At 37.7% G+C, this 51,460-nt stretch carries 51 protein-coding genes; 14 read left to right on the forward strand and 37 right to left on the reverse strand.

The annotated features are described in order from the left end of the window. The 7 genes from BTHG_RS16210 to BTHG_RS16245 all read right to left on the reverse strand — a co-directional run. A partial coding sequence (locus BTHG_RS16210) for a lactate racemase domain-containing protein (protein ID WP_010677783.1) occupies nucleotides 1–459 on the reverse strand: 459 nt, incomplete at its 3' end. A 97-nt stretch (nucleotides 460–556) separates the two neighbouring features. Further along, nucleotides 557–673 (reverse strand): 4-hydroxythreonine-4-phosphate dehydrogenase PdxA, encoded by a 117-nt coding sequence (locus tag BTHG_RS26330; protein ID WP_010677784.1) that lies wholly within the window; start codon nucleotides 671–673, stop codon nucleotides 557–559. Between the two features lie 88 nt (nucleotides 674–761). Continuing rightward, nucleotides 762–1,040: a Gfo/Idh/MocA family protein gene (locus tag BTHG_RS25175; protein WP_010677785.1), complete on the reverse strand. Its 279-nt coding sequence runs from the start codon at nucleotides 1,038–1,040 to the stop codon at nucleotides 762–764. Between the two features lie 139 nt (nucleotides 1,041–1,179). Continuing rightward, nucleotides 1,180–1,911, reverse strand: coding sequence for a ThuA domain-containing protein (locus tag BTHG_RS16230; protein WP_010677787.1), 732 nt, complete (start codon nucleotides 1,909–1,911; stop codon nucleotides 1,180–1,182). Between the two features lie 138 nt (nucleotides 1,912–2,049). Further along, nucleotides 2,050–3,075, reverse strand: coding sequence for a LacI family DNA-binding transcriptional regulator (locus BTHG_RS16235; protein ID WP_010677788.1), 1,026 nt, complete (start codon nucleotides 3,073–3,075; stop codon nucleotides 2,050–2,052). 475 nt (nucleotides 3,076–3,550) lie between these two features. Beyond that, nucleotides 3,551–5,083: a fumarate hydratase gene (locus tag BTHG_RS16240; protein WP_010677789.1), complete on the reverse strand. Its 1,533-nt coding sequence runs from the start codon at nucleotides 5,081–5,083 to the stop codon at nucleotides 3,551–3,553. Nucleotides 5,084–5,198: 115 nt separating this feature from the next. Beyond that, the gene (locus BTHG_RS16245) at nucleotides 5,199–6,437 is read right to left on the reverse strand and encodes an MFS transporter (protein WP_010677790.1); all 1,239 of its coding nucleotides are present in this window, start codon (nucleotides 6,435–6,437) and stop codon (nucleotides 5,199–5,201) included. Between the two features lie 136 nt (nucleotides 6,438–6,573). On the opposite strand from BTHG_RS16245, the gene BTHG_RS16250 reads away from it, so the two are divergent. Beyond that, entirely contained in the window at nucleotides 6,574–7,776 is a 1,203-nt protein-coding gene (locus BTHG_RS16250; RefSeq protein WP_010677791.1) for a DUF4317 domain-containing protein, read from the forward strand. Nucleotides 7,777–8,027: 251 nt separating this feature from the next. On the opposite strand, the gene BTHG_RS16260 is transcribed toward BTHG_RS16250, so the two are convergent. After that, nucleotides 8,028–8,216 carry an SE1561 family protein gene (locus tag BTHG_RS16260; protein WP_010677792.1) on the reverse strand — a complete coding sequence of 63 codons (189 nt, stop codon included), beginning with the start codon at nucleotides 8,214–8,216 and terminating at the stop codon, nucleotides 8,028–8,030. A 132-nt stretch (nucleotides 8,217–8,348) separates the two neighbouring features. Here BTHG_RS16260 and yfkAB point away from each other — a divergent pair, with 132 nt between their 5' ends. Then, complete coding sequence (gene yfkAB / locus BTHG_RS16265) at nucleotides 8,349–9,479, forward strand: radical SAM/CxCxxxxC motif protein YfkAB (RefSeq protein WP_010677793.1); 1,131 nt, start codon at nucleotides 8,349–8,351, stop codon at nucleotides 9,477–9,479. An 88-nt stretch (nucleotides 9,480–9,567) separates the two neighbouring features. Here yfkAB and BTHG_RS16270 read toward each other — a convergent pair whose 3' ends face one another. The 4 genes from BTHG_RS16270 to BTHG_RS16285 all read right to left on the reverse strand — a co-directional run bounded on the left by BTHG_RS16270 (nucleotide 9,568) and on the right by BTHG_RS16285 (nucleotide 13,181). After that, entirely contained in the window at nucleotides 9,568–10,386 is an 819-nt protein-coding gene (locus BTHG_RS16270; protein WP_010677794.1) for a YfkD famly protein, read from the reverse strand. Nucleotides 10,387–10,488: 102 nt separating this feature from the next. Beyond that, entirely contained in the window at nucleotides 10,489–11,106 is a 618-nt protein-coding gene (locus BTHG_RS16275; protein WP_010677795.1) for a YczE/YyaS/YitT family protein, read from the reverse strand. Between the two features lie 369 nt (nucleotides 11,107–11,475). After that, complete coding sequence (cax, locus tag BTHG_RS16280; protein WP_010677796.1) at nucleotides 11,476–12,540, reverse strand: calcium/proton exchanger; 1,065 nt, start codon at nucleotides 12,538–12,540, stop codon at nucleotides 11,476–11,478. A 254-nt stretch (nucleotides 12,541–12,794) separates the two neighbouring features. Then, complete coding sequence (locus BTHG_RS16285; RefSeq protein WP_010677797.1) at nucleotides 12,795–13,181, reverse strand: OsmC family protein; 387 nt, start codon at nucleotides 13,179–13,181, stop codon at nucleotides 12,795–12,797. Nucleotides 13,182–13,593: 412 nt separating this feature from the next. Here BTHG_RS16285 and BTHG_RS16290 point away from each other — a divergent pair, with 412 nt between their 5' ends. The 3 genes from BTHG_RS16290 to BTHG_RS16300 all read left to right on the forward strand — a co-directional run bounded on the left by BTHG_RS16290 (nucleotide 13,594) and on the right by BTHG_RS16300 (nucleotide 17,516). Beyond that, nucleotides 13,594–14,757, forward strand: coding sequence for an MFS transporter (locus tag BTHG_RS16290; protein ID WP_010677798.1), 1,164 nt, complete (start codon nucleotides 13,594–13,596; stop codon nucleotides 14,755–14,757). Nucleotides 14,758–14,915: 158 nt separating this feature from the next. Continuing rightward, on the forward strand, nucleotides 14,916–15,062 hold the full coding sequence (locus tag BTHG_RS25180; RefSeq protein WP_010677799.1) for a BH0509 family protein: 147 nt from the start codon (nucleotides 14,916–14,918) through the stop codon (nucleotides 15,060–15,062). Between the two features lie 519 nt (nucleotides 15,063–15,581). Next, the gene (locus BTHG_RS16300) at nucleotides 15,582–17,516 is read left to right on the forward strand and encodes a heavy metal translocating P-type ATPase (RefSeq protein ID WP_010677800.1); all 1,935 of its coding nucleotides are present in this window, start codon (nucleotides 15,582–15,584) and stop codon (nucleotides 17,514–17,516) included. Nucleotides 17,517–17,767: 251 nt separating this feature from the next. On the opposite strand, the gene BTHG_RS16310 is transcribed toward BTHG_RS16300, so the two are convergent. The 3 genes from BTHG_RS16310 to BTHG_RS16320 are packed head-to-tail and all read right to left on the reverse strand — an operon-like array spanning nucleotide 17,768 to nucleotide 19,450. Next, on the reverse strand, nucleotides 17,768–18,607 hold the full coding sequence (locus tag BTHG_RS16310; RefSeq protein WP_010677802.1) for a YihY/virulence factor BrkB family protein: 840 nt from the start codon (nucleotides 18,605–18,607) through the stop codon (nucleotides 17,768–17,770). 4 nt (nucleotides 18,608–18,611) lie between these two features. Beyond that, nucleotides 18,612–18,965, reverse strand: a complete 354-nt coding sequence (locus BTHG_RS16315; protein ID WP_010677803.1) for a YtxH domain-containing protein — start codon at nucleotides 18,963–18,965, stop codon at nucleotides 18,612–18,614. A 5-nt stretch (nucleotides 18,966–18,970) separates the two neighbouring features. Next, nucleotides 18,971–19,450 (reverse strand): low molecular weight protein-tyrosine-phosphatase, encoded by a 480-nt coding sequence (locus tag BTHG_RS16320; RefSeq protein ID WP_010677804.1) that lies wholly within the window; start codon nucleotides 19,448–19,450, stop codon nucleotides 18,971–18,973. A gap of 104 nt (nucleotides 19,451–19,554) precedes the next feature. On the opposite strand from BTHG_RS16320, the gene BTHG_RS16325 reads away from it, so the two are divergent. Together BTHG_RS16325 and BTHG_RS26870 are read left to right on the forward strand one after the other, a co-directional pair. Next, nucleotides 19,555–19,779, forward strand: a complete 225-nt coding sequence (locus BTHG_RS16325; protein WP_010677805.1) for a DUF1128 domain-containing protein — start codon at nucleotides 19,555–19,557, stop codon at nucleotides 19,777–19,779. 256 nt (nucleotides 19,780–20,035) lie between these two features. Continuing rightward, nucleotides 20,036–20,179, forward strand: coding sequence for a hypothetical protein (locus BTHG_RS26870; RefSeq protein WP_157256223.1), 144 nt, complete (start codon nucleotides 20,036–20,038; stop codon nucleotides 20,177–20,179). A 51-nt stretch (nucleotides 20,180–20,230) separates the two neighbouring features. Here BTHG_RS26870 and treC read toward each other — a convergent pair whose 3' ends face one another. The 3 genes from treC to BTHG_RS16345 form a co-directional block, all read right to left on the reverse strand. Continuing rightward, nucleotides 20,231–21,922 (reverse strand): alpha,alpha-phosphotrehalase, encoded by a 1,692-nt coding sequence (gene treC, locus BTHG_RS16335; protein WP_010677806.1) that lies wholly within the window; start codon nucleotides 21,920–21,922, stop codon nucleotides 20,231–20,233. Nucleotides 21,923–22,142: 220 nt separating this feature from the next. Then, nucleotides 22,143–22,526: a DUF488 domain-containing protein gene (locus BTHG_RS16340; protein WP_010677807.1), complete on the reverse strand. Its 384-nt coding sequence runs from the start codon at nucleotides 22,524–22,526 to the stop codon at nucleotides 22,143–22,145. A gap of 59 nt (nucleotides 22,527–22,585) precedes the next feature. Continuing rightward, complete coding sequence (locus tag BTHG_RS16345; RefSeq protein ID WP_010677808.1) at nucleotides 22,586–22,957, reverse strand: DnaJ family domain-containing protein; 372 nt, start codon at nucleotides 22,955–22,957, stop codon at nucleotides 22,586–22,588. 280 nt (nucleotides 22,958–23,237) lie between these two features. Here BTHG_RS16345 and mreBH point away from each other — a divergent pair, with 280 nt between their 5' ends. Further along, nucleotides 23,238–24,245 carry a rod-share determining protein MreBH gene (gene mreBH / locus BTHG_RS16350; RefSeq protein ID WP_010677809.1) on the forward strand — a complete coding sequence of 336 codons (1,008 nt, stop codon included), beginning with the start codon at nucleotides 23,238–23,240 and terminating at the stop codon, nucleotides 24,243–24,245. A 40-nt stretch (nucleotides 24,246–24,285) separates the two neighbouring features. Here mreBH and BTHG_RS16355 read toward each other — a convergent pair whose 3' ends face one another. Next, the gene (locus BTHG_RS16355; RefSeq protein WP_010677810.1) at nucleotides 24,286–26,220 is read right to left on the reverse strand and encodes an FUSC family protein; all 1,935 of its coding nucleotides are present in this window, start codon (nucleotides 26,218–26,220) and stop codon (nucleotides 24,286–24,288) included. Nucleotides 26,221–26,451: 231 nt separating this feature from the next. Continuing rightward, a complete protein-coding gene (locus BTHG_RS16360) occupies nucleotides 26,452–27,171 on the reverse strand; it encodes a TerC family protein (protein ID WP_010677811.1) in 720 nt (239 codons plus the stop codon). Nucleotides 27,172–27,429: 258 nt separating this feature from the next. Here BTHG_RS16360 and BTHG_RS16365 point away from each other — a divergent pair, with 258 nt between their 5' ends. Further along, nucleotides 27,430–27,846 (forward strand): SRPBCC family protein, encoded by a 417-nt coding sequence (locus BTHG_RS16365; RefSeq protein ID WP_010677812.1) that lies wholly within the window; start codon nucleotides 27,430–27,432, stop codon nucleotides 27,844–27,846. After that, nucleotides 27,846–28,211 carry an ArsR/SmtB family transcription factor gene (locus BTHG_RS16370; protein ID WP_010677813.1) on the forward strand — a complete coding sequence of 122 codons (366 nt, stop codon included), beginning with the start codon at nucleotides 27,846–27,848 and terminating at the stop codon, nucleotides 28,209–28,211. The genes BTHG_RS16365 and BTHG_RS16370 overlap by 1 nt, the downstream gene beginning before the upstream one ends. Nucleotides 28,212–28,403: 192 nt before the next feature. Here BTHG_RS16370 and BTHG_RS25185 read toward each other — a convergent pair whose 3' ends face one another. The 4 genes from BTHG_RS25185 to BTHG_RS16390 form a co-directional block, all read right to left on the reverse strand. Continuing rightward, nucleotides 28,404–29,534 (reverse strand): ATP-binding protein, encoded by a 1,131-nt coding sequence (locus tag BTHG_RS25185; protein ID WP_198420977.1) that lies wholly within the window; start codon nucleotides 29,532–29,534, stop codon nucleotides 28,404–28,406. A gap of 175 nt (nucleotides 29,535–29,709) precedes the next feature. After that, on the reverse strand, nucleotides 29,710–30,390 hold the full coding sequence (locus BTHG_RS16380; RefSeq protein ID WP_010677815.1) for a Na-translocating system protein MpsC family protein: 681 nt from the start codon (nucleotides 30,388–30,390) through the stop codon (nucleotides 29,710–29,712). A 144-nt stretch (nucleotides 30,391–30,534) separates the two neighbouring features. Beyond that, nucleotides 30,535–31,221, reverse strand: a complete 687-nt coding sequence (locus BTHG_RS16385) for a Na-translocating system protein MpsC family protein (protein ID WP_010677816.1) — start codon at nucleotides 31,219–31,221, stop codon at nucleotides 30,535–30,537. Between the two features lie 232 nt (nucleotides 31,222–31,453). Next, nucleotides 31,454–32,782 (reverse strand): polysaccharide biosynthesis protein, encoded by a 1,329-nt coding sequence (locus BTHG_RS16390; RefSeq protein ID WP_010677817.1) that lies wholly within the window; start codon nucleotides 32,780–32,782, stop codon nucleotides 31,454–31,456. Nucleotides 32,783–33,030: 248 nt separating this feature from the next. Here BTHG_RS16390 and BTHG_RS16395 point away from each other — a divergent pair, with 248 nt between their 5' ends. Then, nucleotides 33,031–34,587 (forward strand): ABC-F family ATP-binding cassette domain-containing protein, encoded by a 1,557-nt coding sequence (locus BTHG_RS16395; protein WP_010677818.1) that lies wholly within the window; start codon nucleotides 33,031–33,033, stop codon nucleotides 34,585–34,587. A 273-nt stretch (nucleotides 34,588–34,860) separates the two neighbouring features. Here the strand turns inward: BTHG_RS16395 and helD are convergent, their stop codons facing one another. Then, nucleotides 34,861–37,164 (reverse strand): RNA polymerase recycling motor HelD, encoded by a 2,304-nt coding sequence (helD, locus tag BTHG_RS16400; RefSeq protein WP_010677819.1) that lies wholly within the window; start codon nucleotides 37,162–37,164, stop codon nucleotides 34,861–34,863. 301 nt (nucleotides 37,165–37,465) lie between these two features. On the opposite strand from helD, the gene BTHG_RS16405 reads away from it, so the two are divergent. Further along, nucleotides 37,466–37,690: a hypothetical protein gene (locus BTHG_RS16405; RefSeq protein WP_010677820.1), complete on the forward strand. Its 225-nt coding sequence runs from the start codon at nucleotides 37,466–37,468 to the stop codon at nucleotides 37,688–37,690. Nucleotides 37,691–37,768: 78 nt separating this feature from the next. Here the strand turns inward: BTHG_RS16405 and BTHG_RS16410 are convergent, their stop codons facing one another. From BTHG_RS16410 to BTHG_RS16450, 9 genes are all read right to left on the reverse strand, one after another. Further along, on the reverse strand, nucleotides 37,769–38,995 hold the full coding sequence (locus BTHG_RS16410) for an ATP-binding protein (protein ID WP_010677821.1): 1,227 nt from the start codon (nucleotides 38,993–38,995) through the stop codon (nucleotides 37,769–37,771). Nucleotides 38,996–39,078: 83 nt separating this feature from the next. Then, the gene (locus BTHG_RS16415) at nucleotides 39,079–40,266 is read right to left on the reverse strand and encodes a hypothetical protein (protein ID WP_010677822.1); all 1,188 of its coding nucleotides are present in this window, start codon (nucleotides 40,264–40,266) and stop codon (nucleotides 39,079–39,081) included. Nucleotides 40,267–40,492: 226 nt separating this feature from the next. After that, the gene (locus BTHG_RS16420) at nucleotides 40,493–41,650 is read right to left on the reverse strand and encodes an HD-GYP domain-containing protein (RefSeq protein WP_010677823.1); all 1,158 of its coding nucleotides are present in this window, start codon (nucleotides 41,648–41,650) and stop codon (nucleotides 40,493–40,495) included. A 294-nt stretch (nucleotides 41,651–41,944) separates the two neighbouring features. Continuing rightward, nucleotides 41,945–42,577, reverse strand: a complete 633-nt coding sequence (locus tag BTHG_RS16425) for a response regulator (RefSeq protein ID WP_010677824.1) — start codon at nucleotides 42,575–42,577, stop codon at nucleotides 41,945–41,947. Beyond that, on the reverse strand, nucleotides 42,570–43,610 hold the full coding sequence (locus BTHG_RS16430; RefSeq protein WP_010677825.1) for a sensor histidine kinase: 1,041 nt from the start codon (nucleotides 43,608–43,610) through the stop codon (nucleotides 42,570–42,572). The genes BTHG_RS16425 and BTHG_RS16430 overlap by 8 nt, the downstream gene beginning before the upstream one ends. Next, nucleotides 43,607–44,341 (reverse strand): cell wall-active antibiotics response protein LiaF, encoded by a 735-nt coding sequence (gene liaF / locus BTHG_RS16435; RefSeq protein WP_010677826.1) that lies wholly within the window; start codon nucleotides 44,339–44,341, stop codon nucleotides 43,607–43,609. The genes BTHG_RS16430 and liaF overlap by 4 nt, the downstream gene beginning before the upstream one ends. Nucleotides 44,342–44,553: 212 nt before the next feature. Further along, nucleotides 44,554–45,201, reverse strand: coding sequence for a PspA/IM30 family protein (locus BTHG_RS16440; RefSeq protein ID WP_010677827.1), 648 nt, complete (start codon nucleotides 45,199–45,201; stop codon nucleotides 44,554–44,556). 48 nt (nucleotides 45,202–45,249) lie between these two features. Then, complete coding sequence (locus BTHG_RS16445) at nucleotides 45,250–45,597, reverse strand: lmo0954 family membrane protein (protein ID WP_010677828.1); 348 nt, start codon at nucleotides 45,595–45,597, stop codon at nucleotides 45,250–45,252. A gap of 145 nt (nucleotides 45,598–45,742) precedes the next feature. After that, nucleotides 45,743–46,330 carry a DNA-3-methyladenine glycosylase gene (locus BTHG_RS16450; RefSeq protein ID WP_010677829.1) on the reverse strand — a complete coding sequence of 196 codons (588 nt, stop codon included), beginning with the start codon at nucleotides 46,328–46,330 and terminating at the stop codon, nucleotides 45,743–45,745. Between the two features lie 375 nt (nucleotides 46,331–46,705). On the opposite strand from BTHG_RS16450, the gene BTHG_RS16455 reads away from it, so the two are divergent. Next, the gene (locus BTHG_RS16455; protein ID WP_010677830.1) at nucleotides 46,706–47,752 is read left to right on the forward strand and encodes an ATP synthase beta subunit C-terminal domain-containing protein; all 1,047 of its coding nucleotides are present in this window, start codon (nucleotides 46,706–46,708) and stop codon (nucleotides 47,750–47,752) included. Nucleotides 47,753–47,769: 17 nt separating this feature from the next. Here BTHG_RS16455 and BTHG_RS16460 read toward each other — a convergent pair whose 3' ends face one another. The 3 genes from BTHG_RS16460 to BTHG_RS16470 form a co-directional block, all read right to left on the reverse strand. Beyond that, a complete protein-coding gene (locus tag BTHG_RS16460) occupies nucleotides 47,770–48,597 on the reverse strand; it encodes a cytochrome c oxidase assembly protein (protein WP_010677831.1) in 828 nt (275 codons plus the stop codon). Between the two features lie 204 nt (nucleotides 48,598–48,801). Beyond that, nucleotides 48,802–49,473, reverse strand: coding sequence for a hypothetical protein (locus tag BTHG_RS16465; RefSeq protein ID WP_010677832.1), 672 nt, complete (start codon nucleotides 49,471–49,473; stop codon nucleotides 48,802–48,804). Nucleotides 49,474–49,637: 164 nt separating this feature from the next. Further along, nucleotides 49,638–50,495 (reverse strand): carbon-nitrogen hydrolase family protein, encoded by an 858-nt coding sequence (locus BTHG_RS16470; protein WP_010677833.1) that lies wholly within the window; start codon nucleotides 50,493–50,495, stop codon nucleotides 49,638–49,640. A gap of 269 nt (nucleotides 50,496–50,764) precedes the next feature. On the opposite strand from BTHG_RS16470, the gene BTHG_RS25930 reads away from it, so the two are divergent. Continuing rightward, a partial coding sequence (locus tag BTHG_RS25930) for a polysaccharide deacetylase family protein (RefSeq protein WP_010677834.1) occupies nucleotides 50,765–51,460 on the forward strand: 696 nt, incomplete at its 3' end.

Here is a 51,460-nt window from a genome sequence, read left to right on the forward strand (position 1 = left end):
ATTTTTAAAATCAGTATGTGGCTTAACACGGCCCATAACGATAATCCCATCTGCATGATAAGCATGTTTATCTATATAAACTGGGATACCGTCCGAAGTTTTTCCAATCACCTCAACATCCATGGATGAACGTATTTCACATCCTGTTGAATCCTCAGTAACTCCTAGTCCCTCTAAAACCTCGATTTGTCCATGAGCAGTGGCTCCGCCATGACTTCCCATTGCCGGAATGATAAAAGGAGTTGCTCCCCGGTTGATGATTTCATCCGCAACACATTTAACAATTAGTGGAATATTCGCAATCCCCCTACTTCCAACAGTAATTGCAATTTCCATTCCAGGTTTAATTTTTTCATCAGCGCTTACTTGCTGGAATTGTTCGTTAATGGTTGCTGGAATATTCCTTATACTTTCTAATTGGAAGTTTTGCCGTATTTTCGCCATTTTTGGAAAAGCCATTGTCTGACACTCCTTAAAAAGTAAACCCTTATCATTTTTACTCTCGAATACTATAAAGAAGAAGCAAATCCTTTTACATTACACCTTACTCCATCATTTATTTAGATACTGTTTCAGGTACTATGTTAATTGCTTCCTTTAATGAAAGCTCATTTGCAATAATTTTTCCAGCAATATCAAAAGCTGTTCCGCGGTTAACTCTTGTACGATTCATTGGAAGACTCAATGTAATATTTACTCAAGTTCTAGATCTAATACTTTAATTTGTCCTTAATCAAGTTTTTTCCTTTTGTTAACATAAATTATTTTATAAACTGCGAAGCTTGTGTAAAACGATTATTACGCATAACCATCAAAATCTTACCTGAATTTTTTGCCGCATCCGCCATTTTTTGTGCCTCTATAGGGTTTATTGCATCTGGTTTCTCACTAAATACATAAACCCCCGTTTCTAATGCGTTTATTGCAATTTCAGAATGATAGAAATTAGGAGCACAAATATCTATCGCATCCAAATCTTCGTTATTCAACATTTCCTGATAATCTGAATAAGTCCGAGTAATTCCATACCTTTCAGCCACTATTTGGGCGTTTTTTCATTTGGATCACTAATAGCTACCAATTAACTTTTGGGTGGGTAATCCAGCCTTCTGTATGTGCACTTTGGAATATATTACCAGCACCTATTATTCCTATCTTTAACTTACTCATCTTCTTCAATCATCCTTTCTTAATCGGCTCTAAAGGTGTTGGTACATTTCCGTAAGTTGGATGTGTTCCTCCTTCATAAGAAGCCCACCGTACACCGTTACGGAGTATGGTTCGAACTCCATCGTGATAATATGTTGGATAAGCTTCATCGCCAGGGCGGAAATAAAAGATTTTCCCTAATCCTCTTTTATAACAACATCCACTCCTGAACACTTCGCCTCCCTCAAACCAACTAATCAATACCAATTCATCAGGTTCTGGAATATCAAAATGTTCACCATACATTTCTTCTTCTTTTAATTCAATAAATGTATCGATTCCTTTCACGATTGGATGGCTAGGAGAAACTACCCAAATTCTTTCCTTTTCACCAGCACGTCTCCACTTTAAATCACATGAAGTCCCCATTAACTTTTTGAAGATTTTAGAAAAATGACCCGAATGTAATATTATTAACCCCATACCTTCTAGTACTCTCTGATACACTCTTTCTACAACATTATCGTTTACTTCCTCGTGAGCTTTATGTCCCCACCAGATAAGCACATCAGTCTCATTTAACAATTCCTCCGTTAGACCATGTTCTGGTAAATCAAGTGTAGCTGTACTTATATCAAATTCATCACCTAAACCATCTGCAATAGCCATATGCATTCCCTGTGGGTAAATAGACCGAACCTTTTCATTTGTTTTTTCATGACGGTATTCATTCCAAATCGTCACTTTAATTTTTTTATCCATGGGTTACCTCTCTTTACATGTAAGTGTTTACATATTTTTTATAAATGTTTCTAAATTACTAATGAATCTCTTCTAGCAAAATAAACTTCTTCTTTTATGCAAGCGACTACAGAACTGTCACTTTCTAAACTAATTTAGTTAAACTTTTGCACCTTTTTTAAAGCCACATGAATCCCTGATTACTAATTTAGTTTCCAAAATAATATTTTTTTCTACTTCTTCTTTATTCATTATTTGATATAGAGATTTTGCTGCTGTAAAACCTAAATCAATAATGGGTACTCTAATGGTAGTGAGCCCCGGATTCATTAAGGAAGCGAGATAATGATCACTGTAACTTACAATCGCAACATCCCCAGGGACTTTCAAACCTTGTTCTCTGATAGCTTTAATTGCTGCAGCTGCCATAATATCATCTGATACAACTAATGCAGTCGGTACGTTTCTATTGCTAAGTATTTGCAAAGCTGTTTCATAGCTTTCCTCCCATGAAAGCCCACCATCGTATATCAAAGTTTCATCAAATTCAATATTATTTTTTTGTAGAGTTTCTCTATAACCTGCAAGTGCGTCAAGTGAACCTACAAATTTTATCGAACTGTTTATTAACCCAATTGTTTTGTGTCCTAACATAATTAGGTGGTTAGTTAATTGCTCGAATGCCTTTTTCCCATCTGTATTAACCGTATAAACACTATCTTTATTAACGTGACCAATTACAATAAACGGAAAATCATTCAATGATAAATAATTTATTAATTGATCATCTACCCTTGATGCCAACAGAATAAACCCATCAATATCACCGTTTTCAACTAACTTTGCACATCTTAATAATTCTAGTTCTTCTTGCGTTTCAATTATTAGCTGAATGTTAATATCCTTAGTGTTGCAAAAGTTCGCGATACCCTTTATTACTTCAGAAAAGAATGCGTTACTTGTAGATTGTTCTACATTCTTACTGGCTACGACACCAAAGGTCATTGAACGCCTCGCTACCATTTCTTTAGGAAGTTCATAACCAAGTTTTTTTGCAACCTCAATTACTTTAATAGCTTTTTTACTAGATAAATTAGTTTTTCCTGATAGAACACGGGATACAGTGGCTAATGAGACACCCGACGCATCTACGATATCTCTTAGTGTTACGCTTATTTCAATCACCTCCTATTTAAAAAACGAATCAAGATGATGAGCTTGTTTCATTTTGTTTCGTTTTTTCATTTTGTTTCATCTTTTTTAAATTATAGAATTAGTTTTTAGAAAAGTAAATTAACATTTAATATTTACAAAATACTAAATTATTAATGAAATTGCATACCAACAATGTAATGTTACCAAGTCTATTAAATCAGCTGTCCACTCATCTAAAGAATTATAAGTACGCCGACTAATTTTAACCACAACTTCTCTCAGTCTTCTGCCATTTTAATAGGATTCAGGTCAGTACCAAAGTGCAATCATTCTCCTAAGTTGCTTTTCGTTATCTATCAGTTCAGCCTTAGAATTTATATGGCTAAACCTTAATTGGTCATTTCCTAACCTCAATTATTTGTGCCCAATCCGCAAATCAGCTAAAATCCGCCGAACAAAAAAACCCGCTATGCACAAACGTAACGGGTTTTCCATAATCAATATATTAAGCAAATACACGCTCTTTGAATTGTTCTAGTTTTTCTAATGACGATTTGTCTACATCTTCGTGTAGGCTGTTGCCATGTGAGTCCATTGTGACAACGGCAGTAAAGCCTTCTACAGATAGGTGCCACATCGCTTCAGGGATACCAAACTGCATGAGATCCACACCATCAACAGACTTGATGCAGTCTGCGTAGTATTGTGCAGCTCCACCAATTGCGTTTAGATATACTCCACCATGTTCTTTTAGGGCAGCAAGAGTTTTTGGTCCCATTCCACCTTTACCAATTACCGCGCGGATGCCGAATTTCTTCATGATGTCACCTTGGTATGGCTCCTCACGAATACTTGTAGTTGGACCAGCAGCTTTCACGTGCCAATTGCCATCTTCATCCTTAAGCATAACTGGACCACAGTGGTAGATGATTTGGCCGTCTAGATCAACTGGAGCCTCGTTGTCAGATAGGTATTTGTGGATGGCGTCACGGCCAGTGAACATACGACCGTTAATTTTAACCACGTCTCCCACTTTAAGTTCACGAATTTGCTCTTCAGTGATTGGTGCTTGTAGTACAACTTCACGAGTTTCAGACTTTACTTCTACTTCTTCTTGTTCTTTTGAGAAGTCGATTTCTTCACCATCTTGGTATAACCAGTCTTTGATACCACCTGTTTCAGCATCAAGAGTGACACCTAGACGGCGGTAAGCCCAGCAGTTGTACGCAACGGAAACGAAGAAACTTGCAGGGATACGGTGCATGACGCCAACTTTACAACCAAGTAGAGTTGTTTCGCCGCCGAAGCCCATTGTTCCGATTCCAAGTTTATTTGCATTTTCCATGACATATTCTTCGAGTTTACGAAGCTCTTCGTTTGGATTTTCATCTTCTACCGAGCGGAAAAGCTGTTCCTTTGCTAACTCGTAGCCAGAAGTACGGTCGCCACCGATTCCAACACCAATGAAACCAGCACTACAGCCTTGACCTTGTGCTTGGTATACAGAGTGCATGATACACTTACGGATTCCGTCTAGGTCACGACCCGCACGACCAAGTCCTTCTAATTCACATGGTAAGCTGTATTGAATGTTTTTATTTTCACATCCGCCACCTTTTAGAATGAGGCGAACATCTATATAATCTTTTTCCCATTGTTCAAACTTAATAACAGGAACACCTTCACCAAGGTTATCCCCGCTGTTTTTACCAGTCAATGAATCAACTGCATTTGGACGTAGCTTTCCGTCTTTTGTCGCTTCCACAATCGCTTCACGAATCGCTGCTTTGATTTTTAATTGGTTCACGCCAACAGGAGTTTTCACTTTGAAAGTTGGTAGACCTGTATCTTGACAGATTGGAGATACGTTCACATCAGCCATTGAGATATTATTGGTAATTGTTGAAAGAGACATAGCAGCACGAGTACCGGCACTTTCACTCGCTTTTGCGCGAGCAACCGCTCTACGTACATCCTTTGGAAGTCTTGTTGATGTCTCTACAATTAGCTTGTACATACTTTGTTGTAGTTTATCCATCTGTATTCCCCTTTCCCTTTTATCCCCATTTTTATACGGTTATGTCCATAATCACAATTTTCATTATACTCCTATCTATTTTTTTCGGAAAGGGATTTGCAAACGATTCCAGATTTTATTCATGTGATTTTAGGTGCAATGTCGCGACCTGGGATTTTTCTTTTATAAGATTCACTCCTATCAAACCAAAAATTGAAAAAACCATCGGGATTACGAATCCAAAATAGTAGCCGGATGTAAAATGATCCAAGACATTTCCGAAAAGGGCTGGAAGTAATACAGCACTTAGAAATCCTCCCGTGTTTGCGAATCCAGACACCATGCCAGACTCACTTATCGGAAACGTTTTACGAGCAACAGCAAAGGTCAATGAATTTGAACCAAACGAAAATCCGATGATAAAGAAAAGCGAAATGAGCAAGAATAATGGTGGTCCTTCACGAAATAAAAGAAAAGTAGACCAACACAAAACAGTGACTATATGAAAAAACAGATAAGGGCGTTTAATTTTTCCCATTCGGCTTGAAATCCAACCGATTAATGGCGCACCAAGTAGCGCACCGATTAGACTGAACATAATCAGCTTACTTGCTTCTAGACGCGTCAATCCATAAATATCCATTCCATACGGTACTGCCCATGAACCAATAAAACCTAAATACCCACCAACTAGCCCAAAGTGGCATAAGAACAAAGCCCATGCCTGGCGATTTGAAAAAATTCGACGCAGTAAAATCGATGTTTTTTCACGCACAACGTCTTGTTTCTCAATAATTGGGTGCCCCGGCTTTTTTACAAGAACAAAATAGAGAAAGATTCCACAAAAACTTAATAAGACTCCTCCTGATAAAAAGGCCATCCGCCAACCAAGTTGGACGATTAATGCAGAAAAAGGGACTGTTGCTAATAGGAAACCGAGACTTCCTGTCATTCCTGCCACACCAATTAGTCGGGTAAATTCTCTTTCATTAAACCATTTGCTTAATATCAACACTAAATTAACCCAGATGGTTGCATCCCCTATTCCAGTTAAAATTCTTGCAAAAAAGAGGATAAATTCATGGGTACCAAGGCTGTAAATAATCGTCCCAACACCCGTCAAAATCGCACCTGTAATCAGAAAAAGATTGGGTCCGTAGCGATCCGCTAAAATACCCATTGGCATTTGCAAACCTGTATACACAAAAAATTGGATGCTAGTTAAAAGTCCGATTGTTGTTGCAGTGACTTGAAAGTCTGTCATCAATTGATCTGTGATCAGTCCAGGAGCGGTTCGCTGACTTGACATCACTACATACGTAAACAAAACAGAAGCAAAAATAACCCATCTAAATTTACTAGTTTGTATGCCCAATGTTATCTACCCCTGTTTGCTTTTTATGTTATATATATGGGTTTTTGTATAGGTAGTGCTCATACACATCTGAAAAAATCAATCATTACAATTTTGAACTTGTACATGTATAATCAAAAAATGGGAGTTGAGATTAATGAATAAAAAAGACATCGCAAACATCCGCAAACAATTTAAGTTAAATAATCAATACTTAAAAATCAACGAGATTTTCAATGTGTATGTGAAAAAAGAATCTAATGAAATTTACCACCATATTTGTCAGCCGTTTGAGCTGCTAGAACAGGAAGCCCAGGAATTATTTTTAGATAACTTTAAAAAGACACTAGCTGGGCAGCTTGATACGAAGCTGTTTGAGTTGAAGTTCCAGCATGGTGTTGAAAATAGCACCCGTGACCTTTTATACGATGGACTGCACATGGAAGATACCGAAGATTGGCTCGAGCAAATGCTACAACTTGTGGAGAAGATGTATGCTACTAAGGTTTATGAGTTCGACACAGTGGTTACATTCATCCGCGCAGAATATCGTAAGCCGACACGAAAACGTGACCCTGAATCAGAACAAGGCGGCTCAGATGAGGTTTATTTTAGCCCACTCATACTTTGCACGTTAAATAAAATTGATCAGCCTAAAAAGACATTGGTTTTTGATTATATCGAGAGAACATTTAAATCAAATACTGTGATGGACCCGGTTATTAACCTAACTTCTCCGTTAACAGGTTTCCTTTTTCCAGCCTTTAATGACAATACAGCAGACGTGAATCATATACTTTATGCCTCCGGGAAAGCAAATGAGCCTAGTTATTCTTTCATTGCCGATGTGTTGAATTGCGAAGATATCATGACAGCGGAAGATGATAAGATTGGCTTCGAAATGATTTTGAAGAATGTCATTGGGGACAAGGTAGAATCCGAAGTTATTTCGAATGTTTACGAAGAAATTGACCGGTTCGTTCAGGAAAAAGAAGAAGACGAGGAAGAGCAAGACAGTGAGCCACCAATGATCAACTACCAGGACGTGGAACGCATCTTGAAGGTCAGCGGCGTTGAAAATGTCGACACAGAAAAGGTGGAACATGCATTTAAAACCGTTATTGACGACGAACGCCATGAATTCAAGGCAGCTAATCTCGTTCCAAAATCAATCAAAATCAACACAAAGGTCGCCAAGCTCTCCCTAAGTCCAAAAGAGCTCAAATACGTCAAATACATCATGTACCAAGGCAAACGCTGTTTGTTACTGGAGATCGACGAAGACGTCGTTGTGGAAGGATTAACACTAGAGACGAAAAATCAAGGGGACCAGGGGGACGGTTCTTCTGGTTCCTTTTAATGGCAGAGAGCCAGGGAGCCACAGGGACGGTTCTTCTGGTTCCATATGCAAAAAAAACAGTGGATTTCGCTTTGAAATCCACTGTTTTTTTAGTTTGATGATTGATGATGTATCAGCTCTTGCTTTTAGGATTAGCGATATACGATTTACCGATTAACCCATTTTCGGTATACTAACTCTCACTTTCCCCTCACGTAACATACCAATAACAAAAGAACGCCCAGCACCAACTGAGCGTTCTTTAAACATCTTTATTCTTTCCAATCCTTCTTAAATATTTCGTATTTTCCCTCTAGGTCGTCTAGCATCCCGATTAGGCGATCGATATCCTCTAAATCCGTAGATTCAGGGTCTAATGAATCAATAACTTCTAAAAACATATTCAGCCTATTTTTTAAATAGGTTATTTGTAAGTCCTTATCATGAATCGCGTTTCCCAAGTGACAACGTTCCTTTCATTTTTCCATTTTTTTATTTTAATAAAAAGTGTCTACATTGACAACTATTATTCTTTTTCAATACAATGCCTATGGCGATTTGTGATTCACCAAATCCAAAAAAGGAGTTACATAATGGCAAATTTACAATCTTCTATACGAATTTCTCCCGCATATGACCCGTGGGAGGCTTATTTAGATGTTGAGGAATATGGCTCCATGCACCTCACCAATATTGAATTTACAACAACTTATCTCTGTAACATGAGATGCGAACATTGTGCGGTTGGCTATACTTTGCAACCAAAGGATCCCAAAGGCTTACCAATTGAACTCTTACTAAAGCGCCTAGATGAAATTCCAAAGCTTCGGTCATTAAGTATAACAGGTGGCGAGCCAATGTTGTCAACAAAATCAGTTGATAATTATGTGGTCCCTCTTCTTAAGTATGCCCATGAAAGAGGCGTTCGTACACAAATTAACTCAAATCTCACCCTTGATTTAGCCCGCTATGAAAAAATCGTTCCTTATTTAGATGTGCTTCATATTTCACATAATTGGGGAACGGTTGACGATTTTGTTGAAGGTGGATTTGCAATGATGGAGAAAAAGCCATCATTTGAGCAGCGTGAACGTTATTTTATGCGGATGATTGAAAATAGCAAAGCCTTATCAAGAGCTGGTGTAATTGTTGCTGCGGAAACGATGTTGAATAAACGCACTCTTCCACATTTGAAGTACATCCATAAACAAATTGTCGAGGACATGGAGTGTAGCAGACACGAGGTGCATCCTATGTACCCAAGTGACTTTGCCAGCAATCTTGAGGTATTATCGCTTGAGGAAATTAGAAGTGCTATTCATCATCTTCTAGACATTCGTAATGAGGATATTTGGATGTTATTTGGCACGTTACCTTTTTATGCGTGCAGTGACAACAAGGAGGATCTTGCCTTATTGAAACGTCTTTATCGTAGTAAAAATGTGACGGTACGTAATGACCCTGATGGACGCTCACGGTTGAATGTCAATATTTTTAACGGAGATATAATCGTGACCGATTTCGGCGATACACCACCACTTGGAAATGTCCAGACAACATCACTTCAAGACGCATATGACAACTGGACGCAAACAAAAGTAGCGAGGGAATTAAGCTGCCATTGCCCGGCAGTGAAATGCCTTGGTCCAAATATCCTTGTGAAAAATGCTTATTACAAAGAAGTTGACTTTACAAAACGCAAATCTAAAATAGAGGTACTTTAAAAATTCGGAAAATCTATACGGGCCCACTACCAGGATTCCCCTTCTCCCAAAAGAAAACAGGCACCTTGAAAGTGCCTGTTTTGTATTTTTATCTCGGAGTATCACTTACGAGGAAACCGTAGGAAACGTGGTCTTGGACAGGGATCCATGCGCCGATTCCTTGGTGGGTTACGTTTTTCACAACAATGGATTTTTTGCTTCCTTTTAAAACAAGGTAGACTTCACCATAAGTAACCTTCCCTTTTTCATTAACAGCTGGAGCATATGCATATAAATATCCTAGCTTCTTCGGTGGAACATTATAAATTTGGTCCTTTTTTGTTCCACCACCAATAATGGTTGTAAAGGAAAGTGGGAGCTTTGATTTATTCGCAGCTTTAATCAGCATCATTTTCTTTACATCGTCTGCATCTTGAATTTCTGCAGTTAAACCGCCTCTGACAATCTTCTGCATTTCCTGTTTATAGTGAATCTTATATGGAGATTTACCCCCACGATTGTCATAGTAATTCGTATTGATTTTTTCATATTCCCAATTCGTACTTGTTTCAGACGACTCATAGTTTAGCGGCCATTGCCCTAAGTAAATGGTCGCGCGATATCCCAAGGCAAGCGGTGTCGTCTGGATTGCTGATTCATTTAATATACGAATAAGGTCTGGATTTTCGATTTTCACATCAGCACTATTAATAAGCTCTTTTGTGAGCTTACTTGGTTGGAGATATGGCAAATCCTGTGTCGGGTTCGGATATGTATTATCCTGTGAAATGTCTAAAACAGAACTAGGAATTTTGAATTTATCTACATTTTCACCCTTCGTCTTTTTGGTACCTTCCGCCATTGCTGTTCCTGTCATAAGACCAAACATAAAAATGACGGCAACTATAAAAAGAAATTTTCGTTTCATAGATCGGTACTCCTTTCCTTGGCTTTGTGCTTAGTGTTTTCGAAGATTTCACAGATTATCCATCCTTTTATTAGAAATTATTGAAATGAAAAAAGCTAGCACTCATCCCCTGCTAGCTTTAACTCCTGTTTTCATCAACTTTTCACAATAAGGAAAAAAGAATTGAATAATTGGTCCGATTCCGAATGTAACAATTACGGTTCCAATCCCAATTGGACCACCAAACAAAAGTGCTAAGACTAAGCCAGTTGCCTCTCCAATTGTTTTTGAAATCCCAACTTTTAATTTAAATCGTTTGCTTATTGCGAGCATTAAATTATCTAATGGCGAAAGTGGAAACTTGGCCTGCAAATACACAGAAACCCCAAATGAAGCAATCACTAAACCTCCTAACAAAACGAGAATCTGCATAAACAATCCTTCTAGGTTTACATTTTTCAAAGCAACTAGTAACCAAAAGTCAATAAAGAAACCAATTACTATGATAGTTCCAATTGATAAAAATGCTGGCCGTTCCTTAAGTAAAATTGCATTTACAAACATGACGATGGAGCCAACAACAATTACCCAGTTTCCGACTGTAAGACCCATTGATTCCGAGAGCCCGACATTAAGCGCGTCCCATGCTCCTGCTCCTACATCCGCAATAATCATTAAACTAATCCCGAATGCTAAAATAAATAACCCAATGCAAAAGAAAGTGATTCTTCGTACAATCATAGTTGAGCTCCTAAAATGATTTATTGTTTAAATATTGCATTTATTATAATGGAGCCGTAACAATTAATCGATAATTTTTTATTTTTTTAAATTTAACAGAATATTTGTAATGTTAGGCAAATACTATATAGTATACCAAACTTGAAGGAGGGATAGGGAGACCATACCTTTTAATGCAAGGGGGTATGCTATCGAGTTGCCGGACGAAGAGATCACTAATGAATGTTATCCCTTAAAAAGTACTTAGAAGACTGCAAAAAAAACACAAACGACTCTGTGTAGATGATGTCTGCACAGAGTCGTTTTTTGGTCTAACGGCAAATTTAGTTGACCATTACGTCAGTTTTACCGGACGATTTGAACTTCCTCTTATAATAAGTAAAATCCAATCCCCATAATGGCGTATGCTGCTAAAAGGGTACCACCCTCAAACCAGTTTGTTTCACCATCATTTGTTAAGGCAATTGTTAAAAATACTGCTGTAATCATCGAGATTAACTCTGGCATTGAGAATACCAGTGCCATTTTGGTGTCGAGAAAAAATGAGATGAGAACGAGTAATGGTGCGACAAACATGGCAACCTGTAAGGTTGAACCTATCGCGATTTCGATTGCGACATTCATTTTATCTTTGTAAGCCATCATGACTGCAGACGCATGCTCTGCTGCATTCCCAACAATCGCTACAATTATGATTCCTATAAAAATTTCGCTCCATCCAAAGGATTCTGCGACGATATCAAAGGTATGTACGAGATTTTCAGAAACATACCCTACTGCAACTGTGGAAAGGGCCAAAATAATAAGCGCCTTCCACTTCCCCCATTCTGGCTCCTCATGTTCTTCGTTTTCCTTTGCCACCTGTGCTGAATCTTCTTGATAAATTCCACGATGGGAAACAAGTTTAAAGAAAAGTGCAGCTAAATAAAGTAGAATCAAAATTACTGAGATACCAACACTTAATGTAAATGTATCAGTATCGTTCATGTCCATAGAAAAAACCTCAGGAATCACAAAGGCAAGGATAACTGAAAAAATGAGTAGCCCTGAGTTATGCCGTGCATCATGGACACTAAATTTCTGACGCTTATACTTTACCCCACCAACCAAAAAGGAAAGACCAGCAACGAGTAAAAGGTTGCCAAGCACTGATCCCGTTAAAGATGCAAGAACAACTGTAACAAGTCCCGCTTTTAATGCAAAAATAGAAATAATTAGTTCAACCGCATTCCCAAAGGTGGCATTTAACAGACCACCAATTCTAGGTCCAGCTACAATGGCAAGGCTTTCTGTAGCTCTTCCCATAAAACCTGCCAAGGCAATTATTGTTAAACAGTAGACAACAAACATGATAACGGCAGGCCAATGTAGCAGACTTCCAATGATTGATAGGGGCACGCCAATCACAACCAAAATTAAAAAGAGTCGATTCATTAGGACACAACCTTCCTTTGACCTCCAAATACGCTTTGGCGTATTTGCGCTCGATTTTTTGGCCCACAGGAAGTGGGTCACAAAGACATTACCACAGGAAGTAGCGTACTTAGTCTTTGATTTTATTGTTCGAAAAGTATACGCCGGTTGCTTACCTTTATAAGGAAGCGTTCAAACACCTCTTTATAAAGATAAAACTACGCCCAACTTAGCGTAGTTTTTCTCTATAAAAATTATGTTCCATTCTTCTATTTTTATGCATCAAATAGTTCAAACGTCTCTGAAATTTCAATACTCCCCTTAACCGATTGAGCTATTGGACAATTTCTGTGTGCTACCTCGATTGACCGCTGAATTTTTTGCTCATCTAAGTCCGTACCTTTAATCAGATAATGAAGATGGACTTTCTCAACCCGATTCGCTTTCGCCTCATTTCTCTCAACTTCCGTTTTTATAGTGATGTCCTCCACATTCATTCTCTTTTTTTCAAGAATCTTACGAAGGGTTCCCCCACTGCAAGCCGCAATTGATGATACTAATAGCTGATAAGGCCTGAATCCATATGATTCATCACCCGCAACTTGCAGTTTCCCAAATTCTACATCTGTATAAAAACCAACTTCTTGCATTTTAAAAATCACAAAAAACGCCCCCTGTTCCTTTTGTTATCTTTAGTTTACTAAAAATCCTGCCTGAACGAAATGTTAACATGATGACACCTCGATGAAGGACTTTTTGATTGATCCATTGCAACGTTCGGGACTTCATCAACTTGATGAAGGACTTTCCGACTTTGCACCTCACGCGTTCGGGACTTCATCAACTTGATGAAGGACTTTCCGACTTTGCACCTCACGCGTTCGGGACTTCATCACCTCGATGAAGGACTTTCCGACTTTGCACCTCACGCATTCGGGACTTCATATTCCCCTTACAACACAAATTGCGCCTAATGTAGTGGGAACTCTACCGAATAAATTTAAATCTTTTCCATTTCCAACCCCTCATTAATTTTGTATGATTAGATTGGAAATCAAAGTGGGGGAATACAACATGAAACTACGTTTTTGGATTTTAGTAAGTATTGTGGCCGTCTCGGGGTTTAGTCAGGGCATGCTATTGCCTTTGATTGCGGTTATCTTTGAAAATAGCGGACTATCATCGACCTTAAATGGATTAAATGCAACTGCCCTATATATCGGGATTTTATTTGTATCTCCATTTATGGAGTACCCTCTTAGGAAATATGGCTATAAACCTATCATTCTATTTGGTGGATTGCTCGTGGCTGTCTCACTTGCCTTGTTCCCTTTATGGAAGTCGTTTTGGTTTTGGTTTGTATTAAGACTCTTAATCGGGATTGGGGACCACTCCTTGCACTTTGGAACACAAACTTGGATTACCTCATTTTCACCAGAGAATAAGCGCGGAAGAAACATCTCTTTGTACGGGTTATTCTTTGGTATCGGCTTTGCGACAGGTCCGTTATTAACACCATTAGTCAAGATCAGTGAAACATTGCCATTTATTCTGTCTTCTGTCCTTTGTTTAATCGGTTGGTTCTTTTTATTTCTATTAAAAAATGAGTTTCCTGAAACAGATATGGGTGTGAATTCATTTAAAGAAACCATCGATCGGTTCTCAAAAGCATGGAAGTACGCATGGGTTGCATTTTTACCGCCAATGGCCTATGGCTTTTTGGAGTCATCCTTAAACGGAAGTTTCCCCGTGTATGGACTACGAATTGACCTCAATGTCACGTTTGTGTCCATTTTGCTTACTTCATTCGCGATTGGAAGCATCATCACCCAGCTTCCATTAGGAATTCTTAGTGACAAATTTGGAAGAAGAAATATTTTAATGATTGTGCTATTTTTAGGATTTTTAATGTTTACCATTGCAAGTCTCTTAGAGCACTCTCATGTCGGGCTGTGGTTATGTATTACGTTTGCAGGAATGGCCGTTGGATCGACCTTCTCGCTCGGAATTTCTTATATGACAGACTTAATGCCGAAAACCTTGCTCCCGACAGGTAACCTTCTTTGTGGAATTTTCTTTAGCATCGGTAGTCTTGTTGGGCCGTTTATCGGAGGTTTGTTTATCCAATTCTTTGAAGATATCAGCTTCTTCAATGTCATCGGGAGTATTCTTCTTTTAATCTTTCTTGTCATTTCTGTATTTGGTACTAAAACCGCAACAAAAACGGTTGAAAATTGACTTCCTTTTTAGGGAGTCATTTTTTCTATGATTTCTGGACTATTTTTCCGTCTATTGTTGACGTTTTTTAAAAATCTGTTATATAATAGATTACATAACGATACACTGTATTAAAACAGAGGTACAAGACGAATTTTAATATTAAGGAGATGATAGGAATGAGTCGACAAGAACGCAAAAACATGATGGAATTTATTGAAAAAGTAAAGGGCATTGATAAAATGGAGCTAATGTATATGACAGATGCAGATATCGAACATATCTATGACACAACTTATTTTCTATATGAGGAGATTGCTGAATAGCATTGAGTATTGAGTGTCCCACCTTTTATAGGTGGTTCAGACTGTTGACAAACGTTCGCATACTGCGTTGCTTGCCTCGCTCGTTGTGCTCATTCGGCAACTTCTATTCGCGTTTTCACTCAGCTGCGCGCCTTGTCCGAAAAGAGCCTTCAAGACAGTCAGGAACTTGAGTTAAAATTTAGATATCCTTAAAAATTCGTGTAGACAAAGTCAGCACTGACTTTATCTACACTCTGTCCCACCTTTTATAGGTGGGTTTTTTATTGCCTTCAAATCCTAAATTAAAATAATTTTAAAAAGGACTTTTAAAAAACAAGTGATGTGTTATAATTAATAATAATTATAAAGTAAAAATCAGTAAAACAAACCGCTGCTATCGAAAAGATTGCAGTTTTCTTGTTAAAATGGCTTATTGATTGTGATTCCCTTTCTCAATTAGAAATCTTACGTTGATTACAATTCTCAATTAGAGTGGTTTAAATGATTATTTTTCTCAATTAGAAAATGGAGGCGATAAAAATGAACACTGAAGTAAAAACAGCACCTAGACCACAGCATGTATATAAAACAGAAAAACAACCTTCCCCATTCCTCGAAAAAGTAAAGCTACACGGAGAACTCATTGCAGCTTTAACAAGTGGTGTGTTAATCGCAATTGGGTGGACGTTGGGTCATTTTGAACAGAGTACTGCTTCGATTGTGACGTATCTACTCGCTTTTGTGATAGGTGGTTTTGCAAAGGCAAAAGAAGGGATTTCAGACACAATCGCTGAAAAAGAATTGAATGTGGAAATGCTAATGATATTTGCCGCAATTGGATCAGCCATCATCGGCTACTGGAATGAGGGTGCGATTTTAATCTTTATATTTGCACTAAGCGGCGCTCTTGAAACTTATACGATGAACAAAAGCCATAAGGAAATCTCCTCACTGATGGAGCTTCAGCCTGAAGAGGCAACCCTTATCCAAGACGGGATGGAAAGTGTCGTACATGTTTCATCGCTAAAAATTGGAGATGCCATTTTAGTTAAACCTGGTGAACGAATTCCTGCAGATGGAAAGCTTCTAAAGGGCGATACAAACGTGGATCAAGCAGCAATTACAGGTGAATCTCTTCCTGTACGTAAAACATTAGGTGACGAAGTTTTTGCAGGAACAGTTAACCTTAGTGGTTCCGTTACAGTTGAAGTGACAAAGCCGAATGAAGATTCGTTGTTCCAAAAAATCATTAAGCTTGTACAATCGGCACAAAGTGAAAAATCCCCTTCCCAACTTTTCATTGAAAAGTTTGAAGGTAAATACGTAAAGTTTGTGTTATTAGCAGTTGGTTTAATGATGTTCCTTCCCCACTTTTTATTAGCGTGGACATGGACTGAAACCTTTTACAGGGCAATGATTTTACTAGTGGTTGCATCCCCATGTGCTTTAGTTGCATCGATTATGCCGGCGACCTTATCAGCAATTTCAAATGGGGCTCGACGAGGGATCCTATTCAAAGGTGGTATACATCTAGAGCAGCTTGGAAACTTACATGCGATTGCATTTGATAAAACAGGTACTCTGACAAAAGGTAAGCCAGTTGTAACCGATGTGATTGTTTCAGAAACAATCGATCAAAACGAATTTTTGCGCATTGTTGCTTCTATCGAAAATCAATCCACACATCCATTGGCAGGGTCTATTGTGGCACACGCTAAATCAAATGGACAGAAGCTTGTTTCGATAGACGGAATTGAGGATATGCCTGGATATGGTGTAAAGGCTACGGTTGGAGATGCACATTGGTTAATCGGTAAAGCTGATCTTGTTGGAAAAGAAGCTGCAGAAACTTTTAAAAATGGCATTTCAAAACAATTGGCTTCTGAAGGAAAAACGATAGTATATGTAAAATCGGATGAAGAAATCGCTGGTATTCTCGCTTTGAAGGATGTTGTTCGTGATGATACAGTATCAGCAGTTTCCGACTTAAAGGATCTTGGAATCTTTACAGTCATGCTTACTGGTGACGGTGAAAAAACGGCTGAAGCCATTTCTAAAGAAAGCCAAGTTGACCAATATATTGCTGAATGCTTACCAGAAACTAAAGTAGGCCACATTAAAGAACTTATTTCAAAATATGATACTGTTGCCATGGTGGGTGATGGGATTAATGATGCACCTGCTTTAGCAACAGCGAATGTAGGTATTGCAATGGGGCAAGGTACGGACGTGGCACTGGAAACTGCCGATGTCGTGCTCATGAAAAATGACCTACCTCGTATTGCCGAAGCAGTTAAACTTTCGAAACGAATGAATCGCATCATCAAACAAAATATCATCTTTTCAATCAGCGTCATTACGCTGTTGATTCTCTCAAACTTCTTTCAATTCATTGATCTCCCATTTGGTGTGATTGGTCATGAAGGAAGTACAATACTCGTCATATTAAATGGACTTCGACTTTTGAAATCATAACAGGAAAGGACTTGACCTCATATGGTCAAGTCCTTGTTTATTTTGGGGACCAGTAGAACCGTCCCTCTGGTTCCTAATGGTAGCCGTTGCTGCCGTTTGCTGAACCGCTTGTTTTTTGTTTTGGACTATTTTTCTTTCCTTTTTGTTTCGTTCCACCGTCTTTTTTAGACATATAAAGGCCTCCTTAAATTGTTCTTACACCTTTATTATCTCTCGCTACCTATTTTCCATGAAGGTAACTTCCGGTAAAATTATCGACCGTCCCTAATGCGATGGCAGTTTAAAATGGCATTAATTTCTCCACCTATGATGATAATCATCGCTGATAAATAAAACCAAATCATGAGAACAATAATGGCTCCTAGACTTCCATATGTCGTGGAATAATGTCCAAAGCTATTCACATAATATGAAAATGCAAGGGAAACAAACATCCAGCCAAAGGTTGCAAAAAAGGCTCCTGATATGATTTCTTTAATTTTTAACGGGCGGTTGGGCGCAACCCAATACAAAAAGGTAAATACGATAAACAAGATTGCCGCACTCACAATCCATCGAATACCATTCCAAATATCCAGAAATTCTTCAGACAAGCCAAAAGAGGAAAAGATAAAAATCCCAATTTGCTTTCCGAATACCGGTAATAATAAAGCAACAATGATGACAAAAATCATCCCGAAGGTCAATAAGATCGAAATTCCTCTCGTAAAAAAGAAGTTCCGTGTTTCTTTTACATCATACGCTTTATTAAATGCACGAACGACTGCATTAATTCCATTAGAGGACGACCATAACGTACCAATGATTCCTATCGATAACAGTCCACCTTTTTGAGAACCAACTATGAAATTGAGGTTTTCTTCAATTAACTCAACTGTACCTTCAGGAGCGTACTGACTAACAAACGCCAAAACATCTATTTGAGAAATTGGTAAATACCCTATCAGAGTCACTAGAAAGATTAAAAATGGGAATAAAGAAAGCAAGAAAAAATAGGCAAGCTCTGCAGAAAGACTCCCTACTTCATCTTCCTTATATCGCAAAATTAATTCCTTAATAAACCGCAAATCTAAGGTTCGAATTTGGGTCATTTTTTCACCTCTCTATATTATCGTCCCTAATTACCTCCATTTTATTAGAAATTGTGTTCTTAGTTTCTTTCACTGTTTCAACGATTTCTGGTGTTGTTTCAACAATTTCATTCACTTTCGAAGTTACAATGCGAACGTCCTCCGCTACCTGCTCGATGGTTGAACGAACCACGTTGAACTGGTCTTTTACAAGCTCTGTATAACCCTGCGGATTTTTCATGACGTCTACGCATTTTTTACCAACTCTTTTACTAGTATGTAAAAATTGCTCTCTTGTTTCCTTATCCACTAAAGAAATTGCTGCACCAAGGACAGCCCCTATGACCATGCCTTCCACCATTTTATTGCGTTTTGCCAAGAGTATTACTCCTTTCCAACTAGATTTTCCTTTTTGATGACTTCTAAAAGACATTTACAACCGTTACTTACAAGCTCGTATGTTTCATCAAAATTTCCAGTGTAATACGGGTCTGGTACATCTGTAACCTTGCTATCATCGACAAAATCAAGGAGTCGTTTTATTTGACCTGTTTTTTCGTTACCCGTCATTTTTTGTAAGTTCTTTAAGTTGTCAGAGTCCATCGCAATAATATAGTCAAATTGACCAAGGTCCTCTGGCAACACCTTACGTGCTTGAATCCCTTCAAAGGAAACTTTATACTTGGTTAAAATGGTCTGCGTACCTTTATGTGGGGGATGTCCGATATGCCAATCCCCAGTTCCTGCAGAATCAACTTGGATGTCATCAGCAAGTCCCTCTTTTTTTACTAAATCTCGAAAAATGGCCTCCGCCATCGGTGATCTACAAATATTTCCTAAACAAACAAATAAAACTTTAATCATATGTATTTTCTCCTTCATGTTATGTATTTCTGTGTTCTTCCATATTAAATAATAGCAGAAACGTGATACAATAAGAATACACTGAAAACTGAAAGGATGAAAACATGGACCTCTCACAAAAGTCGGTTGAAAACGTAGAGTTTATGATAGAGAAGATTAAAGAAAAATTGAAGGTTCTTAACATAGGTGCAATTAAGCCTTCCCATTTTGATGAAGAAATGTACGAGGAATTAAAAGATATTTACGATCTCACCATGAAAAAGAACTCATTCAGCCCAAACGAAATGCAGGCACTTGTGGAAGAGCTCGGAAGCTTACGAAAAAAATAAATCATACATAGTGATGATGGCGGCCATTTGGTCGCTTTTTTGATTGGTTACGTATTAGGATACGGCAATTAGATGGTTGGAAAGGAAATTTTATGTAAGACGCAATGACATTTTTCCGGTAATTCAGTCAATAACTTTCCCCCGCTGCATATACGTATAGAAAGGGGCAATTTGTTAAAGAAAGGTTTCATGTGCTGCATGTCATCTGTGGTCAAACCGCAGTGTGGCAATGCCCCATTTAAAGGGGGGAATACATGTGCTAGGACTTTGGCTAACGCTTATAGGCATGGCTGTGTTGTATTTTGTCTCCGCTGGATTCTGGTTTTACTTTGTCGCAACATCGATGGATATCGATGACTCCACAAAAATCGACCCAATCCCAACAGATCGCGATTATTAAAGAAGCCACGCCCTCTAAGGGCATGGCTCATACAGTGTAGGCGAAACTCGTCTACGCTTTTTTAATTAAATGGTACACAACTGATTCGTAAGGACGAAGATTCAATCCTGTTGAAATATCCGTTTGAGAATCCCCATAGTTGGAAATGAGAAGATCTGTCGTATAATTTTCGATTTGAATACTTTCAGGAACCTGGAATGTGGTTTCCTTTCCGTAAAAATTATTTACGACAAGAAGTTTCTCACTATCCCCATTTCTTACATAAGCAAAGATTTCTGAATGATCCTCAACCAATAATTCATAATCCCCATACGTAATAATGTCGTATTCTTTTCGTAGTTTTATCAATTTTTGATAGTGATAAAACACTGAGTTTTTATCTTCTATTGCTTTTTCTACGTTGATTGTTTTGTAATTAGCAGCAACATTAATCCACGGTGTACCGCTCGTGAAGCCTGCATGCTCTGATCCGTCCCACTGTACAGGTGTACGTGAATTATCACGTGATTTTTGTTTTAAAATCTCGATAATTTGTTCGTTGCTCATTCCCTGTTCTTTTTTAATGTTATAGATGTTTAGAGATTCAACATCTCGATATTCTGAGATGTCATCGAATTTCGGATTGGTCATTCCGATTTCTTCACCTTGATAAATATAAGGCGTACCTTGCATCATATGAATGGTTGTTGCAAGCATTTTTGCAGATTCTGTTAAATACTTGTCATCATCACCATATCTCGATACAATACGTGGCTGGTCATGGTTGCACCAAAATAACGCATTCCAGCCGCCACCCTTATGCATTTCTACCTGCCAAGTTGAAAGGATTTGCTTTAACGCTTGGAAGTCAAAATCTGCAACTGTCCACTTATCACCGTTCGGATAGTCTACTTTTAAATGGTGAAAATTAAAGGTCATACTTAGCTCATTGCGGTCAGGATTCGAATATTTAATACAATCCTCAATTGTCGTTGAAGACATTTCCCCAACCGTCATACTATCGTATTTCGAAAACACATTCTGGTTCATTTCGTGCATAAACTCATGTACGCGTGGCCCATCTGTATAAAACTTTCGGCCGTCACCAGGAGGCACAGATCCGTCATCATCAGGGAAACGCTGGTCTTTTGAGATAAGATTGATAACATCTAATCGGAAACCATCTACCCCTTTTTCAAACCAAAAAGTCATCATGTCATACACTTTTTTACGTACCTCTTCGTTTTCCCAATTAAGGTCAGCCTGGGTAACGTCAAAAAGGTGAAGATAGTATTGGCCCGTTTGTTCATCATACTCCCAGGCATTCCCTCCAAATTTTGATTCCCAATTCGTTGGCTCATGACCGTCTTTTGGATCCTTCCAAATATAAAAATCGCGATATGGATTATCCTTTGATTTTCGAGACTGTTTGAACCATTCATTTTCAGTCGATGTATGGTTGACGACGATATCCATGATGATTTTGATGCCACGAGTATGTGCTTCTTCAAGCAAGCGGTCAAAATCCTCCATCGTTCCATATTCTTCTTGAATCGCAAAGTAATCACTGATGTCGTACCCATTGTCTCGCTGCGGAGATTTGTATATAGGCGTTAACCAAATAACATCAATACCTAATGCTTTTAAGTAATCAAGTTTTTCAATAATCCCCTGTAGGTCTCCGAGACCATTTCCAGTCGTATCATTAAAACTCTTTGGATAAATTTGATAAACTACAGATTTCTTCCACCAAGGTTGTTCCAATTGCTACACCACCATATTCGTAATTCATGTTTGTAGTATGACTTAAACAAAACAAACTTATTTGTAGTTGTAGTTTAACTTGTATATACAAGTTAGTCAACTAATCTAACCGCAATGGATGATGTGGTGTCTTCACTGTTGTATTTTATAAAAACTGTCACTATTTGATGGTTACTGCAGCTATATCAGAAATACTGCCACTGCCCTAGAAATACCGCAACTACCCGTTTTGGCGCTTGTCCACTTCACTCTTTAGTACTTCCCTCAAAACAACGGCCTGATTATGAACTTCATCCTTTGCACCAAAAAGGAGAGTGACTTTCCCTTCCCCTGCCATTTCTAGCAACTGTTCCACCGCTATTTTCTTCTCTTCATCCTTCTCTAATTCTTTTATGTAATGTTCCTTGAATTCTTCAAATCTTTCTGGTTTGTGGTTAAATTCTTTGCGTAATTCCGTGCTTGGGGCAACATCTTTCATCCACAAATCAAGTTGTGCTTTTTCCTTTGAAATTCCTCGAGGCCAAATGCGATCAACCAATATTCTTTTTCCGTCTTTTGCATCAGCTGGCTCATAAATTCGTTTTAACTTCACATTTTTAATCATATTTCTTTTTCCTTTCTAATAGAAAAGGGCAAAACGCAATGTTTTGACCCCTTCATTTTTTATTTAAATTTATTATGCAATTTCATTTGATAGTCCTTAAAAACGGAAGAATGCGATGTCTTTCTATTTTTTAAAATTTGGTTTAAGCGAAATTGTTTTTCGTTTAGCTTTCTTTGGTAAATGACCCGCTGTTCTTCATCCTCACAGTTTTCTAGTAGATTTTCAATTGTGAGCAATTCTTTCTTAATTTCAGTTTCTTCATTAATGAGTCCTGCATTTTTCATGACACGATATGCCATACGAAGATCTTCAGGAATCGCCGAATCGTCATCAAGCTTAAGGGGTTTTCCATATCCGGGTAAGTTGTCAAATTCCCCATCCTTATAGGCCTTGCGAATTTTATCCTCTGACACGATACTTGAAAAATCCATTGCTACGCCCTCCTTTTTGGGAGTGATTCATCTATTACTATTTTACGTGTTTTTTGAACATATTGCCATTCTCCTCATATATTTCTCCTATATTTCATTTTTTACAATATGACAACAACCCCCAAAAATCGACATATTTTCATGAATTCTTATAAGGTGAAGTGGGTTAAAATGACTACTCATTTAAATAGATAAAAAATAGTAGCTAAAAATGTTTTGGACAAACATCTTTAGTCTATTAGACATATAACCCCAAACTCTTAGAAGGATGGAGATAAAAATGTTTTCAAACGTTGAAATAGGTATTGATTTAGGAACTGCAAATATTTTGGTATACAGTAAAAATAAAGGCATCATCATTAATGAACCATCCGTTGTTGCGATTGACACTGAAAATAACAGAGTTGTTGCGGTAGGAACAGATGCGAAAAGGATGATTGGAAAGACGCCTGAGAAGATTGTGGCAATCCGTCCTTTACGTAAAGGTGTTATTGCTGATTTCAATGTTACAGCCGACATGCTTCGTCATATTATGAAAAAAGCAAGTCAAAAAATCGGCTACTCCCTACGCAAGCCAAATGTGGTTGTTTGTACACCATCTGGGTCAACTTCTGTTGAACGACGCGCCATTCAGGATGCAATTAAACAATGTGGTGCCAAACAAGTGTACTTGATTGAAGAACCAGTTGCTGCTGCTGTTGGCTCTGATTTACCGGTTGATGAACCAGTTGCGAACGTAATCGTAGATATCGGTGGAGGCAATACGGAAGTTGCGATTATTTCCTTTGGCGGTGTTGTGAGCTGCAACTCCATTCGGATTGGCGGAGACCAGTTTGATGAAGATATCATCCAATATGTACGAAAAAAATACAATGTTCTGATTGGGGAACATACAGCTGAACAGATAAAATTTGAAATTGGCTATGCCCTTGTTGATCATGAGATTAAAACAATGGACATTCGCGGCCGCGACCTTGTTACAGGTTTACCTAAAACCATTTCATTGCGTTCAACTGAGGTTCAAGAAACATTAAAAGAGTCATTACTTCATATTTTAGAAACTATTCGTGCGACATTAGAGGACTGCCCACCGGAATTAAGTGGCGATATTGTGGATCGCGGGGTTATTTTAACAGGTGGTGGAGCATTACTAAATGGCATGCAGGAGTGGCTCAGCCAGGAAATCATTGTTCCAGTCCACATTGCACCAAACCCACTAGAATCAGTCGCAATTGGAACCGGACGCTCCCTAAGCATCATCACAAAACTCCACAAAATTGCAAAATAGGAGCCAAGGGGAGCCAAGGGGACGGTTCTCTTGGTCCCCTTTAATCAGAATTATTTGACATAAAGGAACCACAAGAACCGTCCCTATGGTTCCGTTTTTTCAGGTATGTGATCAGTGCTTCTAGTAATGTATCAATTTGTTCTTGGATTCGGGCGTGGTTTGGAATTTCGGGTATGTTGAAGTTCTCGAGCAAATGGTGTTGTTCTACGGATTGGGCGATTGTTTCGAAAATGTATAAAAATTGCCCAATCTCCCCTTTTGTTAATGTGTGATTCCTAGCTCCCGCTTCAAGAAAATAGCCAAGCTGTTCCATTGAAAATAGTACAGGTGACAAGAGGCTTAGTGAAGCAATATTATTGGGTATTTCTCCTAGCGCTGCTCCGTAAACGGTACGTAAATTATTTAAATTTGTCCTCATTTTATTTTTAAGATGTCTGTCATCGATAGTTGCACTGTTACTTGAAAAGATTTTATAAAATAACTGTGCTTGGCTACGAATGGTCTTGGACATCAAATGAGGAATTCGGCTTGAAGCAGTTTGACGCCCTACAAACAGCACCCCTACTATCCCAATGATACATCCGATGACGACATCGGTGATCCGGGCAGCTGCAAAATAGGGTAAATCGTTTAGTCTTGTTGTGCTTTCAGCAATTAATATTGCATTCGGTGTAATAAAGGAAACAGCAAGTGCATAGTTCCGTACCATCAAAGATTCCGTAAAAAAGTTAAAGATGGCGATCAAAAGTGCAACAATGATTGGTGCCGGACCCAGTGAAAGAATTATACCTGCAACAAAGATACCAACCAGTGTGCCAATTGACCTCTGTATGGAACGATGAAATGTACTGATAATTGTGGAACCGAGCATAACCGATCCACATGACACCGGAATCCAGTAGGAACGCTCAAAATTGAAAGAAAACGCAATGATGGCAGAGATACCGAGCACAACTGCATAGCGCAGTGATGTTAAAAAGACTAGTGAGTTTTTATCAAAAGCATCCAAAAATTGTTTTGCAACCGAATGCTTTATAAAAGGAATCTCCTGGTCGTCAACCGGTACGTACTCTTGTATCACATCAACTACTCCGACTATCTTATTAAACAGATTCCGTTCTATCCCTTCTAGTGTTACATCTGGAACCTCTATTTCATTCATCAGACTTTTTTTAGGTAGTGCTTGTGTGATTTGTTTTAGTAAATCAAGTATTTCAGGTGCGATTTTTGTTTTTCCACGAGACTCAATTTCCAAAATATCTCCCCATATGAAATGAGAAATGTCTTTCAATATGTATAACCGTTTAAAAGAGTCTGAACTTCGCCACGAAATATAGCCAGAGGAAAGTGTTGTTTCAACCTCCCTCAACGAAAACAAAGTACTTTCTTTCATCTCATCAAATTGGGAAGTCCCAATGGCTCCTGCTAATTTCGTTAATTCTACATAAATTCTGTGTATTACTTTTTTCTCTGGTTTATATGGATCTGAAAACCACCCAATCATCGCGACAATCCAAGAGACAACTCCCCCAAAAAACACAAAAGATGCACGTTGTAAGGCAGCATTTGGATCAATTTCCATGGCAGACGTCATTGCAAAAATAATGACGAAAAAGATTGACGCAGGACCTCTAATTTTTAAAGCACCAAAAATGAACGTACCAATTCCACCAATTAATCCTAAAATAAGCGCAAATAAAAAGGGAGAATCCGCAGTTAGGGTGCCTAGCCCCATTGATGTTGCCAATCCAAGCATTACGAAAAACACCTTTTTTGCACGATGTTTATACGGATCATTGAAAACATACAAATAAGAGAATCCACCAATTCCCGCCAATAGCCCATATTGAAAGTGCCCTAGCAAAATTCCAATAATGATGGGAACCGAGGAACTAATGGCCGCTCCAATCGCCCTTCGCATCGGAAACGGCGTCCTATTAATTTTAAACGCATCCTTAACGATTGACGACGACATCCAAAAACCTTCCTTCTTGAACCAAGGGAACCAGGGGGACGGTTCTCTCGGCCCCAATAATCTGATTTATTGATAAAAGGGGCCGCAAGAACCGTCCCTGTGGCCCCTGATTTATTTGACAAAAGGAACCACAAGAACCGTCCCTGTGGTCCCTATTAGCTTTGGCTTTGATTATGTCAATTATGTAAAAGGAAAGGCCAAATCGGTGATCGATTTGGCCTCAGCATTTTATTATGCGGTTTGTTGTAGTTTTTGTTTTTTTGCTGCGATTTTTTTATTTTTCACGTAGCCTAGCGTTAGTACAAGAATTGTTATTACAGCAGCTATGAAATATGTCACTGGTCCATGTTCGATATGAAGGAAGTTTGTTAAGCCCTCGTCTTTAAATACCATTTCTCCTGCTGTCCAAGCAAGAATACCTGCTCCAACATAAGCGATCCAAGCATATTTATTCATGGCTTTTACAATAAATTTAGAACCGAAAATCATAATTGGAATACTAATTAAAACACCAAGTGCAATCATACCAATGTGGCCATCGGCAGCACCTGCAACCGCAACGACATTATCAAGACTCATAACAGCATCTGCCATAATAATGGTACCAATTGCTGCCATTATACCAGTTGAAGATTTCACATGTGCTTCACCCTCATCTTCAACTAATACCTTGTAGGCAATGAAAAGAAGTAATAATCCACCAATTACATTCACAAATGGAATTTTTAATAAGTAAACAATGACGGCTGCAAATAAAATACGTAAAATTACAGCTCCGGCTGTTCCCCAAAAGATTGCTTTGTTTTGCTGATCTTTCGGAAGGTTTCTTGTTGCCATTGCAATCACAACAGCGTTGTCTCCAGATAAAATAATATCAATTGCAATGATTTTTAATAACGCAATTGTAGCTCCTGAAGAGATAGCTAGTCCAAGAATCGTTAGCATATCCATAGGGTAATTCCCCCCTCAATTAATATCGTAAAATAACTAAACAATAAATACATAATCTAGCATACTCCTATTTTTTTTCACTTTCAATAGAACTCTTATGATTCTTGCTTACAAACCTACCAAAATTAACCACAGGTTTTTCCATTTTAAATGATCATACTATTTTAGTATAACACCCTTGACATAACACCTTTTGGTTTCATATAATAAAATACAGAACCAAATGGTTTCACATTTATTTTAAAAGGAGAATCAATTATGGCAAAAGTACCTGATATAAAACAAACTATTTTAATTGAAGCACCTATTCAAAACGTATGGAATCTTGTATCAACCGGCGAAGCCATCGGCACATGGTTTATGCCAAATGATTTAGTTGCAAAGGAAGGTCACGAATTTCATATTCAATCTCCATTTGGTCCTTCTCCATGTAAGGTATTAGAGGTTGAACCACCTCACCGCCTAACATTTTCTTGGGACACAGAAGGCTGGTTTGTTGAGTTTCTTTTGAAAGAAGTCGATGGGAAAACAGAGTTTACCCTCATTCATGGCGGCTGGAAAGATTCTGAAGAAGTCATTGGAAAAGCAAATCGAACTGCTGCAGAAGTTCGTGAAACAATGAATGGTGGTTGGGCTGGTATTGTGCAAAAACTACGTCAGGTGGCGACAAATTAGTGGCAGAGTCTGCTCAAAAATATGACGTGTTTCAAGCAATCGCAGACCCAACACGCAGAGAAGTACTAAGGTTACTCTCCAAAAAGGAACTTCCTATTTCGGAAATTACTAGCCATTTTTCAATGAGCCGAACGGCTGTGGCAAAGCATCTTCATATCCTTTCCGAAGCAAATCTAGTGAGTGGGAAAAAGGTAGGAAGGGAAAAACGCTATCGCCTCCAACCCGAATCATTTTCAGAGTTGCATGAATGGCTCGCGTATTTCGATCAGTTCTGGAATAATAAACTATCGATATTGAAGCATATCGCCGAGAACGGTCAAAGTGGCGGGCTAAAAGTTGTAAAGGCAGAAATAGCTGATGAATAAGCTGGAGGAAAGACTATCAGTTCGGGCTATGGTCGCGTTCGGTTTTACATTCTCTCGATATAAACTTGTGCTTGAGCTCTAGCAACTTGATATTCTTTACTACCCCGAATTTCGCTCAGGCGCAACTCAATTTTGGTCCTTCATCATCCATAATGAAGGACCTTCAACTATTCTCCTAAAGCAAAAAGGTCTTCATATGATATGAAGACCCTCTTCTATGATAGGCAATGAAATTTCAACGGTTGTTCCCTCGTTTTCGACACTATTGATTGCCATTTGACCGCCGTGTTCTTGGATGATGGTTTGGCAAATCATGAGACCGAGTCCGGTCCCTTTTTCCTTTGTGGTATAGAAGGCCCTACCAATCCTTGGAAGCTTATCCGCCGGTATTCCGGAGCCATTGTCAGCAATATGAATCATTGCATTGCCTCCTTTTGAATATACTGAAATATCGATGAGTCCCCCATCTTCAATCGCTTCAATACTATTTTTCAAGATATTGATGAAAACTTGTTTCAGCTTGTTCTCCTCACAATGAATGAACACGCCTTTCAAATCATGATAGGATGTCTTAATCTGGATATTGTGGAGAATTGCCTGGGTGTCTAACAAAAACACAACCTCATTCAGCACATTTGTGATTTTTTGTTTTCGTAATTGTAGCTTTTTGGGCTTTGCGAGCAACAGCATCTCATCAACAATCGTATTAATCCGGTCAATTTCAGATACCATAATCTCGGAATAGGCGTTTGTTTTCTCTGCCTGCAAAAGTTGCACAAACCCTTTTAAGCTAGTGAGTGGATTTCGAATTTCGTGCGCGATGCCAGCTGCCATTTCCCCTACCATCGTAAGCTTATCCGATTGTTGAATGAACTCCTCACCCTTTTTTACCTCTGTTATGTCCCTAACGACGATATATTCACAACTTTCCCCTTGAAAAGTAATTGGCATCAATTTTATTTCGACATCCATTTCACCTAAAGTAGGGTGGTCAATTTTTCCCTCCGTAATTTTTTTAAACTTATGTCCTTTTTCAATTTTCCTAGTCGATTTTCCAGGTTCATATTGAATAAAATCTTTCAGTGAATGCCCAATAACCGACTTCTCATTATCGGCACCAATAAGATATTTCCCCGTATCATTGATATAAACGATTTTCCCAGCCCGCTTAAGCAAAATCGCATATGGTGAATTTTCCACCAAAAAGCGAAACTCTCGATTTTTGCGTGATTCATAGATGGATAGTAGTGAAGCGATGAGTGCAATTATTAAAAGATAAGGTTCCCAACGGTTCATGAATCCGGCATAAAAGATCTGACCCAAGAACAAAATCACACAACATAGAAAAATTGAAAATTTAACGCTTTCCATCTTCTAATTCCCATTTCTCTCCAACCTTTTCTCTCTATATTTACTAAAAAAGAAAAAGCCTAACCTCAGAATTGAAGTTAGGCCATGACGAAGGCTTGCCCAAAAGACATCCTCGCATTTACCATCTTTATTTTAAAATAAAACAAATTAAGCTGTTATCATTCTTAAAATTCCAATCAATAAATATATCGGTAACTGATCTATGAAAAACTTGGTCAAATTTCCCATGACGATGGAAGTAACTTTTTTCAAGTTCATCCTTTGTAAAATGGAGTTCCTTCTCAAAGCCTGCTTCGATTAATGCCTTTTCAATCGGAACCAAAATCCCTTCGCGCTTTACAATAAAAATCTTTGGAGTAATCTGAAAACTCAACGTTTCCTCAGGTGTTTTTTCAACAAGACAGCTAATTCGTTCGACTTCAGATTCAAGCAGTAAAAAATTGACTTCTTCATTCTTTTCCATGGGAACTAATGTTTGATCTAATTCTGCAATAATGACGCCCGTGTTATTAGGAAAGTTCCAATCATGAGAAAAGACCTTTACCTCAGTTTCAAGAGTCACCTGGAATACACCTTTTAATTCCGCTAAAATGCTTTTGATCACAACATCCCTTGCACGGTCCACCTGAATATGCTGATTCTCTTGTAAAAGAACCTCTTCCATTGGTGAGACAAAGCCACGAATATGTAGGACTAAGAAATGGTCCGCCGTACCTGCAAAACACGATTCAGGTCCTCGTCCAAATTTACTTCGAAGAAGCTTACTTGTGTAACTGCTTATGTATTTTAATTTTTCTTGTAAATTCAAGTCATTCCCACCTTTAGGGAATTCTCCACAATAACTAATGACCTCATATTCATCAGCCTTTATTATTGTAGCATCGTTTCCCTTTCATTTCCATGTTTACCATATAGTTTGTCTATTTTGGTGGGAATTATTAGACCAACCTCACTAACAATAAAAGATTTTATAACTTTCATCGGTTTCGTAATTCCAAATCATAAAAATATCGCGAATTTCATTGTTGATGATTTTATTAAATCGTTTTATATTTGCATCGTACTTTTTTCGGATGTTATTTTCTCTTTCTTCCAGGATGTGCATTCCTTTTTCAATCAGTATTTTTTCGATTGGAAGGATATATCCAGCACATCTAATGATATAAATCCTTTCACCTATCTTTGTAAACTCCATCTCATTAGGGTGATATCGATAGAACTCACTTTGCTTGCTAATTTCATTTCGAAGGAACATAAATTCAAGCGAATTTTCTAGTTCGATTTTCTCTGTTGGTTTGACCACGGCAAGTAATACCCCGGTATTTTTTCGAAAGTTCCAATCTTGATATATTTCGATGATTGGTTTCTCACACATTTCTTCTAACGTTTCCTGTATTGGGTCTAAAAGGTCTGCCATTATTTTCTTACGAATCTTAGCAGCAGTCGCAAAATCGTCTTTTATTACAAGCTCATATTCGATTTTTGTCATGAACTTTTTGATATGGACGACAATATATTGATCGGAAATCGAGGTATAACAAGTTTCCGGACCCTTCCCAAATTTTGATTTTATTAGTTTGCTAACATAGCTACTAATATGTGTTAATTCTTCCTGTTTTATAATGATGCTTCTTGACATGCGATTCATAATCCTCCTAAAACGCAATAAAAAATGGCCTAACCTCTACAAAAAATAGAAGTTAGGCCATGGTTAGACTTATTATTGATATTCTACCATTTACCATTCTTTACGGACTGCATTTTAAATTTTTCATCGTTTCTGCTTACTCATAATAAATGGGATTAATGACAGCTAGACATTAATCTTGCTCATTATATCACGAGGTCATTTTTTAAACAAACAAATTGTATTATGAAGCCGTATGCAAAAACTTCGTAGAAAAAACGGATACACCAATTTTTCTACAGATCGTTACGTAATGCATTAAGGCTAGTAAAACAGCTCCCATATTCATGCCAATAATGATTCCTTCCATTTGTAATGTTTGAAGTGAACCCAAAACGAACATAATCGCAAAAGAAACAACGGTTGACCACACATTATGGATAAATGCATCCTTTACCAAACCTAATCCGATTAAATAAGCTTGCATGGGGATTAAAAAGAAATGGAATAGAAAATATGGCCATAGCATTTGCAAATATACGGTTGCTGCTGATGATTCAAAGAAAATTTGCGTGAGTGGTTCAGCAAAATAGTAAAAAACCACACAGGCAGGGATTCCGTACAGGAACGTCATTCTCATAACCTGTTTTAACAAGTTTTGTAACATCGGCATATCTCTCTTAGCATAGGTTTCAGAAACAGTTGGTATTAACACGATGAGTAACGAATGAGCAATGAACGCTGGAAAGAATCCAATTGTTAATGCTACACCAGTCATCAATCCAAAGTGCTCAGTTGCAACCGCTGCAGGCATGCCTGCTTTTAAAAGAGCTGCTTTGATTAAAAATGGCTGAACTGCATGTGAAATTGCGTGAAATATCCGCATTCCGGTTGTCGGCAAGGAAACAGCAAGTAGGTTTTGCCGAACAGCCCTTCCACTTAACGATGATGTCGGTCTTTGGCCAAGTTTTCGATAATGAACGATATATTCAAAACCTAAATAGCCAAATACGATTAAATCACTTGCAACAAGTGTACATAGTGCAATAAGGATTGATGTATGAATTTCAAATTCTAGCAACTGATAAATAAACACGAGTAAGATTAATTGAACTGCTTTACGTAGAAAATTGGCAAACGCGATTCGGCCCATCGATTGAATCCCCATAAAGTATCCCCTAGCAATCGATAAAAACGAAACAATTGGAATAAATAAAATGACTAACCATCTAACAAATGGATGGTAATCATCGAAAACGGGAATTACCGGAAGGATTACAAATGCGAGCGAAATAATAATTGCTGTAAAGACGGTTGTTAGCACGGTGGCATGTTTTAGCATACTCCGATGGTACCTATCCTCTTTTTCAGCAATAAATTTTGAGATGGATACAGGCAGCTCAAGACTCGCTAAAATGACAACTAAAAAAATGGATGGCAAAATTGTCATATATAACCCCATTCCATGCCCACCGAGCTCTTTTGCCAGAACGAGATTGATTAAAAATTCAACACACTCACCTATAAAAGCTGCGATCATCAGTAACAATGCACCTTTAAAAAATGTCTTCATCCTGTAGCCCCTTATCTGTTATTTTCAGTACTATATAAATATGAGACAAGTCTCCAAATTATTTGACGAAAAGAAAATTTTTACTCCAATACTAATAAAGTTCCCTTTCCAACCCCTTGTTTTCTCGTTTATAATCGGTATATGTGTGAACCATAGGGACGGTTCTGTTGGTCCCTATTTATTTTAATTTTTCGAAAACAAGGGACCAGAGGAACCGTCCCCCTGGTCCCAGAAAAAGGTGTATATAGATGAGTATTTTAACGGTTTCGAATGTGAGCCATGGTTTTGGTGATCGTGCGATTTTTAATGATGTTTCGTTTCGTCTTTTGAAAGGTGAACACATTGGGTTAGTTGGAGCAAATGGTGAAGGTAAGTCAACCTTTATGAATATCATTACTGGGAAGCTTGAGCCTGATGCAGGTAAAATTGAATGGTCAAAAAATGTCCGTGTTGGGTATCTTGATCAACATACTGTGCTAGAAAAAGGAATGACCATCCGTGATGTGTTAAATAGTGCATTCAAATATCTATTTGATATGGAAGCGGAAATGAATGATCTTTACGGAAAAATGGGTGACGCGACACCTGAAGAACTTGAAAAAATGCTTGAAGATGTTGGAACGATTCAGGATACCCTTACAAATAATGACTTTTATGTGATTGATGCAAAGGTAGACGAAATCGCCCGTGGATTGGGCCTTGAAGATATCGGCCTTGAGCGTGATGTACAGGATTTAAGTGGTGGACAGCGTACAAAGGTCCTACTTGCTAAGCTATTACTTGAAAAGCCTGACATTCTTTTACTCGACGAGCCGACAAACTATTTAGATGAACAGCATATCATCTGGTTAAAACGTTATCTCCAAGAATATGAAAATGCATTTATCTTAATTTCACATGATATCCCATTTTTAAATAGTGTTATCAACCTTATTTATCATATGGAGAACCAAGAGCTGAATCGCTATGTTGGGGATTATGATAATTTCCAAAACGTATATGAAGTGAAAAAACAACAACTTGAAGCTGCATATAAAAAGCAACAACAAGAAATTTCCGAACTAAAAGACTTTGTTGCACGAAACAAAGCACGTGTTTCGACTCGAAACATGGCCATGTCTCGTCAAAAGAAGCTTGAAAAAATGGATGTCATCGAGCTTGCGAAGGAAAAGCCAAAGCCAGAATTCCATTTTCGAACAGGTAAAACATCCAGTAAGCTTATTTTTGAAACGAAAGATCTTGTCATCGGCTATGATGACCCACTTTCAAAGCCGCTAAACTTACGCATGGAAAGAGGCCAAAAGATTGCGTTAGTTGGCGCAAACGGGATTGGGAAAACGACGTTATTACGAAGCATCCTAGGCATGAACAAACCTCTCTCTGGAACAGTAGAGCTTGGCGAAAACCAAGAAATTGGGTATTTTGAACAAGAAATCAAGGAGGCAAACTATAATACGTGTATTGAAGAAATTTGGAGTGAGTTTCCATCATTCAACCAATATGAAGTACGTGCGGCACTCGCAAAATGTGGTCTAACGACAAAGCATATTGAAAGTAAGGTTGAAGTGTTAAGTGGTGGGGAAAAAGCAAAGGTACGTCTGTGTAAGTTAATTAACAAAGAAACTAACATTCTTCTTCTCGATGAGCCGACAAACCACCTTGATGTCGACGCAAAGGATGAGCTAAAGCGCGCTCTTAAAGAATATAAAGGAAGTATGCTTCTCATTTGCCACGAACCTGAATTCTATCAAGATGTCGTGACAGATGTGTGGAATGTTGAATCTTGGACTACAAAAGTATTCTAAAAAACAAATGTGCAAGCGCCCTGGAAGAGGAACATCGGCTAACTACCGCCACGTTCTGTGGCGAACGTCGATGTCAGCACTTCCTCGAAAATGCTTTGCATTTTCTTCGTGCGATGATTATGCTCCCGTAGCCTTTCTTGTCCTGTGCAAGTCTGACAAGCACAAGACGAGCTGTCAAAAGGCGTGTTCTTTGACATTCTTGATAGATTGGCTTGTGACCTCGAGGGGCTAGGCGCTGGAGCTGGACGTAGATAAACATACGCAAAACACAATTCAGTTTGTGTTTTGCGTCTTTTTTCCATATAATTCTTCATCCACTTTATCCAATAGAAAATTAGTAAGGTCTGTGCCCCAAAAATGTAACCGGTGCAATGGACGGGTCATCGATACATAAAGAAGCTTTATATCAATTTCATCTTGAAAGAACTTTTCCTCGTTTGAGTAAATCAACACCACATCAAACTCCAAACCCTTTGATAAATGCGAGCTTACGATTACGACTTCTTCCTTATTAATTTCTTCATTTTCTTTCAACAGCTGAACTGGAAGTTCACTGTACTTTTTAAACGCTTTTGCTAATCTTTGACACTCGATATTTGTCTTCCCAATAATTGCCACCGTTTTCATATTTTCATCGTAAAGGGTCTTAATTGCCTCTGTCATTTCATGGACGATTTCTTTCTCCCCCCCACTAATTTGATAAAATGTAGGTTTCTCCCCATGACGAACAACCGGCTCAACCATTGGCAAATCTAGTTTTAATAGCTCAAGCAATTGGTTTGCAGCATTCATGATTTCAATTGTAGTCCGGTAGCTTTTTTGTAAAGTTTTATAGGTGGCTCTTGGGAAAATCTCGTCTATGACTGGTGCCCAATTGTTAATTCCTCTGTAAGAATGAATTCCTTGGGCTAAATCCCCAACAATCGTGAACATATCGGTTTCTAGTGCTGTTTTTAGTGCGGCTAACTGAAAATAGCTATAATCCTGTGCCTCATCGATTACAACATTCCGGGCCTTTAATTCTTTTTTTATTCCATATAGTTTTGCTCTCAAATAAAGAAGTCCCGCTAAATCCTCAAGTTCATATTGTTTTGATTTTTGAAGTTGCTTTTGATAGTCCATAAAGAATTGAATTTGGTCATCGGTTAGGATCCCGGATGCGTATGTTGAAAATCGTTCATTCACAAACCTCTGAAAATAGTAGAAAACATCATGATGTGGAAGCTTTTTTATATAAGCATTAACTGCCGTACGGGACTGTTTCGTGATTTCCTCAATGAGTTCAGCCTTTTTATCGAGAGCCTTTGTCACATAGCGACGCCGTTTTTCCGGATCAATTTTTGTCTTGAATAACACATTATCAAGTTTGTCATCATAAAACTTCGTGACCTTATGGACCATTTTTTTCTTTTCCAAACGAACTGTGTTTTGAAGCACCTTCTTTATTTTATCAATCCGCTTATAATATGGAAGATATCGATATTCATAGGTCATTAAATGGTGAATATCTTTTGCCTTATAGAGACGAAACTTTGAAACAAAGAAGTCCTCTTTTGGCAACAAGGAACTTAAAATATCCTCTACATAATGATCGAGTATATCACGATACTCTAGCGAACCCTTAAAAGCTGAAATCCACTTAATCATCTCAGGGTTTTTGAATTCTTCATGGATAAAGCCTAGTAACTTTCCTTCTGGCTTTGTAAGTTTAATCGGTTTACCAAGGCACTTTTTTACAAATTCCACATAGGTTGTTTGTAGAATATTATCCACGCCTAGTTCTGGGAGTACTTCTGAAATGTAATCAATGAAAAGCCGGTTTGGTGCGAGAATCATGAGTTGGTCAGGTGAAAAATAGTCAGCATAGGTGTAAATAAAATAAGAGATTCGGTGCAGGGCAATCGTAGTTTTTCCACTTCCCGCTGCTCCTTGGACGATGATTGGCTTGTTAAGATCCGCACGGATGATATTGTTTTGTTCTTCCTGAATCGTAGAGACAATATCTGTTAGGCGATTGCTTGCACTTTCGGATAAAGATTTTTGTAGAAGCTCATCGGTTGTGGTTAAATCAACATCCCGAATTTCCGCTAGTTCACCATCTTCAATTATAAATTGACGTTTTAAGGACAAGTAACCCTTGTATTCCTCACCCTCGGCCACATATGACACTTCCCCAAGCCGGCCATCATAATAGAGGTTCGCAACTGGTGAACGCCAGTCGACAATGATTGGTTGCTGCGTTTCTTTATCAAAAAGGGATACCTTCCCGAAATATAGTATCTCCTCATTCCCCGTTTCTTCCCGATGAAAATTAATTCGGGCAAAATAAGGCTTAGTTTGATTTCTCTTCAATTGTCGGACTTCTTCATTGGTCCTTCTAAGCAATGTTGAATTCGTTAACATATTTAAATAGCTCAAACTACTATCTTTGAAATCTACTCCTTCAAGAGCATTCTTTAAGTTATCCCTAAAGTTTTCCTCAGTTGACTCTGATGCGCGAATGACAACTTCCATATACTGCTTTGTGAATTCTAACCTCTCTGCCTCAACCTCAAAATCATCATGTCTTTCTTTCATCCAATCACCTCCACACTTATAAGAAAGAGTAAAAAAACCATGAATTAACAATTAACCCATGGTGAAAAGAACAAATTATTCCGACAAAAGACGTATTTTTGATTATAGTATAGGAATAGTGGGAACGCAACCAAATTTATGGGATATTCAGGATAAAAATAGTCTTGGTGAATCAACATTTTTTAGCGCTTTCATCTTACGTATAGTAAGAAAATAGTGTATAATTTTAGTAAGTTCACAAAATGTCCATAATTATTTGCAACACCCATCCATTTTTTATTTACATAAGGGGGAGCATTATATGATTCGCACGGGGGCTGCCGCTTTTTTAAGTGTCTTTTTATTACTCTTTGAGGGCTTTATTGTGATTAAATTAAAAGGCTATACCGGAATTTATTTTGGAGACATCCATCTTTTGGTCAGTGTTCTAGCAATGAATTTCTTCTTTGTGTTTTCCATTTTAACTCAAATTAAACTTTGGATTGAAAACAAAGGTGCTGAGAAAACAGAGGCTAGAATGAAATAACATTTATCGTTAAAACAGGACCAAATGGCCTGTTTTTTTGTTGCACATAAAAAATTAAACCACTCCTTTCAGAGTGGCTCATTGAGTAATTGGTAATGTTATCTCTACCTTTGTACCTTTTCCTTCTTTACTATCGATGTCAATCTTCCCATGATGATCTTCGATAATTTTTTTTGATACCATTAGACCTAGGCCTGTTCCATAATCCTTCGTTGTAAAAAATGGCTCGAACAGCTTTTCCTTTACATCCGTAGGAATTCCGCAACCTTCATCATAAATCCGAATCGATACCGTATCGTTGATGCCTTGATTGCCTTCAATCGTTAGTCTTCCACCCTCTGTCATGGACTCTACCCCATTTTTAATGAGATTTAAAAACACTTGCTTCATTTGTTTCTCATCACATTCAATGAGTGGAAAGGACTTATCTATTTTCAGATTAATCTCGATATTTTTTCCTTGTTCAGATTGCTCAGTTATCGAAACGACATAATCAATTAGTTCCTTTAAATTGCATTTCGTTACATGAATTTGCCTTGGCTTTCCAATCACAAGTAAATCATTTAGGATTGAATCAATTCGATCGATTTCTTGTTCCATAATCGAATATTGAAAGTCATCCTCTCGATGCTTTTCCCGCTGAAACTGGGTGAACCCTTTCAAAGACGCCAAAGGATTACGAATCTCATGACCAATCGTAGTTGCCATCTGGCCCACAAACGCAAGCTTCTCCTTTTGCCGAAGCTCCTCATGCGTTTCCGTTAATGCTTCGATGAATGAGGAAAAGCGAATTAATAGGATGTAGGCGACGATTGATAATATTAAAACCAGTACAATAGGGATTAAAACTGTAGTTGTATGAATAACAACCCCAACAATTACATAACGCAACATCGATCCCAGTGACGCAATCCAAAAAAATCGTTTATTAATAAAGAGCGGTGAAAATAAAACAAGAATTAATTCCGCAGCATTTCCACTTGCATATATGGAAGGATTGTCGATAAAAACGAGACAATCATAAATTACAGCTAATGAAAAATAGGTTATTACGTAGATATATTTTATCAAGGTTTGCTTGCCACTTTTATACAAGTAGAAGGAAAGAATTAATAACCCAATGTAAAAAGCATAATTTACGTAACCCAGCTGATTACTAAATCCAGGAGTTACCTTCATTCTTTTATATATAAAATAAAATATTAAATCAAAAAAAACTAAAGTAATATAAAAGGAAATTAAATATATTTTTAGCGCGCGCTTTTCCTCATGTTGTAGTAACGCGGATGTATTTTTTATACCCATCACTAGCCCTCTTTAATAATATTCATAGTGATTCTTTCATTACACATTATATACTAAAAGTACTACATTTTTAACATATTTTATCATTTTTCGACATTTATCCGAGTATAGGACTTGGAAAACGAGTAGATTAATAATCCTAAGAGTGTAATAATTTGAGCTGTAAACAAGATTGCATCCCAAAAATAAGGTTCGGATATTGGCCTACTAAAGCCAGGAATAATGTTAATAATCATATATAATAATTGCGGTAAATAGTAGATGAAAAATAAACCAAATGTAAGTATGAGTCCAATGATATAAAAGATGCTGTACGATACAACTATTTTTTCTTCTCCGGGGAAAAGTTCATTATTTTTTCGTTTAGTTCGTGAAAATATGTTTTTAATTGAAAGAATACTATTTTCCATCAAGTTATATGTCCCTGTCACATTCTCAAATAAATAATAAAAGTCCGTTTTCATATAAATGCAGGCTTGGAACACAATTCTAACCACAACATCAAAAATAATTAGTCCAATTAAACCTGAAAACATCTGCGAATGTATGGGTCCAAATAATTGCAACATCAAGGCTATAAAGAGGACAACATTATCAAAGCAAACACCCGATAAATAGAGAATGTTTCTTTGCTTTGCAGGAAGTTTCCAAGCCAATGAAAGGTCTGTTTCAAAAACAAGCAAATATAATCGATGACTAATATCCAACCTTGTTGGTAAATTAAATGAACGAATGGCTAATATATGACCGAATTCATGGATAAGAACGAGAAACAAAGACATAAAACCTAATACTATTATGTTTAGTGACAATAAATCAAATACAAATAAGTCTTTATAATGCGGAAATAACGAAGGGCGGATAGAAAAGATTCCAATATTAATAATAAATAATACCCCATAAATGTAGGGTGTATATTTATTGAAAAGTGCTTTTCCAAGTTCTGATGGAATCCACTCAAATCCTAACTTCTTCTTTTGTTCTAGTTTATGGATTATTTCCTCACCGTCGATTGATAATACTAGATTTAATTCAAGAAGTTGTTCCCCAAAATCAATTAGATTGATTTCTTCATTTGGATAGGATTTAGTCAACACTTCTTCAATTTCACCTAATCTCATTCCTTTTTGAATTAAATCTAATGCATCAATACAAACTAATGGCATCTCATAGAATTCTTGTGTTAATAGGTCTTCCACAATATAGTATTTAGACCCCTCACGAACCTCTATATCATGCAGTGTGAGTAAAGTTTCTTTTGTTAGTTTCAATACATTCACCCTAATGTTTGTTTTATATTCAGATTACATCATCTTACCTTTGATTTTTTATTTATCATAGCCCTAAAAAAAAGAGGATGCAAACTAGAAAGTAAGCATCCCTTGTGAATTATCATGTTCTAGGTGTGAATGGGCACCACCAACAAGTTGTTTTAATTTTTTTAAGCTTTCTGATTTTCATACTATCGCCTCCTTTCTATGGAATTTATTGAATGTATCATCTAGCATCATGGTTTTTAGTAACTAATGCCCACGATGGAAAAACCTTTTTAAATTCTTCTACAAGAATTGGATCAAATTGGGTTCCTTGTCCTTCGATAATTCTTTTAAATGCTTCTTCAGCGGGAAGAGCACTTCGATATGATCGAGAAGAAGTCATTGCATCAAATGCATCCGCAATTGCTACAATTCTAGCGAGCAATGGGATATCTTCACCCTGTAAATTATCGGGATAACCCTTTCCATCCCATCGTTCATGATGTGATCGAATGACACAAATGTTTCCCTTTAATCCTTCAATATTCTTTACTGCTTCTGCACCTACAACTGGATGTGTTTTAATAACCTCAAATTCTTCATTTGTTAGTTTAGAAGGTTTCATCAAGATTTGGTCAGGAATATTTACCTTACCAATATCATGTAGTAAACAAGCATAGTTAAATGCCGTTAACTCATCATTTGAAAACTGTTTTACTTCTTTTGCAAGGGATAATGCGTAACTTGCAACCCTTTCACTATGACCTCTAGTATATGGATCTTTTAATTCTAGCGCAGCTATTACTCCCTTAACCATTCCTTCCAACTGTTCATCATAGGATGTTTTAACTGCATTTACATATGATTGAAATCTAAATAAAAAGATAAGTGCTATAACTGCAAATACTGTGGTAAGTAGCATTAGGAAAAATACTTCTGTTTCTTGAAGGACTGCTCCGGTTATTAAATATCTACTCAATGCACCAATAGTGACAACATAATAGAATCGTTTGCTAATGAAAATTGGGGAAAACAAAATAACAAACATTTCTGCAATATTACCACTTTTATATTCATGTTCACTATTTAGATAAAATGAAACATCATTAAAAATTGATAGAACCAAATAAGTTAACACTACAACATATTTTACTAGATAATGTTTGTCTTTTTTGCTTAGATAGATTGCTACGGGAATTAAAGCAAACATAATTAAGTACAATACATAGCCAAATTCGCTTGGTAGCCCGACAGGTTTATTGGTGATAAACTTTGGATAAATAAAATAATAAAACACGTCATAAACTACCATTATTAAATAAAAAAGACTCAAAAACCACTTTAATGTACCTTTTTCTTCAGTACTAAGAATAGTAGATTTGCTTATCATTTTTCGCATCTCTTTTTCTCCATTTTCTCTTATAATTCTAGATATATATGCAAATAACCTTTAATTATTACAAAAAAGGTACAAAAGTCACAGACGTAATTCGTCAATAATCGACTTTTTCATTATAAACCATATATACTACAAACTGAATAGTTAATTAGGTATAAAATTATTCCTAAACCTTATAAAATATGGCAATTACAAAACGGGACTTTTGGACTATATAGGGTAAAAAGTTTTATTTTATCATTTGCCAATAAAAAAAACACAGGTTGAAATCTGTGTTTTTTGTCGAATTTTATGTTATTTTACAAGAGAATGTTTAAATGCATATATGACTGCTTGTGTTCGATCTTGAACCTCAAGTTTACTTAAAATGTTACTGACATGTACTTTTACCGTTTTTAGAGCAATAAATAGCTCGTCGGCAATTTCTTGATTTGTTTTGCCGTCAGCAATAAGTAATAATATTTCCATTTCGCGGTTTGTTAATTCTTCATGAGGAAGATGTGTATCCTTTTGCCTCATTCGAACCATCATTTTCCCTGTAACCTCTGGTTCAAGTACTGATTGTCCGTGATACGTTTTTCTGACAGCTTCAGCAATTTCACTTGCCTTTGAGGTTTTCAACATATAGCTTGTGGCACCCGCTTCAAGTGCCGGATACACTTTTTCATCATCAATAAAGCTTGTCACAATAATAATTTTTGCCTCTGGCCAACTCTCGATGATTCTTCTTGTTGCTTCGATGCCGTCCATTTCCTTCATTACTAAATCCATGAGAATAATATCAGGTCTAAGTTCTAACGCTAATTCGACCGCTTTTTTTCCATCATCAGCTTCCCCAATTACTTCAATATCTGGCTGTGCAGATAAATAAGAAGAGACCCCTATCCTTACCATCTCATGATCATCGACAAATAATACCTTAATCATTTTCTTCACCCTCTAATAATGGTACTTTCACTTCAATACGTGTTCCTTTTTCTTTGATGCTAACGATGCGCATCGTGCCACCAATTTCAACTGCGCGTTCATACATATTTTGGAGCCCGTAGGATCCTGTCTTTGCCTGTTCGACATCAAATCCAATTCCATCATCGACAATTCGTAAAATAATAAAATGATCTCTTTTAATTAACAGGACTTCTAACTGATTTGCTTTTGCATGGCGGAGGGTATTTGAAAGTGACTCTTGAAGGATGCGGAATAAATGGTCCTCGACCCCTTTATCAATTCGAAAATCCTCAATCTTTTTTTCGATTGTGACTGGTACTTTTTGTGCAAGTTCAACTATAAGTTCTTGAATGCCTTCCTGAAGCGTCTTTCCTTTTAATGCGACTGGACGTAAATGAAGCAAAAGTGCACGCATTTCTAATTGAGATTGATGAATCATTTCCTCAACTAGCTTAAATTGTTTTGCCTCACGTGCATCTGTTCGTGGCCTCGACTCATTGATTGCGGACATCATCATCGAAGCCGCAAAAAGCTGTTGACTAACGGAATCATGGAGTTCTCTCGCTAACCGATTACGCTCCTCAGAAACAATCTTTTGAATACGTTTTTCTTGGTCTTCCGCTTTTTCATTTGCAAGTTTTTGGGAAAGCTTCGTTTGTTCTGCAATATGAGCTTGAACCTTTTTAATCCGCTCCCATATTGTGCTTATTTCAATTGTTTGGTTTTCAGGGATTTCCGGTATCGCCCTTCCCTGTTCAATCTGATAAATCGCGTCAGACACGGAAAGCAATTGTTTTCTCCATAAAACTCCTGACATAATGCCAAAAACAAGCCCGCCTATTAAGCTAAAGCTTATCGCAAGGATAATATAGGGAAGGTCCATGAACTCTGTTTGCCAAAGAGAACCCCAATTTGCTAATGGAAATGCCATAAACACAATGACATGAGCTAGTACAAATAAAGTCACCGAGACACAAATACCAACAATCATTTGTCTTTTTATGGTACTCATGCTCGTTTCACCTCAAGATCTCCAACCCCAATTGAAGTTACTATTTTAAGCTTATGTTCAGCGTAATCGTATTGTTCAGTATGGTAATGCAGTGTTTGGTTGACGGTTTTATTGTCGTGATTTTCAAAAATCGTTGTTGCTCCGTAAAGAACAGAGTGATGCACCTTCACTTCTACCTCATATGGAACAAAAACTTGAACATTTCCAATCACATTGCGAATAAAAATAACCGACTCACCTTTAGGAAGAACCGTGTAGCTTAAATCGATAATGGTATCGCCAATTCCTGATTGGATGTTCACATCATTCCATTCATAGACATACTCGGGTGTTTTTTGCCCGCCAAAAATGATGTTTTGAAACAAAGGTTGGCGCTTTATAATCGGTTCCTGTTGTGATGTTTTTTCCGTTTCTTTTATATCAGGTTTAATATAATGTGGTTTTTTCTTTGATTGAAAAAATTGAATGAGTAGATAGATTAGAGCTGCGAGAATTAAAAATTTGACTGTCATCATACCTAATATCGTAAATGCTAAACTAATCCATCCAAACCAAAACAGGACTTTTCCAAACGTTCTTGGCATTTTTTTACGGCCAATATAAATACATCCAAACGAGATGATAAAAGAGAAAAGAACCCCGCCGTTAAAAAACGTAACTTCAATAACTAATAAAATAATTCCAAAAAGAATAAATGCATTAAGATTGTCTGTTTTCATTTTATTTAACAAGGTTCGAAAGCCTCCCTTCATATTAAATGAGTGTTCAAAAAGGAGGATGAAAAGGACCACGCCGGCTTAGAGCGCCACGTCAACAAAGAAATTCGATCTGTCAATTTCACCGGACTTTTTGAACCTCCTCTTGAATGTATTGATTATTACCCGTAAATCTGGGCTAAGAAAGGCGTAGTTTGTCTACGCCTTCTTAGAATACCATGTTTTCACTATGAAATTGAATGTGTTTCTTCATTTTTTATTTCTTTTTCAAGCTGTGCAATTCTTGCATCAATTGTGTTGCGATGGTAAGAGGAATTCACTTGATTTTCAAGTCGATCAAGATATGATTCCATTTCATCAAACGTTCTTGAAGCTTTATTGGTATATGCATTTGTATCAAGCACTTGGTTCATACGATGGTTCGCACGTGCAATGTTTTCACGTCCCATTAATTCCATCCGCTTAATATGCATATCTTTTAATTTATGCTTCATTTCCTCATATTTTTTCTCAAGGCCGATGAGTTCTGTGCTCGCATTTTTAAATGCTTCTTCTAATTTAGCAGCGCGCTCCTCATATGCAGCTTGTTCCTGTACAGCAAACTCATATAGTTCCGTTTCCCCAGCCTGTTGTGCCACACCCGCTTGGTATTTACGCTTATCAGCAAGAGCCGCTGCCTCACGTTGCTCTCTAGCAAATTGATCCTTTAATGAGTGCTGACGCTCAACAAGTTTGCGGACTTTTTCTACCTCTGCCTCACATTGACGTAAGTACTGGTTAAGTAATGCTATTGGATTTTTCTTTTCTTTTTCATCTAAAACACCGTGGAAATCTGCTAAAATTGTATCCTTTATACGAGTTAATAGGTTTGCCATTTGTATCATTCTCCTTTTGTTTTGATTTTGTAGCCTTGTTTCAAAAAATTAATGTTTGTTTAATTCAGCCCATTGTTTTTCAAAGTTAGTGAATGGGTCTGATGATTCAGTAATTACTTGATGCTTTTCTTTTTTCCATTTTTTAATGACAACGTAGAGGATATATGCTGCAACTACGCCTAAAATGGCTGGTACATTTGATGCTGAAGCGGTAATTGCGATAACTCCGATGATCGCCCATAGCACCTTACCTACTGTTGAATCTGTTTTGATAAACTGTTTAAAAGCAAAATACAGAATCGCAAGGCTTATCACTAGACCAATCATTGGGCCAATATGTGATAAAAGCACAATTGCTGCAATACCTCCAAGAATAAACAATCCGAACTTTTTCATGTTTACTTCCTCCTTTCATGATTCAATCTTATCCTGAATTTCACTTTGTCATAATGAGCCGCAGTTATATTTTTCACTAGGACCTGAGGCGTAGGGTCACTAAGTTTTAGATGAAAAAAGGGTCTGCTCTTGTACGAGCAAACCCTTATCTTTTGCGAGAAACAAACGGATTGTCTGTAATCCAAAATCGCCATGGATACTCCTTTGCTTCACCTGAATTTTCGATTCCAATTCGTGGTCCGGTAGAGATATTTTCGGGAGTATACCCTTTTGCGATATAAATAGGCGGTTTAAAAAGGGGAAGTCCATAGTCTTCCATTGAAATCCCTAAAGCCTTTGTTAGTTTTCCGGGGCCATTGGTTAAATTTTTTTGTGGCATTTCCCCGCGTCGATGGTACATGTGGTCAATTCCTTCGTCTGGCTCAACTGCTCGTATTAAAACAGATTCCGGAACTTCAATTTCACCACTTACTACATTAATAAGACAATGCGTGTGCATTCGATGGGTGTAGGCATATCCAGGTTTCCCGAACATTACTTCGGTACGTTTCGTCCGTCTGTTTTGATAGGAGTGCGCTGCCTGATCTTTCGGACCTCGGTAGGCCTCGGTTTCAACGATGTAGCCTGAAGTGATACCTTCGTCGGTTTGTTTTACAAGCTTACATCCGAGGAGAGCTTTGGCTAGTTCTAATGTAGGTTGATGAAAAAATGATTCAGGTAAAATTTCGGTCATGATTGCTCCTTGTGTTGGTTTTAGGTTTAGTATGGATGTGAAAGAACGAGTGTATTCTAGGGATTGGTAGGCTGTGGCAACGGACGTTATTTAGCAATATGAAAATGACCCTTCCATCAGCAGGTTGAGGTACCAGAATTACCGTTTTCACTAATACCGGACAATTCGTGAGAGTTTCCATGCTATCGATTTTGATTCTATCCGTTTGAGTTGCGTTTTATCGTTTATATTTCGATTCTACCCGTTTTAATCCAGTTCTATCGATTTCAGGCGCACTCATCTTACGAACGTAAAAAAAATTACTCTGCAAAGAAAATATCTATTGCATTCAAACGAAAATTAGTTTACTCTAAAAAGTAACAGGAGGTGTAAATTTTGGAAGATATTCGACTCAATGTATCTTTACTTCGTAGAAGAGTACCTAATTTAACAACTGCGGCTCGCTCGGTTGGATTACGCCCTGCGACTGTATCAAATCTGTGTACGGGAAAAATTCCGGTTGGGCGAGCAGAAGTGCGCACATTAGTGGCGCTTGCTGATTTAGCTGAATGTAGTTTGGATGAATTACTAATTCGAGGGGAGAAAATTGAAATGATTGAAACTGGGATTAAAACGCTTGATGTTTTTGCACCATTAGCAAAAGGTGGGACTGTTGGTCTTGTAGCTCGTCCTGGAATGGGCCAGCTTGTAGTACTTGCAGAACTATTCCATCGCTTACGTACCAATGATTATGTATCCGTATTGCTTTTGCCGGAAGGTGATCACCCAGAAGTCAATGATATTTTGGATGAAGTTCAACTCCAAGTAAAAACAATTCAAGAAGCGTACGAGGAAATTGCAAAGCTTGGTAAAACGACAGAAGTCGCATTTGCGGCGGATCGTTCCCATGTTATCACAGGAGAAATCCAAGCCTTACAGGAGAGATTGCATTCTATTGGGATTGATTCTGTCACGACCATTCTTGTTGATTTAAAAGGTGACGTTGTGGATGAGGACGTTCCATTTGGACCACTTGAAACATTATGGCAATTCGACGCTGACCTCACTGCTAGACATCAATATCCTGCCATTAACCCAGTTTACTCTACCTCTTCTGTTCTCGAAGGGGCACATCTAGATCAAACACATTTTACAATCCAGCAGCGTGCAAAAAAACTATTACGAAGATATCGTGAGCTCCGTTCACTCGTTAGCGTTCACGGGCTTGAAAAGCTACCAGAAGCTGAGGTTCAAACTTACAAACGTGGGGAACGTCTTGAAGCATATCTGACACAACCTTTTTATGTCGCAGAAGCCTTTACTGGTAAAAAGGGGGAAACCATCAGCTTACAGGATACTTTACAAGATATCCGAAAGATTCTTGATGGCTCAACCGATTCTAATGAAGTGGCAGACTTAGCCTATATCGGAAAACTAAGTTAAATACCAAAAGGCAGGAACTACTTCCTGCCTTTTTTCATAAACAACCATAACGTACTTATGCCAAAAATCAATGCTTGGGAGATAAATAAGATAATCGCTCCGTTCCTTTGTTCACTAATTGGTGGATATGGTAGCAGTGTTTCTAATAAATCTGGTGGAACCTCCTCGCCAATAGGCATGCATAATGCCAATGCCGCAAGCATCTGACTTGTGTCACTGTAGACTGTATACAATTCACCATTTGCCAGCCACAAAAAGAGCGTTAATGGAACAAATAACACAATATTGACCACGATATAAATGAGCTTTTGCTTAAAAGTCAAAGTGTCATACTCTCTAATTGGTCCGATAATTGGCCACCACAAGAGGACGGCTGCAACGATTAACCCGACTAAAAAGAAGTAGTTTGTAAAATATCCAGTTCGAATCCAATCAAATACAACTGGCACATGATATCCGATAAACAAACTGTAAAATAAAACTATCGCAAACAATGGATGAGTCAAAAATCGATATACCTTTTTGATAACCTTGTTTTTAAGCATCTTTTCAAGCAGGTTTGTCTTTATTCCGATAACAATCAAAGGTGCTGCAATGAATAGGACAATGACAATCTGAATGATATGAGCGCGAAACAGCAAGCGTCCCAAGAGGTTTAGTGGACTACCCACCGCAAAAAGAATCAACAGCATACTCCCTGCAAACGCGATTGATTTATATTTTTTATGATCCTTTGGTGTCGGTAAAAGGAACATATATAAAACAATTAATATCAGTGAGAAAAAAATGACCCCACCGTTCCATTGGGCGTGAAAACTAAATCCATCTAAAATTTGACTAATCACACTATCACCAGCTTTATGATTTTGTTCAGAAAGCCATCATTCGGTACTCACACAACCTGACCCTCTAAACATACTCTTCTATAGTAATTGTAAATCTTTACACACTTTACGGAATATGATTTATATCACATGTCGTTTTTCAGACATTTTTCAGACAAAAAAAATCCATAATTACACCTCTGAATGTAATTATGGATTCTTTGATTATAGTGGTAATAGATTTACTGACTCTTTTTCCTTTAACCCATTGACCATTTCTTGCCACTCTACAGGTTTGTTTGGAAGAACCGTGTAATACGTGGTTAAGAAATCAACGACTAATTGACTTGGTAATTGATTCACTTGTTCATCACCAGGCATAAAGCATAAATCAAGCCCCTTCACGGCTTCACCATCATTGTTCCATGATGGGTGAACATAATCAAGTTCAAGACGTTTATAGCCGAGATGAGAAAGAACCTCGCGACGAACAAAAGGGTCCATCGGCTTCACTGTTCCAAACTCATAGTGTGCTACCTGATATGGGTCATAGATTTCTGCAAACATGCCGAACAGCTCTTTTCCATTTGCCCTGGCAAGCTCCTCTAAATCTTTGCTGCGATTTTGCGCTAAAAAGCGACCGATACTTAAACCAGGCTGACCAATGATTGTAAAATCAGTCATCGCAATATTCCAGTCTGGATAATAACGATACTCAGTTGCCCCAACAACCTCATCCTCATGCACGGCAACAAATACACGGATACTTGGGTCTTCAAGTGGCTCCTTCCAAAGTTCAAAATCTAATACTTCTTCTTTCGGAAATACATTCTTCATTAATTCATGCATTTTGAAAAACAATGGGTCATTGATGCTTGTTATTCTTTTATAATCCAACTCTTTCACTCTCCTTTTTAATCAAATGCGCTTTGGCGAATTTGTTCCCGATTTTTAGGCCCACAGGATGTGGAGTTTTTAGTCTTTGTTCTTACTATCAAAAAATTTCCATTAAAAAATCGTGGCATCCGCCGGAGGTACTAACTTTATTGATTGGAATAAAGTTATTTCCAATCAGGATAAAGGTCAGTTCTACGATCACGCCAAGTAGTAACTGAACCACGTTCACGAACTTCATATAAAAGATCCAAATCCAGGTCAGCAGTTACAATCATATCGTTATTCATTTCGCCTTCCACTAGAATCCCTTTTGGTGGGAATGGAATATCATTTGGTGTAATCACTGCTGCTTGGCCAAAATTAGCACGCATAAAATCAACCGTTGGCAAAGAACCAACAGTACCTGTACCCACTACATAGACTTGGTTTTCCACTGCTCTTGCATGGCTTGTATAGCGCACGCGATGGAAACCATGGCGATCATCTGTACATGACGGGCAGAAGATTACATCTGCACCTTTAGCTTTCGCGATTCGAACGATTTCAGGGAACTCAATATCATAGCAGGTTAACATTGCAATGCGTCCTTTTTCTGTATCAAAAACTTGGAAGTCTTCCCCAGGCGACATATTCCACTCATGAACTTCTGTAGGTGTAATATGAAGCTTTGCCTGCTCTCCCACTCTTCCATCTGGATAAAATAAATGAGCAACATTGTTGAGGTGGTCCCCCTTGCGAACTACATGTGTTCCGCCAATGATGTGCACATTATATTGTTTTGCAAGATTAGAAAACAATGCTCTATACCTTTCCGTAAAGCTTGGTAGGTCGTCAATTGTTAGACTTGAGCCATCTTCCCTACCAATTGATAAAAGCTGGGTTGTAAAAAATTCAGGAAACAGAATAAACTCTGCATCGAATTCCATAGCTGTTTTAATATAATGCTCACATTGAGCCGCAAATTCATCAAAGGAACGAATGGTATGAAGATGATATTGCACGGCTGAAACCCTCATTTTCAAATTGAGATCCCCCTTTAATTAAGTATGTTTATATGTGGATTATTAACTATTTTAATCATTGAAACAAGTAAATTGTCTCATTTCATATTAGACTAAGATCATTTTATTCTCAAAAACCTTTTTTTGCCAAATTTATTCTTCCCCCAGACACAGGCTTTATGTTAAGATAGGGCTTGTTTGTATCACTTTTGTAAAAATCTCGTAATAATAATGAAACGTTTTTGCAACATAAACGTCTTATATAGTGAAGAATATTCAGCAAAGAAGGAATGCCTAATGTCAAATGTAAAAAAAATCAGGAAGGGCAGTATTTTAAAAATCATTGCATTGTTTGGCTTTATTGTGTTGTTACTCTTGTATTCTTTTTTCTACTAAAAACAAAGTTTTTTCTCGAAGCCGATGCATCTGAACCTGTAGTCGAGACCGTCGCACCTGCTGAAACTCCTGAAAAAAACAAACCAATCGACGATGATTTAAAAGTTGATGACCCATTAAAAGGTAATATTGAAGAACAAAAGCCCACTGTGGAAGAACCTACAACTACTACAAAACCTACAGTCGACCCAGCTCCAGTTACCGTGAAACCAACAACTCCCGAAGTCGATGATGAACAGGAAGCCGATGATAAACAGGAGGCACCAAAGGAAACACCAGCCCCACCATCAAGGGCGGTATATCTTACTTTTGATGATGGTCCTCATAAGGTTTCAAAGGATATCCTTGCTTTACTCGATCAATATGATGCGAAGGCAACTTTTTTTATGTTAGACAACAATATTAAGAATTATCCAGATGCCGTTAAGGAAATGGTGAGTAAAGGTCATAGTGTTGGCCTTCATGGCGTGACCCATGATAAAAATAAATTCTATCAGTCTTCTAAATCTGTTGTAGGTGAGATGGACCAAACGCAGCAGACAATTTTAGAATTGACGGGCATTGAAACTGACCTAATTCGAACTCCGTTT

The sequence above is a fragment of the Bacillus timonensis genome (assembly GCF_000285535.1).
Taxonomy (GTDB): domain Bacteria; phylum Bacillota; class Bacilli; order Bacillales; family Bacillaceae_L; genus Ferdinandcohnia; species Ferdinandcohnia timonensis.

Bases quoted from the DNA above. Each gene is read 5' to 3' on its own strand.
- BTHG_RS26330 (WP_010677784.1), bottom strand. From the start codon at position 673: ATGAATCGTACAAGAGTTAACCGCGGAACAGCTTTTGATATTGCTGGA.
- BTHG_RS16230 (WP_010677787.1), bottom strand. From the start codon at position 1,911: ATGGATAAAAAAATTAAAGTGACGATTTGGAATGAATACCGTCATGAA.
- BTHG_RS16240 (WP_010677789.1), bottom strand. From the start codon at position 5,083: ATGGATAAACTACAACAAAGTATGTACAAGCTAATTGTAGAGACATCA.
- BTHG_RS16250 (WP_010677791.1), top strand. From the start codon at position 6,574: ATGAATAAAAAAGACATCGCAAACATCCGCAAACAATTTAAGTTAAAT.
- yfkAB (WP_010677793.1), top strand. From the start codon at position 8,349: ATGGCAAATTTACAATCTTCTATACGAATTTCTCCCGCATATGACCCG.
- BTHG_RS16270 (WP_010677794.1), bottom strand. From the start codon at position 10,386: ATGAAACGAAAATTTCTTTTTATAGTTGCCGTCATTTTTATGTTTGGT.
- BTHG_RS16275 (WP_010677795.1), bottom strand. From the start codon at position 11,106: ATGATTGTACGAAGAATCACTTTCTTTTGCATTGGGTTATTTATTTTA.
- cax (WP_010677796.1), bottom strand. From the start codon at position 12,540: ATGAATCGACTCTTTTTAATTTTGGTTGTGATTGGCGTGCCCCTATCA.
- BTHG_RS16290 (WP_010677798.1), top strand. From the start codon at position 13,594: ATGAAACTACGTTTTTGGATTTTAGTAAGTATTGTGGCCGTCTCGGGG.
- BTHG_RS25180 (WP_010677799.1), top strand. From the start codon at position 14,916: ATGAGTCGACAAGAACGCAAAAACATGATGGAATTTATTGAAAAAGTA.
- BTHG_RS16300 (WP_010677800.1), top strand. From the start codon at position 15,582: ATGAACACTGAAGTAAAAACAGCACCTAGACCACAGCATGTATATAAA.
- BTHG_RS16310 (WP_010677802.1), bottom strand. From the start codon at position 18,607: ATGACCCAAATTCGAACCTTAGATTTGCGGTTTATTAAGGAATTAATT.
- BTHG_RS16320 (WP_010677804.1), bottom strand. From the start codon at position 19,450: ATGATTAAAGTTTTATTTGTTTGTTTAGGAAATATTTGTAGATCACCG.
- BTHG_RS16325 (WP_010677805.1), top strand. From the start codon at position 19,555: ATGGACCTCTCACAAAAGTCGGTTGAAAACGTAGAGTTTATGATAGAG.
- BTHG_RS16340 (WP_010677807.1), bottom strand. From the start codon at position 22,526: ATGATTAAAAATGTGAAGTTAAAACGAATTTATGAGCCAGCTGATGCA.
- BTHG_RS16345 (WP_010677808.1), bottom strand. From the start codon at position 22,957: ATGGATTTTTCAAGTATCGTGTCAGAGGATAAAATTCGCAAGGCCTAT.
- mreBH (WP_010677809.1), top strand. From the start codon at position 23,238: ATGTTTTCAAACGTTGAAATAGGTATTGATTTAGGAACTGCAAATATT.
- BTHG_RS16355 (WP_010677810.1), bottom strand. From the start codon at position 26,220: ATGTCGTCGTCAATCGTTAAGGATGCGTTTAAAATTAATAGGACGCCG.
- BTHG_RS16360 (WP_010677811.1), bottom strand. From the start codon at position 27,171: ATGGATATGCTAACGATTCTTGGACTAGCTATCTCTTCAGGAGCTACA.
- BTHG_RS16365 (WP_010677812.1), top strand. From the start codon at position 27,430: ATGGCAAAAGTACCTGATATAAAACAAACTATTTTAATTGAAGCACCT.
- BTHG_RS16385 (WP_010677816.1), bottom strand. From the start codon at position 31,221: ATGTCAAGAAGCATCATTATAAAACAGGAAGAATTAACACATATTAGT.
- BTHG_RS16390 (WP_010677817.1), bottom strand. From the start codon at position 32,782: ATGAAGACATTTTTTAAAGGTGCATTGTTACTGATGATCGCAGCTTTT.
- BTHG_RS16395 (WP_010677818.1), top strand. From the start codon at position 33,031: ATGAGTATTTTAACGGTTTCGAATGTGAGCCATGGTTTTGGTGATCGT.
- helD (WP_010677819.1), bottom strand. From the start codon at position 37,164: ATGAAAGAAAGACATGATGATTTTGAGGTTGAGGCAGAGAGGTTAGAA.
- BTHG_RS16405 (WP_010677820.1), top strand. From the start codon at position 37,466: ATGATTCGCACGGGGGCTGCCGCTTTTTTAAGTGTCTTTTTATTACTC.
- BTHG_RS16410 (WP_010677821.1), bottom strand. From the start codon at position 38,995: ATGGGTATAAAAAATACATCCGCGTTACTACAACATGAGGAAAAGCGC.
- BTHG_RS16420 (WP_010677823.1), bottom strand. From the start codon at position 41,650: ATGCGAAAAATGATAAGCAAATCTACTATTCTTAGTACTGAAGAAAAA.
- BTHG_RS16425 (WP_010677824.1), bottom strand. From the start codon at position 42,577: ATGATTAAGGTATTATTTGTCGATGATCATGAGATGGTAAGGATAGGG.
- BTHG_RS16430 (WP_010677825.1), bottom strand. From the start codon at position 43,610: ATGAGTACCATAAAAAGACAAATGATTGTTGGTATTTGTGTCTCGGTG.
- BTHG_RS16440 (WP_010677827.1), bottom strand. From the start codon at position 45,201: ATGGCAAACCTATTAACTCGTATAAAGGATACAATTTTAGCAGATTTC.
- BTHG_RS16445 (WP_010677828.1), bottom strand. From the start codon at position 45,597: ATGAAAAAGTTCGGATTGTTTATTCTTGGAGGTATTGCAGCAATTGTG.
- BTHG_RS16450 (WP_010677829.1), bottom strand. From the start codon at position 46,330: ATGACCGAAATTTTACCTGAATCATTTTTTCATCAACCTACATTAGAA.